This is a genomic window from Streptomyces aidingensis, from assembly GCF_900112355.1.
Taxonomy (GTDB): domain Bacteria; phylum Actinomycetota; class Actinomycetes; order Streptomycetales; family Streptomycetaceae; genus Streptomyces; species Streptomyces aidingensis.
This window is the reverse complement of sequence record NZ_FOLM01000006.1, coordinates 172,179-229,849: the sequence shown is the minus strand read 5'-3', so window position 1 is coordinate 229,849 and position 57,671 is coordinate 172,179. Positions and strand designations below refer to the sequence as shown.

The following is a 57,671-nucleotide window of genomic DNA, read 5'->3' as shown; positions in this document are numbered from 1 at the left end:
GCCGTCCTGGAAGAACCCGGCCAGAGTGGCGAAGGCAGGGCGCAGCACCGAGCCGTCTCCGACCCCGCAGGCGGTGAGGAACTCCTCCGCCCCCTGCCGAGAGCCCAGCCACTCTTGGAGCTCTTCCAGTCCTTGGCTCTCATTTCCGGTCGCCATGGCCCTGTCCACCAGCAGTGGCCAGCCGCCGGTCAATTCCAGCAGGCGGGGAAAAGCGGATTCGGAAGTGAACTGCTGCTGCTCCACCGCCCTGGCCCGAAGGCCGTACTCGGTGTAGCGCCGCAGCAGCACCACGCCCAGACCCTGGGGGCAGTCCGGGCCGAGTACTGTCGGCCAGAGAGACCACTGACCGGGACCGGCGACCACCACAGCAGACCGGTGGACATCCAGTCCCGTCGGCAGCCGTGTGAGCGCCCACTCGACCGCCTCCTGACAGGACTCGGCGGCCGGTGACTTGCCCGTGAGATCATCGATGATCACCCGGCGCTCGTCCGGTCGGCCTTCGACGAGGGCCTGCCGGAAGGCCCCACGCCCCGCGACTGTCGGTGCATGCCAGCCGTTGTCCGCCGCGCAGCGGCGCAGCCGGTCCGCCACCACATCCACTCCCGTGGCGGGCGTTCCCAGCACGACCCGCGCCTGTGTCGTCTTGCGTCGCAGGAGATCCGTCACCTGCTCGGCAGTGAGGGGCAGGAAGGTGCCGTCCGTCAGCCGGTGCCGTGGTTCGGCGGCGGCGAAACGCTCCGGTTCCGGCTGGTCGGCAGCGGACACTAGTTCGTTTTCCACGCTGCTCAATCCACCGATCATGCCCAGGGCGTTGGTGCTGCTCAGATGCCATCCCCGGCGATCCCGGTCCCGGGCCAGAACCCCCAGCCCTTCCAGCTCGATCAGGTAGGCACGGAACTCGTCCGGATTGAGATTCCGGAAGCCGTCCGGCCACCAGTCGAGGCAAGCGGCCCGGAGCTCGGACTCCCTCATTGTCGCTTCGAGAGTGTGCTGATACGCGTGATAGGCCGTGGTATTGGCGATGACCGTGTAGCGGGGGTCGAGACGGAGGGTGTCCCGAAAGGTATCGGTGATCGACTCCCGGAGCCGCTCGTCGGACTGCACGGAGCTGACATCGCTGCGCAGGATGGTGTACGGAGGCCGGAGAGGCTGCCCGGAATCGGACGCCAGGCGCCGCCGTCGGTGCAGGTCCCGGACCAGACGATGGGCGAACATCTGGATCAGGTAGGGCTGGTAGGAACAGTGGCCCAGGACCGAGTGCACCAGATCGTCGTCCTCGAACCGGTAGCCCAGTGCCGCCAAGGGCTGGACGAGTAGTTCGGCGGCATCCGCGGGCTTCAGCGGGCCCACCACCACCGGCTCCTGCGCCAGGTGGCTGAAGGGTGAGTTGGCGGCCGCGGTGAAACGCTGTACCGAGCGCAGGCCGGCGAAAACCACCTTGACCCGGTCCCTGGTCGACCGGCCGAGGTCGCGCAGTCTGCGGGTCTGCAGGAACTCCGGGGCATCGCTGTCGAAGAACTTGTCTGCCTCGTCGAGCAGGACGAGCAGTTCCCGGTCGCTGTCGCCCTCCAGCCAGTTCACGATGCTGGCCTTCACCTGCGAGTGGTCGGGGCCGGCGAGTCGGCGGGCCTTCTTGGATACCGACAACACCTCGGCCCGTTCCAGCTCCTGGCCGATCAGTCCCCAAATCTGCTCGGCTGGTGAGAGGGTGCCGAAACCGGCGCTGTCCAGGCTCAGCGAAATGCGGCAGCGGGCCCGGGGGTTCTGCTCCAGGAAACGGTTCCCGGCTTCCTGGAGAAGCGCCGACTTGCCCAGCCCGCGGCCGCCGTAGACGACCTGGGAGCCCCTGGGCGAGCTGATCTCCTCCAGTTCGGTACGGCGCCCGAAGAACATCTCCCTCGGCACCTGGGCGCGCTTCTTGCTCAGGTAGGGGTTGACCGCCGAGAAAGGAAGCAGCACCCGAAGCGTGGAGTCCCACTGCCCGTCACCATGTGCCGCCAGATACGCCAGCGCGGCGTCGTCGAGCAGGATGACGGGTCTCGGATTGCCGACGGCGAGGGCGGCGAGTTCGGCGCGCCGCCCGACGTCGAGGGTGCCGAAGTGCGCCACGATCAGCCCGGCTCCCCCCTTGTCGTCCTCGATCCAGCTCTGCAGCCGTTTGGGTTCGGGCTCCCCCCAGACCAGCAGCATGTGCAGGCGGTGCCCACGGGCGGAGCCGAACTCCGGAACCGGGGCATCCCCCAGAGGCTCCGGGCCCGGCAGGACAAGGAAGCGGTGGTCCTTGCCGAACGGCAGGCGGTCCTGTCGCACCGGACGGGGATTGCGCAGGCCGAGCAGCCGCAGCGTGGGGGCGAGCAGTTCGCTCTCCTTGAGCCCTTCCCTGCGCTCTCTGCCCTCCCGCAGGGCCATCCGGCGCCAGGCTTCCAGGGCGTCCGCGGTCGTCGTCGCGTTCTCCCGGGACAGCCGGGAGAACGACAACTGCGGGAGACCCGCGAACGTGCCACGGGCACGGACGGTCTTGACCAGCTCAGGCGCGATGCCGTCCGCCAGCGCATCGGGGACAGCAGGAAAGAACCGGTGGAAGAACTCCCCGCGGTCGGGGAGCGCCGGAATACCCTCGCCCTTGGCCAGCGAGTTCAGGATCTGCTCCGCGGTGAGCAGATCTCCGTCGCGCAGCAGCTTCCGCACCCGTTCCCGGTCGGCCTCGGCGGTGTCGGGAAGCTCCTCCAGCCGGGCCCGGAAGCGGGCCCGCTCACGTTCCCAGGCTCGGTTCAGCTTCGCGTTGAGTGCCGCGTGCACCGTCCTGACCGCTGCGAGGTTGCGGTCGGGGGCGGGCTCGGCATCGCGCAGTCGATGTTCGAGCGTTCGTTCCGTGGCCTCGTCGACGACATTGTGCACCCGGGATGTCCGAAGCCGCCTCTCGAGGACGTCGGCCGCTCGTGCCAGTTCCTCGGCCACCAGCTTGCCGCTGCTGCGGATCACCGTGTCCAGGTCGTCGGGCAGAACATCGTCGGCGATACCGGGCAGCAGTCCCCGTCCGGCAAGCTCCAGCAGCTGATGCGCGGTGTCGAAGCGTTCCGCGGCCACATGCGCCCGCGCGGCCTGCTCCCAGCTTCGGTCCGCAGCATCGCACACGGCCTGCATGGTCGGGTCCCCGAGTACCTCGCCCGACGACTCGTCGTAGTGGAAGCCGGGGATCTTCAGAAGCTCCCCGGCGCGGGCCAGACCGGCGGGCAAATCCTGGGCAGGTACCTCGCGCCTGCCCTCCAGCAGCGAATAGACGCGCCGCAGTCTCGCCCCCGCGGCCTGCGCCGCGGCCCGCCGCAGCGGGTCGCTCTCGGTCTCCTGCTCGGCAAGCTGTGCCAATGTCTCGTCCTTGGCGGACAGCACTTCGTCGAGCATGGCCCGCGCCTCCTGGGCCGCCCAGCTGCCCTTGGCCTGGAGCTGGCGCACGCAGGTCACCCACGCCTGCACGGGGCGCATCCGTTCCAGGACCGCGCGCACCAGGTCATTGCGGTTCCTGCCCTGCAGGGGTCGGTTGCCCGACTTCACGACCTGCCAGTAGATCTCGTCGACGAGGCCGCGGACCAGGGCCGGGTCGGTGAAGGTGCGGACCTCCTCACCGATCTCCTGGTGGTGTTCACGCCGGTCCTCGGCAACGAGGGAGAGCAGTTTGCCCACGCGTCCCTCGGGCGCCAGCAGGCTCTTGGCGATGGCGCTGGCCGGCCGGAATCCGAACTTCGGGATGCCGGTGAGGAGAAGACGGCACTCGGTCCGGGCTTCGGCGAGTTCTGTCTCCAGCCCCGCAGTGTCAGCCGCGACCGACAGTACAGGACAGTCGGTGAGGATTCCGCGCTGCGCCCGTCGCCCCACGGCGCGTGCCGCATCGCCGAGGCGTGGCGGTAGCCGGTCGGCAAGGGCGTCCAGCAGCCCGCTGGCTCCGGGATCGCCGGTGAGGACAGTCGTGTGCAGCAGTGCGGTGGCGGCGAGCAAGCGGTCCACCGGGACTGCGGCGACAGCCGGCACGTCCAGCTCCTGTACCGCGGTCCGCAGCTGTCCGGCGCAGCTCCCGGTGTCCGAGGCCAGTCCCATGGACCATGCGCAGATCCGGAGTACGGCGATGCGGGTGGTGGATTGCGCGGTTGCCTCGGCCAACGCCGAAGCAAGGCTGTAGCGCTCCGCGGCGATGAACGCCGCGAGAGAGGTGTGGGACGGGGGAGCGGAGGCGGCGCCGACCGGGGACGCCGGCGCCGGAAGACCGGCCGGGGCGGGGAGCTCGCTGCCCAGGGGTGGCTCAGGCGGCCGGGCGGACGGGTTGTCGTCATCGTGGCCTGCGTGTGCGTGCTCGTCGGTAGCGACGGCGGCGGTCTCAACACGCCTTGTCGGTTCCTCCGGAGCGGCCGGAGGCCGGACGGCCATAGTGGGTGACTCGGGGATACGGGCTTCCTGCCCCCCTGGATCCTCGGTGTCCAGCCGTTCTTCCGCCGGAGCGTCGGCCGTGCTCTCGCGGGGCCGGGTGAGTGTCAGCCGACGGCAGTCGTAGCCCAGCCTCATCCACGCAGGACTGGATCCCTGGACGAACGGCGGCTGCAGTTCCACGAGCCGGTCCGAGTAGTCCGGGGCGGAAGAATCAAGTCCGATCATGGTGATCAGCGCCCGAAGCGAGCATGCTGCCTGTCGTTCCGCGTCGTCCCAGGTACGCCTGGCGCGCAGCTCGGCGGCCGAGTCACGGGCTGCCTCCACGGCCGACTTCAGACCCGCGTCCTCCGCGGTGGCCCGCAGGCCTGCCAGGGCACCGAGTTCTTCGCGAAGGGATGCATCGGCCCGGTGGTGTTGCACGGACCGGGCCTGCCGGCGCAGCGCCGACAGGCTCCGGTTCTCCGGCTGTGCGGCGACATCCTGGTCCTGCTCGGCATCTGTGGAGGCCATGGCGCTCACCAGCTGCCTGGCGTGGTCGAACGCGTCGACGAGCTGCTGCAGGGCGTGGACGTCGCCGGGATCCGGGCAGTTCTCGCGCTCCAGCGCATCCGCCGTGCGGTCCGCGGCCCTCCTGGCCCGGTTCAGGCAGGCGTCGAGCCGTTCCAGGGCGTCGGCAAGGCTGCCGAGGTTCCCGGTATCGGACAGGTCCTCGGAGGCGGCGGGGGTTGCCTCGTCGCGGACTTCCTTTCGGCCGTTCTCCCGGAAGGCTGCAGGGCCGTCAATATTGTGCACTCGTAGTGCGGCCCGGCGCAGGTTCTGCAGCTCTTCCTGGCGTTCGCAGGAGTTTGTGAACCATTGCTGGTCGCAGGCCCAGAGCCACATCTCCGCCTGGGCGGTGTAGAGCGAGGCGTGTGCCAGCAGTGCGAGACGGAGCAGGGCGGGGCTCCAGAAGTCCGTCACCGGACGCAGCATCCGGGAGCGCAGATGAGGGCTCGCGTAGGCCGTTTCGAGGAGGTCGCCTACCAGGGGATGCGAGAGGTGTCGGGCGGCGGGGATGAGGCGGGTTTCCAAGGGTGCCCGTTGCAGTCTGGCGAGGAAGTCACGGCAGAGCGCCGGGCTTACCCTCGTCGCGTTGACCCGGATCCCCATGGAAGCGAGGGTGTGGCGACGGTGGTGTGCCGAGGCCGAATGGAGAGCGTGCTCGACATCCTCCGGGGAAACTTCCCGGGCAGCGGCAGGCAGCTGCCGCGCGATGCCGGTCACGGCCTGGGCGAGAGCTTCGCGTGCGGCGGTGAGTTCAGGGGTGGGAGGGGAGTGGCGGGCTGGGTCGGAATCCGGTCCGGGCGGCGTTGGCCGGGGGCGTGCTGTCACATGAGCTCCGTGCGTGTGCGGTTGGTGCGGGTCGGACGGTGGTGCGGGGAAATCGAGGTCAAGACCGGCTGTGGGTCAGCCACTGCGCTGGTGCGGCGGAACGTAGGTGTGGCGGGGAGGCAATTCGGCATCGGTCATACCCAGAAGCTCACGGTCCCTGCGGTATGCGGCACGCTGTCCATCACTCGCTCGCTGACCCGGCGGCAGCTTCCTCAGATGGCCGTTGACCTGGTGGCCGCTTCTCCTGCCGGCGAACCGGCCGCCAGCGCCTCCGTTGCGTCCTGCGGTGACGGACGAGGACACGGGTCGCCGTTCCGGTACATAGCAGACCAGCCGCACCACCTTCTCCCGTGACTGGGGCGGATAGTGAAGGCGGCCATGGCTGTCCTCGCTGCCGTGCTCCGTGATGAGGATTCCGTCCGCCAGCATCCGGCCGAGAGCCGATTTCAGTGCTCCCTGCCCTCCACGTGTTCCCGGGAAGACCTGGCGGACGGCGTCCAGGAGCCGCTCGCCGGGGAGCATGGCCCGGCCGTAGTTGTCCAGGAGGCCCAGCCGCCGCACGGTGCCCAGCAAGAGTCTTTCGGGAGACAGGTCAGCCGTGCGCAGCGGCGAGCGACGGCTGTGACAGGCCCCGTCCCGGGTGAGCACGCGGCGGTCATAGCAGTGCTCGATCAGTTCTCCGTCCACCGTCTCCGGGGCCGACAGCAGCATGGTCTCCGCGTTGATGGCACGGCTGCCATAGCGGTGGGTCATGCGCAGGATCAGACCCGGGTAGAAAATCAGCGGCCACTCGAACCCGGTCAGCCGGTACTGCCCCCGGTGGCTCTCGAGCGTGGTGTCATGGTCGGTGTCATCGGGGTCGAGCCCATGGCCCTCATGCCGCAGGACCAGACGCAGCGATGTTTCCTCAGGGAGGTCAGGCGCCTTCTTCAGGATTCTGGCGGGGATGGGCAGGAAGCCTTCCACGGTGTGGCTCAGACGCAGTGACTGGCTCCAGGAGATCTGACTGTCGGCCACGGACACCAGACGGCAGTCGTCCAGGTCCTCGTCCTCCGGCCACTCGTATGCCGGCTGCTGGTCCGGTCCCGGCAGGTGGCGTGGGGGAGTGGCATCCGCCATGGCACTGGGCGGTGACGGCAGCGCGCCGTTGGCCGGCTCGTCCTGGCTGGTGGGTGGAAGCTCCGGTCCCGATTCCGGTACCGCCTCGGCCGGCCGGCCGGCCAGCCCTTCCGGGCGAGCGGGCGCAGAATGCGGGACGACCACGGGGGTCTCCACCGGAGGTTCGGCCGTGCGTGGCGCACTGTCCCACCATCCCCGGCCCAGCGGCACATCCACCGGAAGCCCTGCGTCGTCGTGCATGGGCTCCCGGCTGCCCGGGGGCCGGTACTCGGCACGCCAGACACCACCCCCCTGCCAGCGGTCATCCAGGCGTAGCCGCACACCTTCCGGACTGTGCAGCAGCCCGGTCGTCTCATCGGTCTCCCGAGTTACCAGATCCGCCGCGAGGGCATGGGCATGGCAGACCGCCAGCGGATACGCCGTGCCCTGGAGAAGCAGCGCTCCGTCCTGCCGGGAGCGGAGTGCGGTGCCGAGCGCGGTGTAGACGGCAGGGGCGGTGCCGCTCCGATCCCGGGGGACGGCGGCCTTGGCCGCCGAGACGACCATGGATTCGAGCACCTGGCCGCCCATCGGGCCGCCGTCCTGCATACGTGCGGTGAAGGACTTCCTGGTGAAGGCGTAGTAGCCCCACATGCGGGTTTCGCTCTCGAGGGAGCGCAGCACCTGGCTCACGGTGGTGAGCAGGCCCCGGAGGGCCATCTCCAGCGCCGCTCCGTCGTGGCTGCCGGGCGGCAGGCACGCGGTCAGCGACATCGGGGCCAGCTCGCTGAGCAGCAGCTCGCGTCCCGTGGTCAGCATGTGATGGATGTAGTGCTCCAGCTCCGAGCCGTCGGCCCGCTCCCGCGGATGGCGGGCCGTGACGGTCAGGTGCCCGAATTCGTCCAGCCGGTTCTTGCGGCGGAGGCGGTGCACCTGTGCAGGCCGGACCAGCCCGGCACCAAAGGCGTCGGTGTCGACCACCAGACGCTCGCGGGACTCGACGGGCCCGGCCGCCTCCGTCCGGTCCCGGTGGCCCGGATCCACCGCATCGGCGGGTGCGCCGGACAGCCAGGCGGGAACATCGCCCTCCGGGCCGCAGTCGGGATGAGCCCCCTCCTTGTACACCACTTCCCCAGGAACGAGGGCGGCGCCGGTTCCCACCCGCACCATGGCGCCGACCGGGAGGGCTCCGGTCACGGAACCGTGTGCCACCTCGGGGAAGCGGTCGAACTCCAGGGGTCCGCCCGGATAGCCTCCGGCCAGCGTGTCGAAGCCGAAGAATGCGCCGTTGAACGCCACCGCGACGTGTACCGGGGCCGCCCGGGCGGTGACCAGGGACAGCAAGTAGCGGCGCAGCGCGGCGACGCGCCTGTCCTCCGCCAGCCCTTGCGCCAGCTCGGGGGCCAGCAGCGGCGGATCTTCGTACGGCCGCCACACCCCGTCCGGCGACGCGGTCGAGGTCTCCCCGGGCCGGCGCTCGTTCATGCCTGGGCTCCTCTCCGGGCGGGCGCGGGGACAGCGGAACCCGCCGTGGGTCCGCTGCCGGTGCTGCGGCGGACGGACCAGCGTGTCCCCTCCAGCGCCACCTGTCCTCTTGCGGCCAGCCGTTCCAGGCTGGCCTGCACATCCCTGGTCGACACGTCCGCTCGGGCGCCGAAGAACCGGCTGGTGACCAACTGCCTGGGCACCGGGACCCGTCTGCCCCGGCCGCCTCGGCCTGGCAGGTAGTAGCTGTCCTCGCCGCGCAGCGTCCGGGACACGTCGTTGGCGTGGACGCCTCGCCGCATGGCCCACACCAGCCGGAGGACTTGGTCGTCGAGCCGCTGCTGCCCGTGGGCCGTGTCGAGGCCGCCGGCGGCCGGGCGGGGCCGCGCGGTCCGCAGCGCGCGTCCGGTGGCGGGCTCGCTCTCCCCGGGCGGCCACTGCCCGGAGTCCCAGCACGCGGAACAGCGGTTGGCCGCCGTGGTGCAGCAGCCTTCGGGCAGCTCCGCCACACCGAAGTAGTCGGCGAACTTGCGGTGGGCGCAGGTCGAGGTGTCAGTGTGGAAGTCCTCGAGCACGGCGATCTCCTCGGCCGCTCGGTGTCTCCTGCCGGACAGGCGGTCGAGGAAGCCCGGCGGCAGGTCACGGCGGTGGATCTCGATGCCGGTCACCCAGTGCTGGCTGGGGGCGGCCGAGACATCGAGCAGTCCGCGGTCGTGCAGGTCGGCCAGGAGTTGCCAGGTGCCCGCCGGGCTGTCGGCGAGGTCCCGGTAGCCCGCGACCCGGGCGGCAAGTCGGCGGTCCAGTGCGGCCACGTCCAGCCTGCCGCGGTGCAGTCCGCCTCCACCTGCCGGGCGGCGCGCCGGCAGGTCCAGCACCGAGGCGACAACCTGGTGCACCACGGCGTCCACCGCCTGCCCGTTTCCCTGCGCTTCCGGTTCACGGGCTGGCAGCTCACCCGGCCGAACGGCGCACTCCGGCGGGAAATCCCCCAGGTCGGAAAGGGCTCCCGTGTCGGCCAGGGCGGCCAGCACCCGCATCACGCCGGTGGCGTAGGACTCCGCGGTCCGGGACGACCTGGCCTGCGCTTCGCCGATCCTGCCCTCGGCCAGGTCCTGGCCGATGAGATCGTCGGCCAGACCGACGGCGTCCAGCACCGTTCCGCACCGCAGCACTGCGCGACCCATGCGCGTCAGCAGCGGGGGCGGCAGGTCCTGGCCCGTCAGGAAGGAGACGGTGCGCAGCCCGCGGGTGGTCAGCAGGGACAGCGCCGTGTTGGCGGGTGCCCGGGGGCCCGCGGCGGCTCCAGCACCGGCGACATCCCGCCCCGCCCGTCCCAGTTGCTGGTAGAGCGCGGCCAGATCGGTCGGCGCCGAGACACAGAAGACCGTGCGGATGTCGTCCCGGTCGATGCCCAGCCCGAAGGCGGAGGTGGCCACCACCAGCAGGGGGGCGAAGCCCTCCTCGCCCTCCCGCGGGGCCTCGCGGAACTCGGTCAGCACCGCCCCCTTCTCCGCCGCGGTGAGCCGTCCGTGGAAGCGGCGGACCCGCACCCGTGTCTCGCCCAGGTACTCGCGCAGGCGGGCGTGGAGCGTCACCACCTCTTTGACGGTGAGGCAGTAGAACACCGCATGCCCGGCGACGGCGTCCGCCACCTCCTCCACCAGACCGGCGACAGTGGCCGGTCCGCTGCGATTCATGCTGCGGCGGAAGACGGCGAGCTCCGGCCGGATGGGGTTCTCCCGCACGGTGACCAGTGAGCCCGCCACGCCCGGCTGCGTCGCCTCCCGGTGCGCGGCGGGGCTGTTCCCGGCAGGCGGATCGGGAGGCAGCCCGAAGACCCCCTGCCGCAGCCCGGCGTGCACGGTGCGATTGGCGGTGGCCGTCAGGGCGGTGACCGGAAGCCCGGCCTCGTGCCGCAGTTCGGCGAGGAGGCGCTCGACCCGTCGCATACTTGGCCGGAAATCGTCCCACTGTACAACGGTATGCGCCTCATCCAGGGCGATCCTGCTGATCCGCCCCGCTTCGACGGCCTCCCGCACCAGCTCTCGGAAACGCCGCTGGCACAGCCGCTCCGGGCTCACGTACAGCAGCTTGATGCCGTGGTCCCGCACCCCCAACAGCTGCTCGGCGACTTCCGTCTTCCCGGCGCGGCTGCTGGACTCGCGCAGGGGCGCGATCAGGGCACGGACGGCACCGCCGATCGACCGGTTGAGCTCCAGCGCCTGATCCTGCATGAGTGCGACCAGCGGACTGACCACCAGCGTCACGCCGGGCAGCACCAGCGCCGGCAACTGGAACGTGAAGCTCTTGCCGAAGCCCGTGGGCAGCAGGCCGAGGACATTGCGGCCCTCCGCCACGGCCGAGATCACCGCCCGCTGGGCATCCTTGAGCCGGAAGGCGGAGGGATCGTCCGCGAATCGCAGCAGGCCGCCCACCAGGGCACAGCGGCGCAGCACCTCCGCTGCCGGCTCCTGGCCTCCCTCGGCGCGAAGACGGTCCATCTCCCGCGGCGTGAGCTCCAGTTCCCTGATCTGCCGGGTCTGCGGCAGCAGGGTCTGCTCCCGAAGGGCTTGCGGAGAGCACAGTTCCGCGGCCTTCCCGGCCGGAAGCAGGCCGTGCCGGGCGTAGAAGTCCCAGATCCGTGCCCAGCCCTCGTGCATGGACACCACATTGCCGCCACCGGTCTCCCCGGTGACAGGATCCGGACGAAGCAGCCCGCCGTCCAGGCTGCCCAGGAACGCCCGGCGATAGGCACGGCGCAGGGCCGTGTGGCCGTCGAGCTTGCGGTCGCTGATCACCACCACACCACGGTGCCGCTCCGAGCGGATCAGCCGTCCGACCGCCTGGCGCAGCTGCAGGGCGGCCAGCGGCAGGTAGTAGTGCTCGGTGGCGTAGGCGTCCGGATCCTCGGCCTCCGCCGCCTCCGCCCGGGCACGCACGGCCGCCCGGCGTGCCTCCACCACCGGGGCGGCGAATGGCGCGAACGGCAGCTTGTTGATCCAGACCAGCCGCAGCCGCCGCTCGTCGGAGACGTCCACCCCCTGCCACAGGCCCTTGGTGCCGACCAGGAAGCCACCGCCGTCCTCCGGGTCGGCGAACTCCCGGAACGCCCGGGCATTCCCCAGGGTGAGGGCGCCCAGCACCGGAGCCCCGTGGCCCCGGCGCCGCAGCTCCTGCGTCAGCCGTTCCGTGATCCCGCCGGCCGTGGCACGTGCCGTGGTCAGCACCAGGGCACCGCCGTCCCAGCCCTGGCCGTCCGTCCGCCGGGCGGTCAGCTGAGTCGCGAGCCCGGCGAGCTGATGCGCAGCGGTGCGCATGGCGCCCTCGGTCTGCTCTGCCCAGGACGGGAAATCCGAGAAGCAGACCAGCTCGGCCTGATCGGCCAGGCGGAACGGGGTGGGCAGGTCCAGCGTGGTCAGCCGGTCCGGCAGACCGAGCCGCTCCTTGACAAAGGTCCACTGCCCGGAGACGCGCAGGGTGGCCGATACGTAGTAGGTCCTGGGAAAGGCCGTGAGAAACCGCTGCCAGAGCGGGTCGGCCGGCAGTTCGACAGGGCTGGAGGCGAGCCGGAACCGGTAGCGGCGCATGCCGGGCTGCGGTACCTCCAGTTCTTCGGCGTGCACCACCCGGTTGGGCAGCAGGACTCCTGTGGACGCCGCCGGCTCGCTCTCCTCCTCCCGGTCGCCTCCGGCATCGTCCACCCGGCTTCGGTCAGGACTCGTGGCGGGGCCGGCCACGACCACGGGGGCCAGCACCTCATCGGCATCGGTGATCAGCCGTCGGGCCGCGTCCTCCAGCTCGTCCGCCAGGGCCCGCAGCGCGTGCAGCCGTTCCAGAGCGAAGAAGTCCAGCGTGCGCGCGTGGGCCTGGGCGTAGCCCGCCAGCGCCCGGACGGTACCGCCGAGGACATCCGCCAGCCGCCGCACCTGGTACAGCAGCCTGCGGACCTGTGCCCGCCCGGCCGTGCCCCCGTACGGGCTGGTCAGCGTGACCGCCCGGGAGCCCACGGCGGATGCGTCCGTTCCGCCCAGCGCGTCGAACGCCTCCCCGGCGGTGCGGGGCAGGATTTCCAGGTCGAGCAGGGTCGCCAGCTCCTCCACCGCCGCGCGTACGCGGTCCCGGGCCTCGCCTGCCCTGGCCTCCCGGAGCCAGGCGTCGAACTCGGCGAGGAGGCTTTCGACCGTGCCGTAGTCCAGCTCCGTGGTGAGTGCCGAAGTGGCCGCGTCCTCCAGCAGATGGGCCTCGTCGGCCACCAGCAGGACGTCACCGGACAGCGCGCGCAGATCCTCCAGATGGGACAGCAGCACCGCATGGTTGGCCAGCACCAGCCGGCGGGCGGCCAGCGCCTCCCGCACGGTGTCGGTATGGGCGCTGAGCTGGGTGGCGCCCGAGGCGGGAAAGTCCCCGCCGCTCTGTGACAGGGCATCCAGCCACAGCGGAAGCACCCGCCCGCACCAGGCGGAGAAGGGCGCGGGCAGGTCCGCCGGGTCCACCGACCGGGCCGTCCAGGACTCGGGAGGGCCGGGCGCGGCGATCAGCCGCAGCAGCAGGTACACCGCCAGTTCGCGGAAGGCGGTCCGATGCAGGAAGCGCAGCCGGCCACCGCGTCCGCCCCCGGCCCCGGGACGGCCGGCCGCCGCAACGGCGGTGGCGGCCGTGGCATCGGCCAGTACCCGTGTCAGGGCGCGCAGCGAGAGCCGGTTGGCGCTGCCCTTCACCACATCGGCACTGTCCAGCAGGCCCGGGACCGCCTTCTCCAGCATCGTCAGGTCCCGGGCCAGCTGGTTCTGGAGCTGCTTGGTGTAGGTGGCGACCACCGCGGTGCGGGAAGGGTCGCCCGCCAGCCAGTCCAGTGCGGCGGCCAGGACGGCGAGGCTCTTTCCGGTCCCGGTGGGTGCCTCCACCATGGCCGGCCCACCGCTCCCGATCCAGCTGTGCAGTGCGTCGGCCATCTGCTGCTGCGGCGGGCGCGGCCTGGCCGTACCGCCGTGCAGCACCCCGGCCAGCAGGGTCGGGTCCACCCGGCCGTTGGTCCGCAACTCCTCGCCGACCGGGATGGGGGACCGGCGGGGCCGGCCGGTGATCCGGCGACGCGGATGACCAGCCATCCGCCGGGCCAGGAAGACCGCCACCTCGCCATGGCCGACGCGTGCGGGGGCGCCCAGCGGGGTGCCGGGCGGCAGGCCCGCGTGACGGCCGGCGAGATGGCCGAGCAGCCGCCAGGCCGGGGAGTCGGGACAGACCGAGGCGACCAGATCCCGCTGCTCCTCGTCCCACGCCGCGTACTCCGCTGCGGCGTGGTCCAGCAATCGGGCCAGCAGCCGCGCATCATCGGCCGCGTCGTGCCAGGTGAGATCGGAGCGGTTCAGGCTGTGGGTGTCGACCAGCGCACCGAGCCGATGGCTGCCGGCCAGCGGCCACAGCGCGTGCGCCAGATAGAGCGAGTCCACCCGTTCCCCGGGAAGCGGGGGTGCCTCCGCCCGCGCGCAGGTCTCGTCCAGCAGCGCGAAGTCGGCAGTCGTCCCGTTGTGCGCCACCAGCAGGTCCGTGCCCTCGCAGAATTCCCGCAGTTCCGCCAGCGCCTGCTCCACCGGCGCCCGGCCCTCGGCGTGCCGGGCGCGGAGCGCGTCGCTGCGGATCTCCCAGGAGTCGTCCGGCAGTTCGACGAACCGCTCGAACGACGGACAGCCGAGGGCCCAGGTGTTGTCGGTGCCGATCCGCACCGCCCCGATCTGGAAGATGCGCCGCTCGGTGTAGGGCTCCACCGCCGTGGTGCGCACCACGCTCTCCAGGTCCACGGCGACCCCCCGCAGCCCCGGCGGCCGTGCCCCGGGACCGGCGGCCGGGGCCGACCCGGCCGCAGGCTCATCGGCCGGCTCGTCGGTGCGGGAATCCACCGTGGCGGGATACAGCCTGCCCGCGTCCTCGCGCAGCAGACCGGCCTCCAGCGCCTGGGCCAGCAGCCTGCCCACCCGGGCGGCCGGGAGCCGGGGGTACCTCGCCTGCGCGGCCTGCGTCAGCTCACCCGCCGTCATGCCGCCCGGCCGGCCGGTGACCAGAGCCGCCACGTCTCTCACCGCTCCCGCGACACGCCGCGGGCCTTGCCGTTCATCCATGCAGGGGATTCCTCATTCGCCGTCGGAGTCTTCGATGCCGAAATCGAAGGCGAGCTGTTCGCCCTCGTCCGCGGACTGCTGTGCTTCGCCCGGCGCCTCCGGCGCTTCGTACGGCTCGGCGTAATCCCTTGTGAGACGGGCCAGGTGCAGCACCAGGGGGAGCGCCAGCGGATCGGTGTAGTCGTCGGTGATGCGCTGCTGGTGGACGAACATGGCCCACGGTTCGGGGCGGTCGTTCTCCTGGAGGCCTACCAGCGCGACTTCCAGCAGGTCCGGCTGGGAGGCGGAGGCCGAGGGCCTGAGGAGGGACTTGCCGTTGGCATCACGGTGCTCGGTCAGCTTGCTGAGCTCCCGGTGCAGGGTATTGGTTCCCGGCTTCTCACCGACGCTGTAGAAGTTCCGCCCGCCGGGCTCGGCATTGTGGGGCAGCCACAGTCCCTGGGCGAAGCCGGCAAGTGCCTCAGTGTTGCCGTTCCTCTTCCGACTGACCGGTGACCACCACTGGGCGGTCTCGTCCCGGGCGGCATCGGCCACGCGCACCAGCCGGAGCTTCTTGCCCAGCGAGGCCAGTCGCTTGGGCGAGTCCCCTCCGAGCTGCACGGTGTCTGGCCGTACCTTGCCGTTCTGCAATGACGGCCAACGCTCCCGGATGTTCTGCGCATGGGTGAGCACCAGCGTGGGCTCGCCCCGGAAGGAGCCCAGAATCTGCCTGACAAAGATGGCGGTGAGCCGCTCCTGCTGGTCGCGGTACTTCAGGTCGTCACCGCGTACCTGGCCCACCAGCCCTTTGAGTAGCTCCGGGTACGGAACCCAGCCACCGGTCTGTGGGCTTCGGCCCATCACCTGCTGCTGGCCCGGCCGCAGCAGGACGGCGATCGGAGTGAACTGAGCATGCGGGTTATGGCCGCTCACGCGCCGCTTGACCAGCCAGAAGGCAAGCTGGTTGAGCTGTTCGGGGATCATTCCGGACGGCACTGAGTGCGGGCGGGTGACCCTCACCCCGAGCTGCCGGATACCGTCCGCCCAGGCCGCCTTCGCCCGGTGTGCGGAGGTGTCTTTCCCGGGGGCGGCGACATCATCGGGCAGGCCGAGGAACTGGCTGACCAGTCCGGCATCCGCACAGCCGAGGCGGATGGCGGACTTCGGATCGGTGGTTGGCGGTGGAGTCTTCTTTCCCACCTGCTTCTTCCGCCAGTCCTCCAGCTCCACGAAGACCAATTGCGGGGCCCTGCCGGTTTCCTTGACCCGGGCGGTGAGAAACGCGGCCACCTCACGCCGCCGCCCCGCCACAACCGCGTCCCACTCGGCGCCCCGGCGAGGAATTGTGCCGTTCCCCAGGGGGGCACCGAGTCTGCCCAGCGGGAAGATGTGCATCCGTAGCGTCAGCTCGGGCGCCTCCCATGCCCAGGTCCCGGGTCCCGATTTGGTACGGAACGGGGCCAGCCCCAGGTATGCCTCCGCCTTGACCAGCAGAAGATCGCGCATGGTGTCGGTCTGGTGCAGGGCCAGGACCGAGAGCTCACTGCCCATGACTCCGGCCAGCAGCTGGCGGCGGCGGTCGCCGTTCCGCTGTTCGATCACGGCATTCTGCTCGCCCACCTCGGCGTTGTATGCCGCGATCTCGGCGTTCTGCCGCTCGATTTCCCCCCGTTCCTCCTCTGTGGCGTCCTTGTCGGCCTTCTTGCTCTTCCTCTCGGAGAGCTTCTCCTCCAGTCGCGGCAGCGGGTCATGCTTGCGCAGGAAGATGCTCCGACGCAGTTCGCCGACCGGCACGAAATCCGGTTGCAGCGCCTCGGCCGCCCATTCGGTCAGCCGCCTGCGTTCGGTGGGCATCAGTCCCGCGCCCACTCCGTGCGCACCCATCCGGGTGTGGTGCAGCACGGCCGCGGTGATGCCGTCCGGCTGGACCAGCCAGTGCTCGGGTTCCTTGACCAGCCGTTCGGGCCGGGGAAAGTCGTCCTCCACGGAGATGCGCCGGAGCATCCCCTCTGGTCCTCCCTGCGCCCACTGAGGGCCGGTCTCCTGCCGCCAGGTGAGGGAGGCCACAGCGAAGCGCGTCGGGGCCGGGGCGTCGGCGAGCATGCTCTCGTCGGCGAGCAGGTACACCGATGCGCTGCTGCGGAACGGCAGCCAGACCTTTTCCCGTACCCAGCGGCTGATGCCGGTGCTGAGGTGGATGCGGGGCACCGGGTCGAACGGGACCGTGCGGAGGGAGACCCGCAGGTATGCCGAGTACCTCCAAGTCTTGCCACGATCCGGGTACTTGAGCGGGGGCCAGGAGACCAGGGTTGCTCCGTTGTCGCCGGGGACCCCGGCCACCTGCCGGAATTCCAGCTTCTGCCCGTAGTGCTCGTACGGGGGGTGCTGGGCGATGCGGGCCGCCAGGGTCTCCGGCAGCAGGCGGAACAGGTGCGGCGCGGGCAGCGCGGTGCGGCCCTCCTCGGAAAGCCCCTGTTCCAGCAGGTTCACGCTCAACAGCTCCCACTTCAGGGAGTCGATGTCCAGGGCCTGTGCGGTTTCCTTGACCAGACTGTGAGCCTCGGGTGCAGGTTGCATGTCTCGCAGCCAGGCGTGCAGGAAGGTCTTCATCACCGACGCCGGGTAGGGCGCGGTGGTGTAAAGCCAGGGCCTGCCGCCGTCGAGCGGGGCCTTGGAGGCGACCGAGATCAGGTCGGGGGCGACCGCCGCGATCAGCCGGTTGAGTCGCGAGATCGGCACCTGCTGGTGCCTGCCCTCGGACTTGGCGGACTTGCCGTGCCGGTACAGGCGCAGCAGCGGCTCCCGCCATGCGGAGGGGAAGGCCAGCCCGTGGTAGAAGGCGGAAAGGGTCCCGGCCTCGGGGTTGGGGACGTAGGCGGCGGGCTGGATGCGGTCGTGTGTCATGGTGCGTTTTCCTCGAAGAGCGTCGGACGGGGCGTCAGTCCATGTCGGCCAGCGCCCGGTGCAGCGGTTCGTAAAGCGCGGTGACCAGTGACTTGTCGATGGCGGGCAGGCCGGAGTCGTCGTCGAAGTAGGGGGCCAGCAGGTGGCGCACGCCTGCCAGCAGGCTGGTCGCCGGGGTGTCCTCGGCCTGGAGTCCGGCCTCGCGGGGGGAGAACGCCGCGTCGACGAACACCACCCGCGCCGGTACTCCGCCGCGCACGAGCCGGCCGATGACCTGCCACATCACCACGAGCTGGTCCCAGGTGAAGGCGGCCTTCTCCTGATCTGGCAAGCTGGTCCAGGACAGCCGCCGGGTCAGGAAGCGGTTCCACTTTTGCCGGGCGCGGCTGCGGAAGTCCCGGCCAGCCAGGTGAGGCGTGCCAGCCGCCAGCGCGGCCTGCCGGAACTCGCCCGCCGGATCCCGCAACTGCCGCACCGCCCAGTCGTTGATGGCCTGTACGGCCAGGGAGATGTCATCCGGGCGCGGGTGGGGCCGGGCGAGAAACCAGACGGTGCCGATGGCCGCCTTGCCGCCGGGGATCACGATGTTGTGCCCCCGCTCCACTGCCAGCAGCGGGGCGATCAGCACATCTCCGTCGCCCTGGGCGAACCGGGCGACATCCCCACGGCGCAGGGTTCCGGCCCGGCCGCCGTGGCCGGGACCGGTCCAGGCGGTGTCCAGGTCGGCGTCGTCGGAGACCAGCCGGATCACCCGTCCGGACCATTCCGGGATCGTGCCCAGGTATTCCGCCGCCCGCTCCGCCTCCGCGTAGCTGCCGACCAGCAGCAGCAGCCGCTTGCGGTCCGGGTCGTCAATGTCGTCCAGTTCCTGCTGCAATGGACTGACGGCTCCGGCGAGGGTGCGGTCGGGCTCGGCGAGCTGGTGCAGCATCTGCTGGAGCGCCTGGGGACGTTGCTCGGGCTCGCAGCCGGACAGCCGGATGGCGGTGCCTGTCCCGGGCCAGTAGAGGAAGTGCTTGCGGAACTCCGTGCGCAGGATGGCCGCCACCTCGTCCGGATGGGGCCGCAGCACGGCCCCCACCGGCGCGTGGACGTGGTACCGGCTGGACTCTCCCGCCCAGCTCGTCGCGGACAACAGCAGGACGTGCGGCCCGGGGCGGCCGTCGGCGCGCGGCAGCCGGGGCAGTTCCAGCAGCAGTTCCCGGCCCACACCGTTGCACCGGAAGAAGCGCAGTTCGCCGCTCTGCCCGCCGCCCTGGCGGCGTTCGTCGAGCTGGAACTGGAATCCGAGCACATTGCCCATGGGGGATTCGGGCAGCAGTGGCTCGTAGTCCCGGGCGGGGCGGCGGGAGAGCGCGTTGGACGCCGCATCCAGATTGAGCGCGGCCTCGACGCGCTGCCACAGCACCGTCATGAAGTCCAGACGGTGGTGCAGGGCCGCCAGCAGCAGGGTGAACTCCAGCCGTGGGGCATGCTCCTCTGCGGCCTCCATGATCGCCGGGTCGCCGGCCACCAGGGTCTCCAGCACCGTGCGCACACGTTCCCGGCTGCCCGAACCATGCGGTGCGTGCAGCAGTTCAAGGGTCAGCCTGACCAGTTCGTTGACCAGCCTGGTCTGCTCGTCCTCCGGATCCTCGACCGGGTGCTGCTGCAACGGGTCGTCCCGGAACCGGTCCAGGACGCCGTCGATGCGCTGCCGCGCCCGCATCCGCTCCTCGGCGGTCGTGCCCGTCGGCGTGGGTGCCGGGTTGCGCGCCCGCAGATCCGGGAACCAGGCGTTGATCAGCCACTGATGCAGGGTGAGGGCGCTGAAGTAGTCCTGGGTGATCCAGGTCCGCAGCGCACCGTCCTGGACCAGCCGGGCGTAGATCCGGTCGGTCGCAGCGATCACCGTGTCGACCGCACCGACCCAGTCCTCGACTTCCCGGGCGGAGAGCTGGAGCCGCCCACGGCGCGCGAGTTCGGTCAGCTTGTGCCCCGCGACCTGGTCGAGCCACGAGTTCGACGCCCTGCCCACCAGCGTCGCGGTCGGTGCGAAGGCGTTGTCCAGATGCATCTGCACCCGGTCGGCCTCGTCCACCACGATCAGGTCGCTCATCCGGCAGGCCAGCTCCAGGTAGCGCAGCCGCTCCTCCTGGAGGGGCCGCGGCACGGTGCTGTGCACCAGGCTTGCTGGGGTGGCCACCCATACCCGGGCATCGACGAGTTCCCGCGCGGCGTGGTGCCGCGGGCAGCGGCTCCACAGCGGGCAGGCGTGACGCCGCGGGGGATTTCCGGACGGCTCCGGCTCCTCCTCCCCCTGCCCGGGCTCTGCTCCGGATCCGGTGGCCACCAGCGCACGGGAGTCCGGCCGCCGCGGGCGTACCACCGGAAACAGGGCCGTGCACGGCGCGTCGGCGATGCGCAGCGCCCGGTCGGCCTCCAGGCCGCGCAGCGCGTCCAGCGGGCAGGCGCTGCTGAGATGCACGAACCCGGGATGGCGATGCGTGAGCACGGTCTCCGCGCCCGAGGTGGCGATCCGCCGGTGCAGACGCTGGATGTGCCGCTCCCGGGTCGAGTGCCCCAGAACCGGGGCCGCCCGCACCCCAAGGCGCTGGAACAGACCCACGACGGCCAGAGTCTCCGCCACATCGCTCACCACGACGGTGATGCGCAGGCCGCGTTCGGTCGCGGCCCAGAAGGTGAGGATGTCGCGGAGGGTGCTCTTGCCCGCGCCGACCATGCCCACCAGATGGAGCAGCCCGTCGACGCGGAGCGCATCGCTCGCGGTGAAGGCTTCCTCCGCCTCATTGCGCACCAGCAGCCGCACCCGGTCCAGCCGCCGTTCCCAGCCACCGCGCCGCCCGTCGGGCAGTCCGGCTTCCAGCTCGTCCATCCGGCGGGCCGTGGCCGCCAGCTCCTCCCACGTCACCTCGATCGGTTTGCCCCCGCCCGGTGGCAGTTCGTCCAGCCGGTGCGGCTCCGGCTCCGGCGCGGGCAGCAGATCCCGGGTGATGTCCACCGAGTGATTGCGGTCACGCCCCGCGAACCGGTGCTCCCCGGCACCGGCGACCGGCATCGGGACCCGCAGGAACTCGGGCGGGTGGGTCAGCAGCCGCTCGAACTCCGCGAAACGACCCGCCGCCCGTGACGGTGACCTGCGCACCGGTGCCCGGTCCGTGCCGTCGAGCTCGTAGCCGCGAAGGGCCTGCGGCATCCGCCGATAGGCGTCCAGGGCCAGTGCCCATTCACGGGGCCTGCGCATCTCCCACAGGTAGTGCCGGCCGCGCCGGATCCGGAGCCGCTGCTCCTCGGTGCGGATATCCCCGAACACCTCTCCGTACGGGTAGCCGCCGAACAGGGTCCAGGCGTCGAGGGCGGTGCGGGCCGGCATCACCGTCTCCAGCAGGTACAGCCCCAGCTCCACGTCCAGCAGGTCGCCGGTGTCGAAGCCGCCATTGCTCTCGGGCCACACGTCGCGCAGCTCCCGGGCAAGGCGCCGGTGCCAGCCGCTGCGGTCACGCATCTTCCGCTCCCTTGCCCGTGGTTCCCCTTGTGCCGGTCGTGCTGTTCTTCCGTGTCCGCTCCGGGCGTTTCCGGCCACGCAGCCGGGTGCGGACCTGCCGGAGCAGCTCCCGGTCGGAGAGCAGCTCGATCCGGTCGGCCGCTTCCTCCGGCACGTGATGCCGGAACACCTCCCGGTAGCCGTCCCGCTCGGTGAACCGGTACTGCGGTACGACCAACAGGCCGCGGTCGTACGGCGGGTCCTGGCGCAGCGGGCGGGTGTCCCTGCCCAGCAGCGCCGGGTTGGCCCGGTCCTTCACGTCGATCGCCCACACCTGGCCGTCCGGAAAGGTGACGCGCAGGTCGTAGGTGTCGAAGCGCGGCCACATCTCCGCGGTCAGCCCGGCCCTGGCCAAGGCGGACTCCAGCGCTGTCTCGGCCAGCCCGGGACCGGTGATGAAGGTCCGCAGCGGGCGGCTGAGATGGCGCAGCCCGCCGCCGTCCGCCGGCGTCCACGAGATGCCCTGCCGCACCGGCGACCGGCGGCACACGTCGAGTTCACAGCGGAATCCGCCGTGGGGGACCGGCACCAGCAGGCAGCCGCACCGGCCGCATGCGGTGTACCGCCCGTCGCGCAGGCAGGAGGCGGGTGCGCGCTCGTAGCAGCGCTTCACCGTCTCGTGCAGCAGGCCGAGGTCCAGATCCGCGCTCAGGGCGGCCAGCTCCGTCTCGGTCAGCACGGGCTTCTCGATCAGCAGTCGCCGGAAAGCGACGTACGCCTCGGGTGCGTCGGCCGCCCGGCTCTCCGCCAGCGCCTCCTTCATCAGCAGGTTCTCGAACTGCTCGGCGGCCGGGTCCCGGGCCGAGACGGCCCACTCCAGACAGCTCTGGGTGGGGCTGCCGGTGGCGGCGTCCACCAGATGGGTGCCGGCCTCGGGCGCCAGCTCCTCGGGCAGACCGAAATCCCACGCGCCCAGGGGCTTCTCCGCCGCCCAGCGGGCCAGCTCCGGCACGCTGCCGGGCGGTTCCGCGCCGCGCCGCAGGCAGTGCAGCACGATGTGGTTGTACGCCTGCTGGACGCTGTCTTCGTACACCGGGTCGCCGACGGTGCGCTGCTGGGACAGCCGCACCATGGCGGTGGCCACCAGCCGCAGCAGTGGTTCACCGGCGAAGAAGTTCTCGGCTCCGGTTCCGGCCGCGTCTTCGTCTCCGGCACCGTTCTCGGTGGCCGTGCCCGGAGCCCTCGCCGTCATGCCGCACCCCCGTCCGCGGGCGCCGTACGCATGGACGCCGGGCACCACTGGGACACCGGACAGCTACGGCAGGTCTCCGGGGCGGGCCGGGCAGGGAACAGCTCGTCCGCGCGCCAGGGCCCCGCCCATTCCCGCAGGATCCGGCGGGCGGCGGCGACACGTTCGGGCTCGTGGGCGGGTTCGATGATCTCCACATCCCCGTAGTCGGGGTGCAGGGTCTCCAGCTCCCCCCGCGAGCCGTCCCGGTCCCCGCCCAGGGCACCCTCGGCCAGCAGCACCGTGGCCAGGGCGATCTGTGGGTAGGCGAGCACCGGATCTTCCTTCCGGGGCATCCGCCGCTGAGTGGTCTTGATCTCCCGCCACACCCAGGAACCGGCGTCCAGGTACAGCAGATCGGGCGTGGCGATGACGATGACATTCGCCGCCGTGTCATGCACGGCGAACTGGCGCTCGCCCCGCACCTGAGTCACCTCGCGTGAGTGGAACGGGCACACGTCCAGGTGGTGCCGGAGCATCGCGGCACCGATCCGGGCCGCCTCGCCCGTCACCCGGTTCGGCTCCTCGCCCCAGGGCTGGTCCGGTTGCGGCACCCCGTCCCGGCCGCACGCGTCGCCGGCCGGACCACCGGGCGGCGTCCCCTGCCGCCCGGAGTGCGCCAGTTCCAGCACCCGGTGCACGGCCTTGCCCAGCCGGTTCCGCTCGTCGTACTCGTCCTCGGCCCGGGGCAGCTTGCAGGCGGAGGCGAACGCCCGCGCCGGGCATTCCCGGTGGTACCGGAGAGTGCTGACCGACACCTCGCGCAGGGGCGGCAGCTCGCGGAAGCCGCCCAGGCCCAGCACACCGGGAATCCTCGGCACCGTCTGGCAGGCGGACAGCCGTTTGCAGTCGGCGCAGGCCGAACCAGGGACGGCCTCGGTCCCGCGCGCCAGGCGCGCCGCCTCGGCACGCCCGTGCTCGGCGTAGTGCTGCTGGGCGGCCTGCGGCGTGCCCTGCCACAGCAGTTCGTACGAGCCGTCCCGCAGCCCCACCTCGGCCACCCTTACCCAGCGGACCGGTGCCGGGGCGGGGCGCAGCCGGTAGGGCATCCAGCGGGTGCCCGGAATCCGGGCCGGGCTGCCGAAGGCGGCAGCGAAGGCGGCGATGGCGATCTGCGCGTCCTCCCGTTCCCGCTGCCCGGCCCGGCCGTAGCGGAGGAAGACGAACTCCCGCACCCCCTGTTCGGGGTTCTCGTACCGGCGGCCCCAGGCCCAGTGTTCCCAGGTCGTGTCGTGCTGCTTCCGCTGGACCACCCAGGGCAGCCGTACGGGCCCCACCGGCGGGGCCTGCGCCGGCCGGTCGCGCCGGTGGAAGGCGCGCACGGCGTGACGTACGAAGGCGAGCTGCATCTCGTGCAGCGGCTTCCCCTCGCGGGCCGGGGAGCGCAGCACGTCCTCGGGAAGCGCGCCGTTGAACTCGATCCGGTCCAGGGCGGCCATGACCGGGCCGAGGAGGAAGTCCTCGTAGCGCTCCCGGCCCCCGGCCGGCCAGTGCAGCGGCCGGACTCCCGGCCGGGCCTTCACGGCATCGCGGGCCGGGCAGGCGTACTGCTCGTCGCCGGCCAGGGATGCCCCGATGCGGATGAGCCGGGCATCGCCGGTCATGTCCTGCGGTATCTCCCACTGCTGCGGCACGCCGCTCCCTCCCCAGTGATCGCCGTGCTCGGCGCGGTGCGCGGCCGGACAGCCGTCACACCCCTCCCCGGACGTTCCTCGGTGCCCGCCGATCCCACGGGCGGCGAGTGCACACAAGGAGAGCACATCTTGTGAAGGGGGTCAACCAGATCTCGTGAGTACCCACAATCACGCCCGTGTACTTGGCTGACGGGAGTGCTGTCGCGTAGAGTCGGCTGCGGTGTGACCGAAGGGGGGCACGGGGAAAGGAAGCAGGTCATGAGCGTGGAGCGGCTGGAGGTGACGTCTGCCGACATCGCCCGGATTGCCGGGGTTCAGCCCACCGCGGTGAGCAACTGGCGGCGGCGGTACGAGGACTTCCCCGGGCCCGTCGGAGGTACCGACCGCAGCCCGCGTTTCGATCTCACCGAGGTCGAGGCATGGCTGAGACGGCAGGGCAAGGCCACCGCCGTTCCGGCCGCGCAACGGCTCTGGCAGGCGTTCGATGCGGTGCGTGGGGAGATGGCGCCGGAGGACGCCCTGGCCCTGGTCGGTCTTCTGCTCCTGCACCAGTGGCGGAACCCGGGCGCCCGGTTGCCCGCGGCACCGGACGCGGTGGCCGGCCTGCTGGAGCAGGCCGAGCACGAGTTCCTGTCGGACCGGGCGACCGGAGCCGGAGTGGCCGATCTGGTGGCCCGTCTGCCCGATGCGGAACTGGGGCCGAGGCAACTCGCCCTGCTGGGCGAGGCGGAGCGGGCGGCGGCCGAGGACGGCCCTGAAGAAACGTTCCGCTTGCTGTGCGAGCGCTTTCTGGACGAGGGCCCACGGGCGGGTTTCACCGCCACCCGTCCTGAACTGGCCGACCTGATGGTGCACCTGGCCGGGGAACAGGCCACCGGTACGGTACTCGATCCGGCCTGCGGCAGCGGCACCATCCTGCTGGCCGCGGCGGCAAGAGGCCCGCGCCGCCTCCAGGGACAGGAGATCCAGCCCTCGCTCGCCCGGCTCGCGGCACTGCGGCTCGCCTTCCGCCGGGCCGGGGACGGCAGCAGCCGGCGTACCTCCTTCGATGTGCACACCGGGGACTTCCTGCGCCGCTCCGCCTACCGGCCCGGCCGCGCGGACGCCGTCATCTGCTACCCGCCCTTCGCGGAGCGCAACTGGGGCCACGAGGAACTCGCGCACGACCCCGACTGGATCTACGGACTACCGCCGCGCGCCGAATCCGAACTGGCCTGGGTGCAGCGGGCCCTGGCCCACGCTGCCCCCGGAGCACCCGTGGTGATGATGCTGCCGCCCGGCGTGGCGTTCAGACCCTCCGGCCGCCGCATCCGCACCGCCCTGCTCCGGCACGGCGCGCTGCGCGCGGTCATCTCCCTGCCCACCGGCTTCGCCGCGCACTACGCGCTGGCCCTCCAGATCTGGGTACTGCGCCGCCCGGCGGAGGGCGAGGCGGTTCCCGAGCACCTGCTGCTGATCGACTCCGCACACGAGTACGGACCGGGCGTGACCGTGGACGGGCGGCGTGTCTGCGCGAGGATCGCCGAGCTGTGGACGGAGTACGAGGCCGGTCCGGAGAGTTTCACGGAGCGCCCCGGCGTAGCCCGTGCCGTCCGGCTGATCGACCTCCTGGACGGCGAGGCCGACCTCACCCCGGCCCGGCATCTGCCGCTGCCCGCCCAACCGGACGCACTGGCCGAGCAACTGAAGGCCGTCCGCGCGGACTTCGAGCGCGCCCTGCACGCACTGAACCGGGCGGTACCCGACGCACTCGACCTTCCCGAGGAGGCCGGGGGCACAGTAGGAGCGGAAGAGCCGGAGGAACGGCGCATCGTCTCTCTGAACGACCTGATCAAGCGTGGAACCGTGCACTGGCGCCGTCCCACCTCCGTGGCGGGACGCCCGAGCGAAACGGACTCGGGTTCCGGGCCCGGGTCGGGTACCGGTGCCGGGTCGGCGACCGGCGACCGGGCGCGCTACCTCACGGCGGAGGACATCCTGCTCTCCCGCGCCGCCTCCGACACCGGCCCACCGCCAGGCGATCCGCTGAGCAACGCGCCGGTGCGCGCGGGAGACGTGCTGATCCCGGTGCTGGCCGGCCGGCTTGCCGCCCGGGTCGCCACCGAGGAGGACGCCGGGGCGTACCTCACCCCCGGAGTTCACCTGGTGCGCACTCTGGAGCCCGAACTGCTCGACCCCTGGTACCTGGCCGGCTGCCTCTCCGGCGGCAGCGGCGGCAACCACCGCCTCACCGGGACGTCCAGCAGCGGCAGCAGTAGCAGCCGCACCGACCCGCGCCGCATCCGCATCCCGCTGCTGCCCATCGAACGGCAGCGGATGTACGGGGCAGCTTTCCGGCGGTATGCGGAGTTCGCCAGAATCCTGCGCACAGCCCATGACCTCGGGCAGGCTCTTGCCCGTTACTCCACTGACAGCATCGCCGCAGCCCTCACTCCGGCGGCCGGCGAACTGTCACCCACACCGTGACGACCGACCGCTGACGTCGGACCACCGAAGACCGACCACCGACACGACCACCCGACCGCAGAGCCGACCACCGCGAAGGACCACCCCAAACCGTGAGCGATACCACGCCCAAGAACCTGGCGAACGAGATCTGGCAGGTCGCCGACCTCCTCCGGGGGGACTACAAACGCGCCGACTACGGCAAGGTCATCCTGCCGTTCGCCGTGCTGCGCCGCCTGGAGTGCGTGCTGGAGCCGACACGGGAGGCGGTGCTCAAGGCACAGGAACGCTGGCAGGCCAAGGGCGTCAGCCCGGAGCCGTTCCTGCCCAAGGAGGCCGGATACGCCTTCTACAACCGGACCGCCCACACCCTGGCCTCGATCGCCGGCGCCCACGAGGACGCGCGGGCCGACCTGCACCGTTATGTGCGGGGCTTCTCGGAGAACGCCCGGCTGGTCTTCGACAAGTTCCGCTTCGCGGAGCAGATCGACCATCTGGCCGAGGTCAAGCTGCTGCACCTCGTGCTGTCCAAGTTCGCCGACTTCGACCTCCACCCCAGCGTCGTCTCCAACCATGAGATGGGCTACGCCTTCGAGGAACTGATCCGGAAGTTCGCGGAGGAGTCCAACGAGACAGCAGGTGAGCACTTCACCCCGCGCGAGGTCATCAAGCTGATGGTGAACCTGCTCCTCGCGCCGGACATGGAGGAGATCAAGGTCCCCAACATGAGCCGGTCCGTCTACGACCCGGCCTGTGGGACCGGCGGCATGCTGTCGGCGGCTGAGGAGTTTGTCCTCCAGCACAACCCGCAGGGCAACGTCTACGTCTTCGGGCAGGAGCTGAACCCCGAGTCCTGGGCCATCTGCCGCTCCGACATGATGATCAAGAACCACTACGCGGAGAACATCAAGCTCGGCAACTCCTTCAGCGAGGACCTGCTCGCCGAGCGCAAGTTCGACTACATGCTCTCCAATCCACCGTTCGGCGTGGAGTGGAAGAAGGTCAAGAAGGCCGTCGAGGACGAGCGGGACAACCTCGGCTACCGAGGCCGCTTCGGCGCGGGCACCCCGCGCATCAACGACGGCTCGCTGCTCTTCCTCCAGCACATGATCTCCAAGATGAAGCCGGTGCACGAGGGCGGCAGCCGCCTGGCCATCGTCTTCAACGGCTCGCCCCTGTTCACGGGCGCGGCCGGCTCCGGGGAGTCGGAAATCCGGCGATGGATTCTGGAGAACGACTGGCTAGAGGCGATCGTCGCCCTGCCCGACCAGCTCTTCTACAACACCGGTATCTCGACCTACTTCTGGATTCTCACCAACCGCAAGGACCCGGCCCATAAGGGCAAGGTCATGCTGATCGACGCCCGCGACTACTGCGTCAAGATGCGGAAGTCCCTCGGCGACAAGCGCAAGCAGATCAGCGACGAGCAGATCGACGAGATCACCCGGCTGTACGGGGAGGCGCTGACCGCCGCATCCGATCCCGAGCATGAGTTGCACGGCAAGGTGAAGGTCTTCCGCAATCGAGACTTCGGCTACCAGCGCATCACCGTGGAGCGCCCCCTGAAGCTGCGCTTCGAGGTCACCGAGGAGACGCTGGACGAGATTTGCGAGTCCAAGCCCATCGCCAGGGCCTTCGGCGACATCGAGCAGTTCGTGAGCGCCTTCAAGCCGCTGGTGGGCCAGCAGTGGTCCACCAAGGCCGAAGCCTGGGACGCCATCCGCCGCGCCCTGGTCAAGTCTGGCCTGCTGTGGCCGTCAGGTTCATCTTTTGCCAAGGCTCTGCGGGACGTGGTCGGAGTGCGTTGCCCGGAGGGCGAGGTCCAGACGAAGAAGGGCGAACCCGAGCCGGACCCCGACCTGCGTGACTTCGAAAACGTTCCGCTCGACGAGGACATCGCCGCCTACATGGAACGGGAAGTTCTTCCTCATGTGCCCGATGCCTGGGTGGACCACGACAAGATCAAGATCGGCTACGAAATTCCCTTCACTCGTCACTTCTACGTATACGAGCCCCCGAGGCCTCTGGTTGCTATCGATGCAGAACTAAAGTTGCTCGAGCTAGAGATTCAGCAGCTCATCGGTAAGGTGGCAAAGTGACTGAAAATGTGCGCCTTCGTCATCTGGCAAGAATTAATCCCCCTTGCCCGCGCTTTGATCGCCTGTCGGCCGATGCGGAACTTACCTTTTTTCCTATGGAATGCATCTGGCCAGGACAGAGGCTTGATCTAACGCACCGTAGGGTGAAAAGTGCAGTAGCCGCCGGATTCACCAGGTTTCAGGATGGCGACGTTCTTGTTCCGAAAATTACTCCGACGTTCGAGGCTGGCCGGGCGGTGCTGGTTAATGGGCTCCATAACGGTGTTGGGGCAGGGACGACCGAGTTGCACGTCCTGCGGGCTGGGCCGAGAATCAACCCTCGCTTTCTTTTCTATCTTGTGAATACTCATTCCTTCCTGAAATTCGGCGAGGCTGAGATGTACGGTGTTGCTGGGCAGCAGAGGGTGCCAGACGGTTTCCTTAGGAATCTTCCCGTTCGTGTTCCTGATTTGGAGGAGCAGTGCCGCATCGCTGACTTCCTTGACTTGGAACTGGCACACATCGGTAGATTGGACGAGGTGCGTGCGCGGCAGTCGGCTGTTGTTCCTGAAAGGCTCCGTGCGGCATTGGATGGGATCTTTGCGCCAAGCAGCTGCGTGAAAGAGACCCGCCTGAAGTACTTGTTCTCAGTGCGCCCGCGATACGGTGTTTTGGTGCCACATTTTACCGATGAGGGTGTTCCTTTTATTCGGGTTAATGATCTACTGGACCTTCCTGGGCGAATCAAGGATGTTCCCAAGATTCCTGTCGAGCTTTCACGGCAGTACTCGCGTACGGTTGTACGCCGTGGAGACGTATTGATGAGCGTGGTAGGTACCCTGGGGCGGGTGGCCATTGCTCCCGAAGAGGTGGCTGGTGCAAATATTGCCAGGGCTGTTGCTTCCCTGCGCGTCCACGAAGGCGTGAGCTCTCGTTTGCTGACTGCTTGGATTAAGTCATCTGCTTTTGAAGAGCAGGCGGTTAGGGCCACTGCCTCGGATACGGCGCAGCCTACGCTGGGGATGGAGGACCTTGGGAATTTTCGAGTTCGATGGCCTCTTGGCCCCCGCGAGCAAGATCACATGGTCCGGGAGGCTCTGGCGGTAGAGTCGGAAATGAAAGAAATGGTCCGGTTGATTGGAAAACAGCGTCGGCTCTTGGCGGAGAGGCGGCAGGCGCTGATTACTGCTGCGGTGACGGGACAGCTCGATGTGACGACGGCGCGGGGGGCTGAGGTGTCGTGAGCGCTGGGGTGCGGGCTCGCTCGGAGGGGGCGTTCGAGGATGCGGTTACCGGGGCGCTGCTGGATACCGGGTGGCGGTCCGGGCAGCAGGGGGACTATGACCCCGAGCTCGGGTTGGACACCGCGCATCTGTGGGAGTTCATCGGGGCGACGCAGCCGTATGTGCTGGAGGCGCTGAAGGATCTCGCGGGTGGTGATCCCGATGCCGCGATGCGGGAGTTTAAGCGGCTGGTGGCGCAGGAGATCGATGCGCGCGGTGCGCTCGATGTGCTGCGGAACGGGGTCAAGGACCGGGGCCTGCGGGTGGAGATGGCCTACTTCCGGCCCGCGCACACGGTTGCCGAGGACGCGCTGGACAACTACCGGCGGAACCGGCTGTCCGTCACGCGGCAGCTCCGGTATTCCGCCGAGCACGGCAACACCCTCGACCTCGTCCTCTTCGTCAATGGCATCCCCGTGGCCACGGCCGAGCTGAAGAGCTCGGCCAGTGCGCACCCGCAGACGGTGAAGGACGCCATCCGGCAGTACCGGCAGGACCGGGACCCCAAGGACCTGCTGTTCGCCAAGCGCGCGCTCGTGCACTTCGCCGTGGACGAGGAGCTGGTCTTCCTCACGACGAAGCTGAAGGGGCAGAAAACCGGTTTTCTCCCCTTCAATCAGGGCTCGGCGGGACCGGGGAACTCCGGTGGTGCCGGTAATCCGCCGCTTGCCCCCGGTGGCCCGGCATACCGGACCGCGTATCTGTGGGAGGAGGTCTGGCAGCCGGATGCCTGGCTGGATCTGCTGAAGCGGTTCCTGCACGTGGAGGATCCGAAGCTGAAGAAGGGCGGCCAGGGCTCTCCCGGGGGACGGAGGACGAGTGTCCACGACCGGACACTGATCTTCCCCCGCTACCACCAGTGGCACGCCGTCCGGCGGCTCACCGAGGATGCGGCCCGGCACGGCTCGGGGAACAACTACCTGGTCATGCACTCGGCCGGCTCCGGGAAGTCCAATACCATCGCGTGGCTCGCTCACCGGCTTTCGACTCTGCACGGCTCTGCTGAGCCCGGTGCCCTGGACGAGCAGGCCGTCATCGCAGGGCGGATCGAGCCGAACAAGCCGGTCTTCCACAAGATCGTGGTGATCACCGACCGCTCGGTGCTGGACCGGCAGCTTCAGGACACGATCTACCAGTTCGACCACACGCCCGGTGTGGTGGAGCGGATCACCGGCTCAGGCGGGTCCAAGTCGCAGGAGGTGGCGAAGGCGCTGGCCAATACGGCCACCAAGATCGTCATCGTGACCGTGCAGACCTTCCCCTATGTGCTGGAAGGCGTGCAGTCACTGTCCGACAAGCGGATCGCCGTCATCGTCGACGAGGCGCACTCCGGCCAGTCCGGCGACTCCGTCAGCAAGCTCCGCAAGGTGCTGCGCGGCCTGGGTGCCGAGGACAAGGACGGCGACGACGAGGACTTCCTGACCTCCTCGGCCGCCGCCCGCCAGATGCACCCGAACCTCACCTACTTCGCCTTCACGGCCACCCCGAAGCAGAAGACGCTCAATCTCTTCGGCATCCACGACCCCGTGGCCGACGAGATGCGGGCCTTCCACATCTACTCGATGAAGCAGGCCATCGAAGAGGGCTTCATCCTCGATCCGCTGCGCAACTACACCACCTACACCACCCAGTGGAAGGTGCAGAAGGAAGGCGCCGAGCAGATCGAGGTGGACCCCGACAAGGCCAAGGCCGAACTCGGACGCTTCGTCTACCTCAACCCCGCCACCCTCGCCCAGCACGCCGAGGTCATCGTCGACCACTTCCAGCGCCACGGCCGCTCACGCCTCGGCGGCCGGGCGAAGGCCATGGTCGTCACCCGCTCCCGCGAACACGCCGTACGGATGTACCGCGCGGTGCAGCAGGCGACCAAGGACCTCGGCTGCGAAGACCTGGGCGTGCTCGTCGCGTTCTCCGGCGAGCTGGAGCTGGACGACGAACGGGTCACCGAAGCACAGCTCAACGGCATCCCCGAGAAGGAACTCCCGGAGGCCTTCGCCTACACCCGGGCGGACGACCGCCATGCCGCCCTGCGCACCGGCCGGCCCGGCGGCGCCCCGTCGCGCACCGAGTACCGCATCCTGATCGTCGCCGAGAAGTACCAGACCGGGTTCGATCAGCCGCTGCTCACCAGCATGTACGTGGAGAAGCCGCTGACGGACGTGGCGGCGGTGCAGACGCTGTCCCGGATCAACCGCACCCACCCCCTCAAGAGCCAGGACGACCTGTTCGTCCTGGACTTCGCCAACAAGGCCGACGCCATACAGGACTCCTTCCGGCCCTACTTCACCGAGGCCCGCACCCAACGGGCCGACCCCAACCTGCTCTATGCGGCACAGCGCGCGGTGATGAACCACCAGCTTCTGCGCGAGGAGGAACTGAAGGCGTTCATCGAGGCGTATGTACGTGCACAGCCCGCCACCGACGCCGGGGCGGCGGACAGCGCGGCGGGCAACCGGGCCTGGGAACGGCAGCACGCCGCGCTCTACCGGCACACCGACGCGGCGAAGGCCCGCTTCGAGCAGCTCCAGCAGCAGGGCCGGGACGCCGCCGAGGACTTCCGGACCGACCTGCGCGACTACCTGCGCAAGTACGGTTTCCTCTCCCAGCTCATGCCACGGCCGGACACCGAACTGGAACGGCTCTACCTCTACGGCAAGCACCTGGCGAACATCCTGCCCCCGCCGCCCTACGACCCGTCCGTGGACATCGGGGAACTGGACCTCACCCACATGCGGGTCAGCCAGGACGGGAAGCACGACCTGAGCCTCGACGAGGACGACGCCCAGGCCCTTCCCGGCTTCGACAGCAGCGCCGGTACCTACAAGGAACCGAGCAAGGCGCTGCTCTCGGAGATCATCGAGGACTTCAATGAACGGCACGGTCTCGGTCTCAGCGAAGCCGACCGGCTGATGTACGAGGAACGGATCGTCGCCGCAGCAGAGGACCCCGGCCTGGAGGCTGCGGCGGTGGCGAGCCGCAACGAGGGCGACTTCGAGCTGCCCTTCCAGAGCCGCTTCCGGGACATCATGATCGAGCGGGCCGAGGCGGACACCAAGTTCACCGAGCGTTACTTCTCGGACGCTGAGTTCCAGGGCAAGCTCGACCAGGAGGCCCGCCGAGCGGCGTACCGGCTCATCCGCCGCAGGCACAACCTGCCTGACACGAACTGACGGTTCGGTCCTCGCACCGCGATGAGGGGCGAGGACCGGGCTGTTCAACGTACCGTGCAGGTGAGGAACGTCTGCCAGGCGGCGGGGGAGAGGGTCAGGTGCGGGCTGTGCTCGTCCTTCGAATCCCGGACGTGGACCACGCCGGGGCGGGAGGTTGCAACCTCGACGCAACTGTCTCCCTCGGGGCCGCTGTAGCTGCTCTTGAACCAGACCAGCTCACCGGTGCTCATAGCTCTCCTCGCAGTCGCTTCAGCAGGCTCATGGAGTCCCTGAGGCTGAGAGCCTGTGAGCGCATCTTGGCATAGCCCTGAATCATTGCGCTGATCTGTTTTGCGTCGGTGTTCAAGTGCCCGAAGAACTGTCCCTCCGTGTAAGCCAGCCACCGGTTGTCCGGCGTTTCCAGGAGCTGCATCGGACCGCCGAGCCCGGCGTGATCCTCCTGCTGCTGAGGCATGATCTGAACCTGCACGTTGCGCAGTTGCGCACACGCAAGTACGTGGTCGAGGAGCCCGCCGGTCACCTCTACTCCGCCTGTCCGGCGAAGGAACAGCCCTTCTTCGAGGATGAAGCTGTAGCCCGTGCTCGCCCGCTCGCGCAGGAGCCGTTGGCGGTCGACCCGGGCTGTCACGCGGTTGTCGATCTCCTCATCACTGAGTGCGGGAACACGGCTTCGAAAGACCGCCCGCGCGTACGCCTCCGACTGCAACAGTCCCGGTACCACCCGGCATTCGTACGTCCACAGGTTGAGGGCCTCTTCCTCCAGGTTGGCCCATTCGCGGAACCAGGTGGCGATGCCGGGGCGGCGCGAGATGTGGCGGGCGGCGGCGCGCAGGGCGCCAAAGGCGTCCAGGACCTCCTCCGCCCGCTCGACGAAGTCGCGCTGCGGGAAGCGACGGCCCTGTTCGATGGAGGCGACGGTCTGCACGGAGTACCCGACCAGCGGGGCGAGTTGTTCCTGTGTCAGCCCCGCACGTTCGCGGAAGACCTTGAGGAGGGCTCCGAACGCCTTGAGGCTGTCCGAGGTCTCCGGTTCACCGCTGCCCGCCATGGTCCGGACCACCTCCGGTGCAGTTCGGGGAGATAACACTGTGCGCTGACATGATCGCGGAGTGTCGCCCTTACTGTCCACCGCCTGCGCCCGTACGCCGACCCGGTGTACGGGCGGTGCGGGTGGTGACGGGCCGGCGAGCGCGATCGACGCCGGGGCGGCGCGGTCTGCCATCCCTCAGCGAACAGCAGGACGCCGGAAAAAGGCCCGCAGCGCGTCCATGCTGGTGTGCCACTCGGAGATCTCGTCGCCGTCCTCCGTGATGGTCTCCCGGGGGCCGACCGAGGCCCAGGGGGCCTCCGGGTCGAAGGCTTCGGTGAGTTCGTCGAGGAAGATGACGGAGTTCTGGACGAAGACCTGTTCCCCCTCGCGGTACAGCGGCCAGCAGAAGACGAAGTTGCTGGTCGCCGGATCGGTGATGGAGGTGATCAGACAGGAGATCGCGTCGTCCGCGCTTTCCAGCCGGTGGTAGGCGAGCCGCCAGCTCCTGCGGTAGTCGTCGGCCGACCAGTAGGCAAGGCTGGCGCGGAACGCTTCGGTGAACTCACCGATCCGGATCGTCCCGACGGCTTCGGGTCCCTCGGAGTCGGGGTCCCGGAAAAGAGTCTCGGCGTCCAGTTCGATGGAAAACACTTCACTTTTTGACATAGTTGAGATTCGCGTCGTAAGTCCCGATGCGTCGGCCCTTGCGGTCGAAGACTTTCCAGCCATTTGACACGTTGTGTCCGTCGATGTCCGGGGTGATGTATCTCTTCCCGTTGGTGAAGACCGGCTGGCCGTGGGAGTCGAAGGGTGCCCGCTGTGGCGGAATTCTCCGAGGATAGCCGAGCTCCCGCGCGCGGTCCGCGGTGCTCTGCTGTGGCGTGCTGTCGAGCGGGCCGTAGAAGTCCTGGTTCCGTGCGCTGCGCTCCGCCACCGTATCGGGGTGGTAGGGGTCTCCCACGAGGGCGGGGGAGGACGTGTAACCGGGGCGCAGGTCGTTGCCTGTGAGGCCCAGCGGGTCGCACCACGTGTGGGGGTTGTGGGGATAGGCGTAGGGCTGGGGGCCGGCAAGGAGGCCCAGCGGGTCCGGGCTTGTATAGCGGCCGGTGCGGGGGTCGTAGTGGCGGTTGTAGTTGTAGTGCCAGCCGGTCTCCTCGTCGGCGTACTGGCCGGGAAATCGCAGGGGAGTGGCGGCGCCGCCTGATCGGGACGCGGCCTCGGTGATGCCCCACACCGTCGAACGGGCGCGCCATACCGTTTCCCCGTGCTCGTCGAGCAGTTGGGTGGGGGTGCCGACCAGGTCGGTGACGATGGCGTAGAAGCGGGCATCGGTGCCGGACGGGGAATCCGGCTCCGCCGGGCCGTACTCGCTCTGGGTCAGCGGGTGCAGCCCGGCGTGGTCCCAGGCCAGCGTCACCGGCCCGGCGTCCTCGGGGCCCGTGGTGGTCTGTTCCACCAGGGTGGTGTCGTGCCAGGTGAAATCGGTCTGTTCGACAACGGTGGCACCGTCGGTCCCGAGACGCTGCTTTGCGATGCGGCGTCCGAAGGGGTCGTAGAGGTACCGCCACTGGCTGCCGTCCGGCGTGGTGACGGCCGTGAGGCGGTTCTCCGCGTCCCAGGTGTACCGCCAGGTGTCGGGTTTGCGGGAGATCCGGACCTGCTGGCGCAGCACGGTACGGCCTGCCTCGTCATGCCGGTAGCGGATGCTGCCGGCCCGCGTGACGAGGCCGCCCGCATAGGCCCGCTCGCCCGTCGCCTCGGCGGACATCTGGCCCACCGACCCGGAGCAGTGGGCCAGGAGTTGATTGCCGGCGGTGTCGTAGAGGTACTTCTCGGTGCGGTCCGGGCCGGTGACCTCGGTGATCCGGCCGCTGCCGTCCAGCGTGAAGCGGGTGGTGTCCGTGCCGTCGGTGAGGGCGGTGAGGTAGTGGTCGGTACGGTAGCGGTAGGAGCGGTGGTGCAGGAGCCGCCGGTTGCGGCCGTCGCTGCGGCCGGGGCCGTCCGCAGCGGTCAGCGTCTGCCCAGTCAGCCTGCCCACGGGGTCCCACTGCTGGGTGAGGGCGAGGGAACCGCCCATGGTTCTGGTGGTTTCGCGGCCCATGGGGTCGTAGGCGAACGTGAGGGCGGTCCGGCCGGCGGCCAGGCTGAGCGGCTGGCCCGCGGCGTCGTAGGTCCATGTGCTGGTGTGGCCGGTGGGGGTCGTCCGGGAGAGCGGGCGGCCGTGGGGGTCATAGGCGAGGGTGAGGGTACGGCCGTTGATGGTCTCGGACACCGGATTGCCCATGGCGTCGTAGCGCCGCGTCAGCGTCACCCCCGGTGCCGTGGCGTGGACGATGCGCCCCGCCGTGTCGTAGTCGTAGGTTGCCGCGGTGCCGTCCGATGTCTCCTTCCGGATCAGGCCGTCCGCGGCGTCGTAGGTGTGGGTGACGGTCTGCCCGGCGGCGTTGGTGACGGTGACCGGCCGGCCGGCGCTGTCCAGGAGGTAGGCGGTGGTGCGGCCGTCAGGATCGCTCTCGGCGGTCAGGCGGTCCGCGGCGTCGTAGGTGTACTCCCAGGAGCGGCCCTCCGGGCCGGTGACGCGGAGGAGATTGAGTTCCGTGTCGTAGCCGAAGATGTACTGGGCCCCGTCGGCGCCGGTCCGGCCGGTGAGGATGCCGAACGGACCGTAAGTGAAGCGGGTGACTCCGCCGTTCTCGTCGGTGTGTGCCCGGCAGGTGCCCTTGGCGTCCCATTCCCAGGTTTCGGCGGAGCCGAGAGCGTCCACCCGGCGCAGGATCTTTCCTTCCGGCGACCAGGTGAGCCTTGTGATGTTGCCGAGAGGATCGGTGATCTCCACCGGGCGCCCGAAGGTGTCCCGCCGGTAGCGGGTCGTCTCCCCGAGCGGGTCCGTGATGGCGGACGGCAGCCCTGCCGCGTCGTGGCGGAAGGTGGTGGTGTTGCCGGTGACGTCGGTGACGGAGGCGGGGGCGCCGTGGCTGTCGTAGGCGTAGCGGGTGCGGTGTCCGGCAGGGTCGACGACGGCGACGAGATTGCCCCGTCGGTCGTACGCCTGCCGCCAGGCGGCCCCGCCGGGCTCGACGATTTCGGTGGGCAGGCCGAGTTCGTTGTACTCGATGCGGGTCTGTGCGCCGTCCGGCCGGGTGACGACGGCGATCTGGCCGCCGTCGTTGTACTCGTAGTGTGTGGTGCGGCCGAGAGGATCGGTGACGGCCAGAGGACGGTCGTAGGGGTCCCACTCCCGGCGGGTCGTGTTGCCCAGCGGGTCCGTTTCGGCGACGAGCTGGAAGCCGGCGTTGAACTGGTAAACAGTGGCGTGTCCGAGGGAGTTGATCGCCGTGGTGCGGTGGTTGTCCGGATCGTAGGTGTAGCGGCACTCCAGGGCCCGGTCCGTTCCGGTGCCGAAGATGCAGCGGCCGGCTCCGTCGTACTCGTAGCGGTACCAGAACCCGCCGCGGTCCTCCCACCGGACCAGGCGGTGTTCGTTGTCGTACGCGAACTGGACAGGCACGCCGGTCGAGTCGTAGACCTCGGCCAGGTTGCCGAGGTGGTCGTAGTCGTACGCCAGGAGCAGGGGCTCGGCCGGGTCGGACAGCAGGCGCAGCGCGGTGACACGGCCGTCGTAGACGGCGACGCCGATGCGGTAGCCGCCGGAGTGGGCGACTTCGGCGGGGTCCCCGGCCGCGGTGTAGCGGAAGTCGATGCGGTTGCCATTGCGGTCGGTGACGGCGACCAGGGGAAGTTCGTTGCCCGGTCGGCCCGGCACCGGGGCGAAGTGCAGGGTGCGGCCTGCGGCGCCCTGCCGGATGGTGAGCGGCGAGCCCGCACGGCCGTCCCAGGCCAGGCCCCAGCGCGGGCCCATGACCGGCATCACCGGGGTCTCCGGGTCCGGCAGCGGCACCGGGTAATGGAGATCCATGCCGTCGGCGGAGAGGAACCGTACGCCGTACTCCTCGAGGACCAGCCGCTGGTCGAGGGTGGAGGCCCAGGAGGAGCCGAACCACCGGCCGTGGCGGTAGGTGGACAAGTGGTGCCGTTCCAGCGTGAGAGGAAGCACACCGGGGAGTTCGACATCCATGGCGGGCAGCACCACTTCTCCGGTGGCGAAGTCGACCGGGTCCGTGGAGGTGAATCGGTTGGCCATCGGCCGGCTGTTCTGGGCCAGGTCGGTCCCTTCGCGGCGCACGCTCTGCGCTGTGTTGCGGGCGGCGGTCCGGGCGGCTGAGGCTCCCCGGCCGATGATCCTTCCGCCGGGGATGCAGTCCAGCACGGCGAAGCCGACATCCCACAGCGTGGCCTCGCCGTTGGCGTATTTGATCAATGTATCGGCCAGGATGACCAGAGACGCGGCCAGGAGAACAGCCCATACCAGCGGCCCGCCGAGCACCAGGGCGACAATGCTGGCGACGGCGGCGATGATCTTGGCCACCTGGACGATGGTGTCCCAGTTGTCCACCACCCAGTCGACGGCCTTCTGCCACCACTTCTTGTTCTGCATCCCCGCGTCGGAGGCTTCTTCGAGGTCACGCTTGCAGCGTTCCGCGGCCTCTTCACGGGCCTCACGCGCCTGCTGGGCCAGGGCGATCGCGGCGTTGAGCTTCTCGCGGGCGTCGTCCACGGCCGTCTGGGCGTTGCCGGCGTCGAGCTGGGCGTCGGACAGGGCGCGGCGGACCTCGGCGGAGACCTCACCCTCGTCCGGCGGCTCCGCCTCCTCCTCGGCGTCCTCCAGTGTCGAGGTCGCCCGTTCCAGCCACGACTGGGCGGTGGACAGCTCGGCCCGCGCGTCCTCCGCATCCGTCAGCGCCCGGTCCGCATCCCGCTGCGCCTCCTCCAGCTTGGGGGCGTAGGTCAGCAGCGCCTGCCCGGCCAGGTCGTAGGACGTGTGCAGCTTCTCCAGATTCGGCGGGACCTTGTCGAACTTCTCCCGGTAAGCGTCGGCCGACTCTCCGACGAAGGCGGCCAGGGTGCCGTCCTCGCCCAGGGTGCGGACCTTCTGAAGCGCGTCGTAGACGTCATCGGCGAAGGTGGTGAACTTGTTGCCCAGTTGCTCGATACGGGACGGATCTCCGGGAGTCGGGTCCCCGTCCATATCCACAGGTGACCAGTCCGACGCACGACCCATCACGCTCTCCCCCCATAGCGGTGCCTTGCCATGTGGCGTCGCCCCAACGTAACCAAGCGCTTCGCGTATCTCAACGTACGGTAAGGAGAGCCGGGGTCCGACGAGGCCCGTACTGGGCACTCAGGGTATGCGTACCTGAACAGAGCGTACGGTCCGGGTGGCTGGTGAGGGCCGCACGGCCGCGGGAACCTCAGGTCTCATGCACGTCCCTCCGCCCCCCTCCGCCCACCATGCCTTCGATCTGCGGCTCTTCCTTCAGCACTTCAGCCCCACACCTCGGGGTGCGCGTCTGGCGCGCATCCTCGTGGAGCAGCAGCTCCACGAGTGGGGCATTCCATACGACAGTGAGACCTCGCAGGCCGCTGTCACGATTGTCGCGGAACTGGCCGCCAATGCCGTCACTCATGGCTTCGTGCCGGGGCGGGACTTCCGAGTCGGGATACTCGTCACATCGGCTCCCCGGGTTCGCATCGAGGTCAGCGACCGGCGCGGTGACCGGCTGCCGCTCCTCCCGCCTTGCGCAGCCGGGTCGGACTGCGAGTCGGGCCGAGGGCTGAAGCTGGTCACGGCGCTGGCCGACTGCTGGGGCGTGCTGCGCTGGGCCGGCCCGGTGCCGGGCAAGACGGTGTGGGCGGAGGTCTCCCGGCGGGAACCGGAGCCGGACGGGAGGGCCGTCGCCGAAGCGCCGGGCACGGGGAGAACGCCCCCTGCCGGGAACGGGGAACGAGGCCGGTGACAAACCCGTTGCCCAGGCTGCCGCCGGTGACCGGCTCAGGCGTCGTCGACCTCGGGATCGTCCTCGTCCGCGAGGACGTCGAGTGCGAGCTCCCAGAGGGTCTTCTCGCCGTCGCTCCAACGGGACGGGCCCTGTACCGCGGCGGGCGCGTTCTCGTAGCGGGCCAGCTCCCACATGCGGGTGACCAGGCCGCTGGCGGAGTAGACCTCCTCGTCGTACTCCCACAGCAGGCACTTGATCCGGTCGTTGATCCAGGTCGCCCGTGCCCGGCGCGGGTCCTGGGCGATCCAGGCCGCCATGGCGGCCCGTTCGCCCTCCGACTTGGGCTGGTAGCGCAGCGGGTAGCCGTTCGGCAGCCGGCCCGCGCTCACCAGGGTCGGCACGGCGTTCGGGCGGCGAGGCCTGCGTGGCTGGCGGGCCGGCGGCCGGTAGTCCTCGGGCAGTACCGGCACGGTGCCGCCGCGCCGCACATCGGCCAGCACCAGTCCGGCCAGGTATTTGCAGCGTTCCTCGCTGCCGAAGGTCTTGGTCAGGAAAGAGTTCTCGAATGCGGCGTCCGCGTGATGGATCACCCAGGACAGCACCTGGGCGGTCAGTGCGGGAATCCGGGCCAGAACGGGTTCCCAGCCGGCCGCGGGGTCGTCGATCTCCTCCAGGTCCAGGAGCTGGAACACCAGGTGGGTCACCAGCAGGTCGCCGCGCCGGGCCATGTCGGCCGCCCGGCCGTGCAGCCCCTTGCGTTCTGCTTCCAGCGCGGCGCCGACCTGCCGGTACACCTGTACGGACCGCCAGATCCGCAGGGCGCCCGGGTTCTCGCCGAACAGGCGGGGATACGCGCCCTTGGGGCCGCGTTCCCAGAGTAGATCGGTGTCCGTCTTGGCGCGGGCGGCCAGCTCGGGGGAGCGGTAGGCGCAGGCCAGCGCGGTGGCTGCCTGCACCACGGAGCACCCGGTGTCGGGTGACGGATCGGCTTCGCCGCGCTTGAAGACGTACCGCTTGTCCAGGAAGAGCCGGAACTCCTCCTGGATCAGTGCCTGCGTCGGATCCAGAGCGATGAAGTCCCGCTCCGAGACGTCGTTCTGGGTATTGGTGGTCTCGGTGATCCTGGGTGCGTAGTCCGCGCGTCGGTCGCCCAGCGAGAACACCCGGACGGTGACGTCCGCGTCCATCACCGTGTCGGGGTTCTCCCGCAAGGCGTCATGGATGGCCGTCACCGTCTGGGCACCGTTGACCACGCTGACGCCCTTCAAGTGGAGCCTGACGGGCTCGTTGGGGTGACGCCGTCCCAGCCACTCCGGTTTGATCTCGTCGCACAGGACGGTGATGCCGTTGTTGAAGTACCAGAAGTTCTCCGGCTCCTTCAGCAGCGTCTGCTTGATGCCCCGGTTGATGCGGGTGAGACCGAGCGAGGAACGGACGTTCTCTCCGTACAGGCGGCCCTCGTGCTCGGCATACCACTGGCCGATCTCATCGGCGGCGACCGTGCCCTGCCACGCCTCGAAGGGGGTGTCCCGCTTGATCCAGGAGGACATCCGGAGACTGACGTCGATGGGGTCGGGCGCGTAGTCCTCGCGCAGTTGGCGGTGGAAGTCCTCGGCGCCGAGCACCCGGTACTCCAGGAGCGGGCCGAGGTCGTTGAAGTCCTTGCGCACGTCCTCCAGGTGGGCGGTCACCTCGTCCGACAGGACACCGGGGCCCATGACCGCGATTACCATGATCACCCGCAGCCGGGGGTCGCTGAGCGCCGCGTTCACCCGGGCGGCGATCACATCGTCCAGCCGGTCGTTGAAGCGGTCGAAGCTGTGCTGCTCGATCAGCCGGAACCCGTTGGTCAGTGCCCGGGCCGCGTCCAGGTCCAGCTTGCCGGTGCCCCGGTCGCTCCACTTGGCCTGGACGAGCCACACGTCCCGGGAGTTGTCGCTGACGGCGACACCATCGATGCCCTGGTCCAGCTCGCCGTCGATCACTGCCTGACCGGCGGCAGCGTGGTCGCAGCCCGTCACCAGCCGGATCGCCGCCGCGGTCAGGGCCCGGGACAGGAATCGCTGCTCCCGTCCGTGCTGGTCATAACCCTTCAGATCGTCCTCGTGAATCAGCCCCCGGTAGTCACGGAGCAGTGCCTGACGCACGTGCCCGACCCGGACCGGGGGCCGCCTGTTTCCCGATGCGCCGCCGTTCATGCTCTGCCGTGCCCCCTCGCCGTGCGTGCCGCGTGGCCGTACATCCTACGGCGTGGTCCCGGTTGTGCACGCGGCGTGAAATGTGGTGCTGTCGCTTTCTGGACCTGTGGGTCGGACCGGGGCAGACTGGCCGCCGGACGATCTCGGGGAAGGGCCGGCGATGGAGTATCGGTCGCGGCGGATCGCGAACCGTTATGAGCTGAGCGCGCCGCTCGACGGCGGGGGGATGGGCGTGGTCTGGGAGGGCTACGACACCGTGCTGGACCGTCCGGTCGCGGTCAAGCGGATCCGCGCGGAGAAGGCGCGGACCCCTGGCCAACGGGCGGAGCTGGCCCAGCGGTTCAAACGGGAGGCGAGGGTCACCGCCAGGATCGAGCATCCCGGTGTGCCCGCCGTCTACGACGCGGCCATCGACCGCGACCCGGCGGACGAGAACGCGCTGGACGAGCTCTATCTGGTGATGCAGCTGGTCCGCGGCCGGTCCCTCGGGGACATCCTGGCAGAGCACGGCGAGCCGTTGCCGCTGGCGTGGGCGGTGTCGATCGCCGCCCAGATCTGCTCGGTGCTCTCCTTCGCCCACGCGGTGCCGGTGGTGCACCGCGATCTCAAGCCGGGCAATGTGATGATCGATGACACCGGCCATGTGAAGGTGCTCGACTTCGGCGTGGCCGCCGTGCTGGGCACGGACGTCACGCAGATCACCGATACCGGTCAGATGGTCGGCACCCGCGACTACATGTCACCCGAGCAGTTCCACGGCGTGGGGGTCAGCCCGCGCAGCGACCTGTACGCGCTCGGCTGCCTGCTGCACGAGATGCTCAGCGGCGGCAAGGTCTTCGACGGCACCAGTGACCCGGCCCTCCAGCATGTGCACGAGGAACCCGTGCCGTTGCGCGTCCTCAACCCCGGGGTGCCGCCGGAACTGGAGGACCTGGTCCTCGATCTGCTGGCCAAGGCGCCGGAGGACCGGCCGGCCTCGGCGGAGGAGGTGCACCGGCGGCTCAGCCCGTACCTGCCCGGACCGGGACAGGCCGCCGAGCCGGTGGCGCCTGCTGTGACGGGTGTCCCGAACCCCACCCGGCCCTACCGCCGCCCGCTCGCCCCCAGGCAGCAGCCCGTGCGGCCCGCCGCGTCGGCCCTGCCCGGGCCAGAGCCGTCGACGCCTCCCGAGCAGCCGCCCGCCGTGGCGATGGCGGAGCTCAAGGAGGCCGAGGAGCACGCGTTCGCCCTGATCGACGAGGAGCGTTTCTCGCAGGCAGTGGGTGTGCTGGAGGAGGTCATCGCCGCCTCGCCGGTCGGGCCGGACCATCCTCGGATGCTCGAGATCCGGGAGACCCACGCCGCGGCCCTGGTGCTCGGCCGTGACTACCGCCGGGGACTGGTGGCCTTCCAGGCCCTGATCGCGTCCTGGTCGCGGATCGACGGTCCGGAGAGCGAGCGGGCTGTGGAGTACCGGCAGCAGGCGGCGGTCTGCCTGGCCGCTCTCGGCGAGACCGAGGACGCGCTGGCCGAGTACCGGGCGCTGCTGTCGCTCGCGGAGCAGCGCGGCAGGACGCCCGGCGGTGGCAGCGTCGGCGAGCTGCGCCGCCGGATCGGTGACCTGCTGCTCGCCGCACATCGCATCCGCGAGGCCGCCCACGTCTTCCGGGCCCTGCTGGCCGAACTGACCGCCGACCACGGACCGGAGCATCCGGAGGCCCGGGAGATCCGCGACCTACTGACCCGGATCGAATTCACAGGTGGCACTTGACGTGCGGACGGCTGCGGGGCAGGGGCACCGTGTCGGTACCTGAGCGCGTCTGGTGGAGTGCGCTTCGCCGGCCTCTGCGAACCTGGGGACACATATGGCCGGCTCATTCCCGGGCGCACCGGCTGCTGTGAGGGGGGCTGCAAGACCGGCCGCCCTGCCACAACGTAAAGGGGCCTACGAGGTGGGCTCCCTGCGCCGGCATTGTCCGGATCAGGTTCTGGAGGTCGCCTTCCGGTCGCATGACCTTCTGGCCTCTCAGCCCGTCGTCGCAGTCTCTCCGGGTTTGACCCCTCGGATCCTGCGGTCGATCGAACTCCCTCGCTCGCCCCGTAGGCTCTTTCCAGAGTAGTACGACATATGGGTATGTCAAGGGGGAAAGATGAGAAAACGGGCATAGTGGGGCGGAATCAGGTGAGGGCGATGTGGTCGAGCCAGGTGTCCAGGACGGCGGTCTCGCCGAGGATCTGGATGTCCTCGCTGTCGGCCGGATACCGCCGGTAGGCGAGGAGCAGCAGGGCGGTCATCGGGGCGCGGACCGCGGTGGTGGCCTTCTGGTGGGCGTGGCGCCAGGTGAAGCCCCCGGAGCCCGTGGGGGAGGGGCCGGTGAAGTCGATCAGCCACTCGGCGTTCCCGGCGTCGGTGGCGTGCAGGTGCAGAGACCGGCCGGCCAGGCCGCGCAGACCGGGCAGATCCTCGCCGGCGAACATCTCCAGAAGCTCGTCCAGGCCGTCCGCCGCCAGATCGGGTGCGACCTCCAGCGGTGCGCCCAGCGCCAGGGCGGCGTCGGCGTGGTGGACCGTCAGATCATGGGCGGCGCGCCGGGCCCAGTACCGTGCGGGCTGCTTCAGGCCCCAGGACTCCGTCTGGGCGTCCGGCCCCGCGGCGCGCAGGGCGGCGGCGAAGTCCTCGGCGCAGTCGGTGAGCCGCGGCGGGACCTCCCGGGCGGGGTTCCCGGCCGCGGCGCCGCCCAGGGTCGCCAGATTGCCGCGGACGTGGACGGAGAGCTCGGTCAGCGTCCAGCCCGGGCAGGTGGGCAGCGGTGTCTGCGGGGCGGCGCCGGCCAGCAGCGTCTCCAGCAGCGCGGCCCGCGCCGTGACCTCGTTCAGATAGCGCTCGAAAGGCAGCGGTGTCATGACGGCCACGTTAGCCACCGGCACTGACAGTGGCCGCGGCTCAGCGCGCCGCCGCCGCGATCTCGTCCTCGGTGCAGAGGCGCACCTCGACGGTGTTGCGGGTGCGGGCACCGGGCAGCCAGCCCTGGGTGCCGTCCTCGGTGGTGACCAGATACCAGCGCCGGGACGAGACGCCGCTCTCGTCGGTCAGCAGGGTCCCGTCCCCGATGACGCAGCGGGCCGTGACCGTGTCGCCGTGCCACACCCGCCCGGTGTGATTGCCCGGCTCGGCGTACACACCGTACGGATCGGCGGCCAGATGCAGGCTGCACTCGATGACCCGCAGCGGGCGGCATGCCCGCTCCGCGTTGTAAACCGTCAGCGGGACCGTCTCCGGGGCGGCGGCCGGGGCGGTTCCGGGGCGGGGACCTGCCAGCCACCAGGCGCCGGCGGCGACCGCCGCGACGGCCACGGCCGCCCCCAGCCCGGCGGCCAGCGAGGCCGCCAGCGCCGCCGGACGGGGCCAGGACCGGCGGCGGGGCGGATACACCGGTCCGGCCCGCATCCGCTGCCAGAGGTCCGGCGGCACCACGACGGAATCCTCGGCCTCGGCCAGCCGGGCCCGCACCAGTTCGGCCGTCTGCTCGCGGGAGAGGTCGCTGCTCATCGCGGCGCCGTCCCCTCCGGGGAGCCCAGCACGCGGCGCAGCGTGTCCAGCGCCCGGGCCCGGGCCCGGGCGGCCGTGCCGCGGTGCACGCCCAGGATCTTCGCCGCCTGGTCGACGGTGTAGCCGTCGAGATCCATCAGGATCATCACTCCCGCCTGCCGCACCGGGAGCTGCGACAGCAGCCGCACCGCCTCCAGCTCGGCCGCCTTGCGGTGCAGGCCGCCGTCCCAGACGCCGCCGTTGCCGGCCGGCGGCTCGACACTCTCCTGCACCACCAGCCGCCGGTCGCGCCGCCAGGCGTCCCGCACCACGCTGAGCAGCGCCGCGAAGGCATAGGCGTACGGCTCCGGATGGACCGTCAGCCGTTCCGGCCGGGCGGCGAGTTTCAGATAGGTGTCGTGCACGAAATCCTCCGCCGTCTGGGAGGACGGGGTCAGCAGCGCCGCCCTCCGGTACAGCCGCGGCAGCAGGGCGCAGAACACCTCGTCGAAACGCCGCGCCACGGCAGCTCGGTTATCCCCAATGCCCACCCCCGCTGAGCTCATGACGGCCGGTTCGCGCAGCGCGACGGCCGGTTCCCGGTGGTCATGATCCGCGCCGGACGCCGCGGCCACCAGCCCTTTCCGCCTTCTCTGCGGGCGGTTCACCCGTTCCGGTGAACGGGGCCGTCGCTGCCAGACGGGCGGGGCGGGCCGTACGTGTGCGTGGTGTGTCCGGCCGGCCGGGCCGGCGAGCAACCGACAGTACGAGGAGACTCCATGTCACCCAGGCGCCACCGCGTGCTCTTCACCCTCATCACCACGGCGGGGCTCGGCATGACCCTGCTGGCCGGCGGCCCCGTTGCCACGGCTTCGCAGGCCGCCGCGCCCATCTGCGGGGAGAACGAGATCTGTTTCTGGGAGAAGAACGACTTCGTGGGCACTCCCTGGCGCTGGTCGCCCGCCAACGGCTACCGGGACATGCCCTCCCATCTTCATGACAACGTCGGTTCCTTCATGGCGAACGCCCCGGGCTGCTTCATCGACTGGCAGCCCGAGGAGCGGCGCACGGTGGCCCCGGGCGACTACTCCCGCGCCTACCAGGCGGACGGCAAGTTCGGCTCGCGCATCGACGCGGTCGCGCCGTCCTGCTGAGGGGCCGCCCTCCGACCCGGCCGCCCGGTGCCGTCCCCGGGCGGCCGGGACCCACCCCCGGGGCGCCGGCGCCGGTTGCGGTGCCCCGGGGCCGGCTCTCCGCCGCGGCACCGCTGCCGGCCTCGACGCCACCGGGCCGGTTACCGGGGGGAGGATGCGGGGGAGGCGGCGGAGAGCCGGCGGCGACAGCGTGCGGCGCGCCGGGCGATGGCGTCCCAGGCGGCGCGGGCACCCCGGCCGCGGCGGCCGTTCAGGGCGCGCTCGCAGACCGCCAGCGCGCCGGCGTCGTCTCCCAGCCGCCGCTCGTGATGCAGGGACAGCCGGTTGAACAGGACGACGTCCCGGGCCCCGAGATCCACCGCACGGTGCCAGAGCGCGGCGGCCTCCGCCTGGCGCCCGTGCTTCTCCCACACCTGGCCGACGAAGCGGGCCGCCCGGCCCACGGCGGCCAGATCGCCGGTGGCCTCCAGCAGCGGGAGATGACCGGCGAGCTCGTCCGCCGTCTCCGGGCGGGCGCCGGGCCGGCGCAGAGCGGTGGCGTAATGGGCCACCAGGGCGCCGGCCGGGCTGCCGGTCGCGCAGCTTCCGAGGGTGTCGCAGGACCAGCAGGACTCGCAGCGCGGCAGCGCGGCGATCAGCGTGGCGGGCTCCGGGAACAGGGCGAGCAGCCGGCGCGGCGAGGTGCCGGCCGCGTCCAGATGGGCCAGATGCGCGATGATGCCGCCGATCTCCTCCCGGTCCGGCTCCGCGGAGTCCAGCTCCAGGGCCAGTGCGGTGGTCAGGGCCCGGTGGGCCGCCGCCCCGGCACTCCCCCCGGAGCCCGAGCCGGAGCCGGAGCCGGAGCCGGAGCCGCCGTCGCCGTGGTCGGTCAGCCAGGTGCTGAAGCGTGTCCACAGACGGGGCGCCTCCGGGCACCGGGCCCCGCTCAGGGTGACCAGCGCCCGCTGCCGCCCCTCGGCCGAACCCGGCCGGCGCTCCAGGCTCCGGTGCGCGGCGCGGTGCTCCTCGGTGAGCCCGTCGGCCGCGGAGTCGCAGCGGACCGCGCGCTGCCGGGCGAGCCGCAGCGTCCGGCTGCCCGGATCGCCCAGCCGGGACAGGCCGGTGTGCCCCTCCTCGGCGGCGATGCCCAGCAGATGGAGCAGCAGGGCGGCGGTGGCCTCGGCGTCCGAGTCGGCGCGGTGCGCCCGCAGGGGGATGCGCAGGGCGCGGGCGCAGGTGCCCAGCCGGTGGTTGTCCAGCTCGGGAAGGAACCGCCGGGCCAGGCGGAGGGTGTCCACCACCGTCTCCGGCTGCCACTCCCGGCCGGCCCGCTCCAGTTCGGAGGTGAGGAACAGCAGATCGAAGCCGGCGTTGTGAGCCACCAGCACGCTGCCTTCCAGCCGGCGCAGCAGTTCCGGGACCAGGTCGCGGAACAGCGGTGCCCCGGCGGCCTGTTCGGTGGTGATGCCGTGGATGTGCACCGGCCCGGTGTCCCGCTGGGGATTGCAGAGGCCGAACCAGCGGTCGGTGACCCGGCCGCCCTCCACGGTGACCAGGGCCAGCGAGATGATCCGGTCACCGCGCGCGGGCGACAGCCCGGTGGTCTCGGTGTCCAGGACCACATAGCGCCGCTCGGTGAGCGGGACCGGCGGTGCCGGTGCGGCCGGGGAGGGGACAAGGCCGGCCGCTCCCGGTGCCGCCCCCCGGCCGGCCTGCCCGGTGTCGTTGCGAAGCTCCGCCACGTCCTCCCCTTTCTCGCGGTGCCCGGTCATGCAGTTGTATCGCATCGCACCGACAGCCCCCGCCGCCCCGGCCGCCGGGGTGACGCGGCGCCGGCCCGCCCGGAAGGTGGCCGCGGAATCCAACCGAGTTGGCCCCCCGAGGCGGTAAGCGCCGCTGGGAGACGGTAGGTTGAGGGCCCTCTTGGGCGGTGTGCCGGCGGTTCTCGCCGCAGGTGACGAGGGCGGTGGCACCGGGTCCGGGGGCGCCGTGTCCCGGGCCCTGACGTCAGTTCGATGAAAGGCAGGGCCATGCGCGAGTTCCTGATGGATCTGGACGCGGGGATGGAAGAATTCTTCCGCGACATCGCGCGGTTCATGACAGACGAGTTCGGTATCCCGTACGCCGAGGCGGTCGCCCGCCTGAACGCGGCGTTCGAGCGCTCCCGGTTCGACCCCTATCCCGACATCATGTGCCACGAATCCCCGCGGTACTGGGGGTTCGGGCTGTACTTCCGGCGGCTTCCGGACGGGCGCGAGGTGCCCTGGTGGGAGCCGGACGCCGACCGGTCCGGCTGGGAGATCAAGGATCCCCCGCCGCCCGGCACCCACCACTGGACACTGCCCATTGACGCCGAACCGCCGCCGCCCGTCCCGGGACTGCTGCGGCCCGGCGGACCCGAACCCGGGCTCTACCGCCCGGTCCCGGAGGACGCGCCCTACTCCGAGGACTGGCGGTCCTGACGCACCGGCCCGGGGCCGCCGGCCTCCGGCGGCGGCCCCGGGCGGTCCAGCAGTTCCCGGGCGGCGGCCACCGTGGCCCGAAGGGAACCGTGGTGGGCCCCGCGCCAGTAGATGCGGGCGCAGTCCCGGCAGCGCAGAAAGACGTCGTAGCTGCGGCGGGTGCCCGGCCGCAGCAGGTGCGCGATCTCCGCCTTGTCCACCGGGGCCAGCGCCCCGTTGCAGGCCGGACAGCGCGTCCACGGCTCCAGCGGAGGGGCAAAACGGGTGAGCACATCGGCCAGTTGCTCCTCGGTTCCGCCGCCCCGGACATAGGCCCCGGCCCACAGGGCGCGGCGCCGCAGCAGTCCCCGGTCCTGGGTCAGCAGCACCCGGCGCTCGGCATTGGCCTGCTCCAGCAGCGCCTCGTCCGCGCGCTCGGTGTGATAGGCGGTGTCCAGGCCGAGCAGCCGCAGCCGCCGCGCCAGTCCGCCCAGATGCACATCCAGCAGAAAACGCAGCGGTCTCACCGGCGGCGGCTGGGGCCGTGCCACGGGCAGGACGTCGACCACCACGTCCGCGCAGGGGGACGGCCGCGGCACATGACCGGCCGGCACGGGCGTGCCGTCCGTGCGGATCTCCCCGACCTCGGTCAGCGGGATCCCCAGGGACTGGATGACATGGCCCACGGTCGAGGTGCCGTCGTGCGGCACCACGGGCTCGCCGGAGCGGTGCCGGGAATGCAGCAGGAGGCGCAGCGCCGGATCGATGCGCAGCCGCAGCCCGGGCCGCCGGGTGCCGGTCATCGGATGTCGAAGGCGGCGAGGCCCTCCGGCTCCTCCTCCGACTCCCGGACGTTGTCCACCCGGGCGGAGGGCGAGCCCCGGCGGGACCACTCGACCAGGCGGCTGACCGCCTCCGGTTCCCCCTCGAAGACCGCCTCCACCGAGCCGTCGGGGAGGTTGCGCACCCAGCCGGCGACCCTGTGGACGATCGCCTCGGAGCGGCAGGAGTCCCGGAAGAACACCCCCTGCACCCGTCCCGAGACCACGACGCGCTTCCGGATCATGGTGTGGCACCTCCCGTCCGCCGCGGAACACCCGCCGGAGCCCGCCGCCCCGGTCGGCGCCATCCTAGGATTCGGGCGGGCACGCAGCGCGACGGCTCACAGCAGGCGGCGTATCGTGCCCCGAACGCGGTAGAAGCCGCCGGACGCCGGATGCAGGGACTCCACCACGAACCGGGCGCCCGGCTCCCGGATGGCCCGCGGGAACTGGACGTACCAGCCCGGCTCGTATCCCTCGGAGACCACCTGGACCCGGACCCGGCCCTCCTGCCGCACGCATTCCACGATCACGCCCGCCGTGTCGCCGGCCGCGGCGGCGCTCACCGTGGGCAGCACCTCGGCGGAGGTCGCCGGGGTGTGGGCGGGCAGACCGGCGGCGGACTTGATGTCCTGGGTCTGCGGCAGGGAGCCGCGCTCGGCCGCCTCGATCGCCGCCGGGCTTGCGTCGATGCAGGCCAGTGTGCCGTCGGTGGTGACGATGTAGAGGCGCTCGTCGAGATACTGCATGGACAGCGCCGAGCCGCAGCCGGTGCCCAGCTTCCACAGCCGGTCGCCGGACTCGTCGAAGCAGTACACCGAGGAGGCGTTGTCCCCGGCGAACACATACCGGCCGCCGGGCGCGGTGGCGCAGGAGTAGACCACGGCGTCACAGCGGTAGTCGGCGAGCACTCTGCCGTCCCGCTTGGCCAGCCGCTGCACCAGCCTGCGGTCGGTCCCCGCGTAGACGGAATCCGCCTCCTGCCAGCCGAAGAGCACCGCGCCGGTGGTGGCCGTGTGCCAGAGCTGCCGGCCGCCCTCGGGGGTGTAGGCCGTCACCCCGCGGCTGTGCCCGTGGTAGGCCGCGCGGTCATCGGCCCGGATCATCCAGGCGTGCGCTCCGGTGCCGGTGCGCGACCACTGGAACTCGTCCTCGTGGTCGATGACGGTCAGTCCGCCGTTGCGGTCCGAGACATGCAGTACGCCCTGGTGGATGTCCAGCCAGAAGATGTCCACATCGGCCGAGATCTCGTAGGCCGCGAACGGCAGCTTGGAGGACAGGTCGTAGACCGAGCCGTCGTCGCAGCCGGCGTAGATCCAGAAGTCGTCGGCCACCAGGCACTTGACGCCGTCCGGCAGGCTGAACCGGGACAGCACCTCACCGTCGTGCGCCAGGGCGTACACGTCGCCGGACTGATTGCCCACCCAGCAGCGTTCGTCGTCGATGTGGATGCCGAAGGCCGAGGCGCCGGTGCGGAACCGCCACAGGACCGGCGCGGTGGCGCGGGCCGTGGAGGCGGCCGAGGCGACCTGGCGGCGCGTCACCGGCCGGGGGGCCCGGCCGCCGGGCACGGCCGGCTCATACCCCTTGCGCCGCTTCTCCGCCAGCTTCTTCTCGGCCGCCGCCCGGGCCGCCGCCGGGCTGGCGAAGCCGGACCGCTTGAGCTGGCCCTCGGTGCCGATGCGGCCGTAGCGGATGGCGACGCTGGTGCCGTCGACCGTCACCTCGTAGAACTTGTGCGCTCCGCCCCCGGACTCGGACAGCTCCAGATAGGTCGTCACGGGCGCGCCGGACATCGCGGACATGGCAAGGCTCCCTCCCGGTCGGCCGGTTCGGTCGGCCGACGTGTGATCAACAACCTAAGGGAGTCCACTGACAACGCGCCCCCGCGTCCCCCCGGCCGCGCTGTCGGAGCCGGACGGTACGGTGTGGCCGTGACGATCACGAACGGCGGAACGGGCAGGCCGCCCGGCGACGGCGGCCGGGTGCCGGGCAGCGCCGCGGTCCCGGCCATGCCGGGGCGGGCGGGCACGGGGGCGACGGTGGAGGTCGACCCCGGGTCGATGCGGGTGGTGCGGTTCGCCTACGCGCCCGATCCGGACGGTGATCCCGATCCCGGCGAAATCGTCTGGACCTGGGTCCCGTACGAGGAGATGGACGGCCGTGGCAAGGACCGCCCGGTGCTGGTGGTGGCCCGGGAGGCGGGGGACAGCCTGCTGGCCGTGCAGCTCACCAGCCGGCGGCGGGACAACCACCACGAGTGGGTGGCCATAGGCAGCGGTCCGTGGGACGGCAGGGGCCGGGAGTCCTGGGTCGATCTGGACCGGGTGCTGCGGGTGCATCCGCAGGGGATGCGGCGCGAGGCATGCGCGCTGGATCTGGCCCGGTTCACCCTGGTGGCGCACCGGCTCCAGCAGCGTTACGGCTGGCGCTGACGGGCAGGAAGATCGCTGGTACGTTCGGGGATCATGACGGAGAAGCTGACGGCCATGCCCCTGGACTGGGACCGGGCGCTGGCCATCGTGGCGCACCCCGACGATCTGGAGTACGGCGCGGCGGCGGCCGTCGCGGAGTGGACCGACCAGGGCAAGCACATCGGCTATCTGCTGGTCACCCGTGGTGAGGCGGGCATCGACGGGCTGCCGCCCGGGGAGTGCGCGGCGATCCGGGAGCAGGAGCAGCGGGCCAGCGCCGCGGTGGTCGGGGTGGAGACGGTCGAGTTCCTGGACCACCGGGACGGGGTGATCGAGGAGGGGGTGGCGCTGCGGCGGGATCTCGCCGCGGCCGTCCGCCGGCACCGGCCGGACCTGCTGATCACCATCAACCACCGGGACACCTGGGGCGGACGGTTCTGGAACACGCCCGATCACCGGGCCGTCGGCCGGGCGGTGATCGACGCCGCGGCGGACGCGGGCAACCGCTGGATCTTTCCGGAGCAGCTGCGGGACGGCTCCCTGGAACCCTGGGGCGGGGTGCGCTGGGTGGCGGTCGCGGCCTCGCCGGAGGCCACCCATGCGCAGCCGGTCGGGGACGGCTCGGTGGAGCGGGCGATCCGCTCGCTGACCGAGCACCGGGCCTATCTGGAAGGGCTGGGCGCCGACCCGGCGGAGTATGCCCGGGATCTGATCACCCGCGGGGCCGGGGGCGCCGCGGAACGCTTCGACGGCCGGCGCTGCGTAGCGTTCGAGCTCTTCCCGCGCTGATTCCGGCCCTTCTCGCCTCCTCGGGCGGCGGATGCCCGCATGCCCGCAATGCGCGGCCCCGCCCGCCGCCCGGTCAGCCGGGATCCGGGCCGGTGCCCTTGGCGGGGTGGGGCGCGGTGACGACGGCGAGCAGGACGACGGGGACGAGGAGCGCCGCCGCCAGGGCGGTCAGCCAGCCGTAGCCGGCCACGGACACCACCAGGCCGGCCAGCGCGCCGCCCGCCCCCGCGCTGGCGTTCATCGCGAGGTCGGAGAGTCCCTGCGCGGCCGGCCGGTCGCCCGGGGGGACCGAGTCGGTGAGCAGTGCCGAGCCGCCCACCAGCCCGCCCGACCAGCCGAGTCCCAGCAGGAAGAGCCCGACGGCGGTCTGGGCGTGATTGCCGCCGGCCGTCCCGGCCAGCAGCGCGGCCAGGGCCAGCAGGCCCACTCCGCCCAGCACCACGCTGTACCGGCCGAGCCGGTCCGCGACCCAGCCGACCAGCGGTGAGAAGGCGTACATGCCGGTGATGTGGCCGCTGATCACCAGGCCGATGAGCTGGATGTCCGCGCCATGGTGATCCAGATCCAGCGGGGTCATCACCATGATGGCCACCATCACGGTGTGGGACAGCGCCACCGCGGCCAGCGCCAGCCGGGCCTGGGGCGAGGCCGAGATCGCGGCCAGCCCGGCCCGCAGCGAGCGTTCGTGCGCGCCGCTGTCCGGACCCCGGTCCGGGCCGCTGTCCGGGCCGCCGTCGGCAGCGGCCGGACCGGCGGCCAGCGCGCGGGCGGTGAGCAGCGGGTCCGGCCGCAGCAGCACGCCGACGGTCAGCCCGGCCAGCAGGAAGATGACCGCCGCCCACAGAAAGGGGCCGGCGGTCTCGGGTATCCGCTCGCTCAGCGCGCTGACGCTCCGCCCCGCGGGAGCGGCGATGTTCGGCCCCAGCACGGCGCCCAGGGTGGTCGCCCACATGACCGCGGCGATGGCCCGCGCCCGCTGTTCCGGTGCGGCCAGGTCCGCCGCCGCGAACCGGGTCTGGAGATTGGCCGCGGAGGAGGCGCCGAACACCGCCATGCCGAGCAGCAGCAGCGGGAAGTTCCCCAGCACCGCCGCCGCCACCACCACCAGGCCGCCCGCGGCACCGAGCAGATAGCCCAGCATCAGCCCCGGCCGCCGCCCGCGACGGGACATCAGTGCCGCCAGCGGCAGCGACAGCACCGCCGTGCCCAGCACGGAGGCGGTCAGGGCCAGGCCGGACAGGCCCTCGGAACCGCTGACGTCGGCGGCCAGCAGTGCGGCCAGGGCGATGCCGGTGGCCACGCCGAAGCCCCCCAGGATCTGGCTGGCGACGAGGACGGCGGTGGTGCGGCGGCGCAGGGCCGCCAGGTCGACGCCGGCCGGCACGGACGCCCGGGCGGGCCGGGGTTCCGCGGCGGCCGGTGAGACGGTCGCGGCCGGAGACGGGGCGTCGGGACCGGCGGTGCCGGTCTGCTCGGTGTCTTTCACAGGGGTGAGTCTGCCAGCCGGGGCCTTGCCCGGTCCCGCGGATTACCGCCGGTCACCATCGATTACCACGGATTGCCACGGATTGCCACGGAATTGGTCCCGGGTGCCGGGACAAAGGTCCCGGCCCGGGGGAGGGCGAAAGGTAAAGCGGTGGTGAGGTGGGCCACACCCCGTTTAGTGCCTACTATAAAGACTCGTGGGAATGCGGATCGAACGTCCGGGACCTTTGTCCCGGTGGCCCGGGATAAACGGCTTCCGAGGCCGGGACATTCGTGGCGCGGCGCCCGGCCGTACGGCGTCGTTCCCCCCTTGGCCTGGCCGGACCGATGGGTATTCGAAGGCTCGCGGGGTCCCTCGGCAGCCGCGCACGGGCCCTGCGACCGGGACCTGTTTCCTTTGCTCTGGCTACTTCCTCGCTTAGTAACAGACTTTCTTGAATCTCCGGAAAAGGGCCGGTATCAATGTTCTCGGCGGCGCACGGATCACCTTTCCGGCGCGTCCCGTGAACCGGCTGTCCCCCTATCCGGAGGTTTTCCCCGCATGCTCAGCCGCACCGCTCGTACTGCCGTCCTGTCCCGCGTCCGCACCCGTACCGGTGTGGTGACCGCCGGTGTGGTCGCCTCCCTGGCGATCGCCGGCACCGGGGTGGCAGCCGCGGCCGAGACCCCCAGCGCCGACGTCTTCGCGGCCGGCCCCGGAGCCCTGGCGCAGTACACCGTGAACCAGGCCGAGATCCAGACGAAGGCCGCCGAGGTCGAGGCCAAGCAGGCCGCCGAGGTCAAGCAGGCCGCGACCGCGAGCTGGGTCTCGCCGATCAGCGACGGCTACACCCTCTCCGCCACCTTCGGCAACAGCGGCGACCGCTGGGCCGCCGGCCACAGCGGCCAGGACTTCGCGGTGCCCACCGGCACCCCGGTCAAGGCCGTGCACGGCGGCACCGTGGTGAAGGCCGGCGGCAACGGTGCCGGTGACGGCTCCGCCTACGGCAATGCCATCGTGGTCAAGCACGCGAGCGGCACCTACTCGCAGTACGCCCACCTGTCCAGCGTGAAGGTGAGCGTCGGCCAGGAGGTCGAGACCGGCGACACCATCGGCATGTCCGGCAACACCGGCAACAGCACCGGTCCGCACCTGCACTTCGAGATCCGGACCACGCCGGACTACGGCTCGGCCGTCGACCCCGCGAAGTTCCTGCGCGACCACGGCGTCAAGCTCTGACGGTCGGTTCCGGACCGCTCCGGACAGCCGGAGCCGGGCCCGTCCGCCCCACCGCACCCGGTGGGCCGGGCGGGCCTTTCGCATGCCCGGCCGGATGAGCGGAACCGTGCTCAGAACAAGGGCGCGGGCAGCACGCCCTCCAGGGCGAGCAGGGCCCGCTTGGTCTCCAGTCCGCCTCCGAAGCCCCCGATGCCGCCGTCGGCGGCCACCACCCGGTGGCAGGCCACCACCACCGGCAGCGGATTGCCGCCCATGGCGGCGCCCACGGCCCGGGCCGCACCCGGTTCGCCCACCCGGTCCGCCAGATCCTGGTAGCCCACCACGGCGCCGTAGGGCACGGACTCGGCCAGCTTGCGCAGGACCTTTTCGTTGAAGCCCGAGGTGAGCGACCAGTCCAGCGGCACGGAGAAGCCGCGGCGCCGGCCCCCGAAATACTCGGCCAGCTCCCGCCCGGCATGGGCCAGCACCGGATCCCGTGCGGATTCGGCCGGCCGGGCGCCCAGCCGGGCGGCCAGCAGGGCCAGCTCCCGGTCCACCCGCCGGGGGTCGGCGTGGAAGGTGACCCGTATCAGACCCCGGCCGGTGGCGGCCAGCAGCAGCGGGCCGATCGGCGAGGGCAGCACCGTCCACCGGGCGGCGCGCACCGCCGGGCCGGACGGACCGGCCCCGGCGGTGCGCTCGGCATCAGCGTCGGTGCCGGTGTCGGTGTCAGTGTCGGCGTCGGCGTCGGCGTCGGCGTCGGCGGGGATCATGGGACCACCCTAGGGCCGCCCACCGACAGCCGGGCCGGGCCGCCGTCCGGGCCATCCCGCCCGCCTCCGCCGGCGGCTGCGGCGGCCCGGCCCCGGTGTCAGAGCCCGCCGGACCACATCGGGGTGGTCCGTGATGATCCCGTCCACGCCCAGGGAGGCCGCCCGGACCGCCGCGGCCGCGTCGTTCACCGTCCAGGTCAGCACCTCCAGCCCGCTGCCGTGCGGCCCGGCCAGGGCCTGCACCGCCGCCACATACTCCGCGGTCAGCGTGGTGTGCCGGGGGTTGATCTGGTCGCAGAAGGCCGCGTAGACGGGCAGCTCGGCAGGTTCCGGGCGACCGAGGAAGCCGGTCCTGATCCCCGGATGCAGCTCGTGCACGGTGCGCACCGAGTCCGCGCTGAAGCTCTGCACCACCAGCCCTCGGCGCAGGGCGGCACCGGTCAGCCAGCCCTCCTCCCGCAGCACCGTCACGATCTCCGCCTCGATGCCCGGGTACCGCTCCGGTGCCTTGATCTCCAGCAGCAACCGCTGCCCGTGCCGGGCCAGCCGGCGCAGAAACGCGGTCAGGGTGGGGACCGGCTCGCCCGCGAACCGCTCGCCGAACCAGCCCCCCGCGTCCAGCCCGGCCAGTTCGGCGCTGCTGAAGCCGGAGACCTCCCAGGGCGCCCGGTCCGGATGGCGAACTTCGGCGTCGGTGGTGCGCTCCAGGGTGGTGTCGTGCATCAGCACCAGCACCCCGTCCCGGGTGCGCTGCACATCGGCCTCGACCCAGGGCGCCCCCAGGGCCGCCGCGGCGTCCGCGGCGGCCAGCGTGTTCTCCGGGGCGTACCCGGAGGCGCCGCGGTGCGCCACCACCACGGGGCCCGGCCGGGAAGCGGCCGGCCCGGCGGAGGCTGCGGAGGCGGTGGACCCGGTGGACCCGGTGGACGCGGTGGAGGAGGCCGGTCCGGGCGGGGACGCCGGGGCAGGCACCGGGGCACCCTGGGCGGGCAGGACCAGGGCCCCGAGCACGGCGGACAGCAGGGCGAAGGTACGACGCGGCGGCACGGGACCTCCTCGGCCGGCGGTGGCCGCCGGCCCGTCCGGCGGCGCCCCGGGATGTCTCCCCGGTCCCGGCCGCTCCCGGACCAGCCCGCGGTGACCGTGAGCTGAACCCCGGATGGCGGTCGCCGCCCGCCCCTCCGCCGTCGCGCCGGGGCAGCGGGTGATGACGCCGGGTGCCTCCCGGGGGGAGGGTGCCATGTCCGGCCGCCGGCGCCCGGCAGCCCGGCCGATTGTCAGCGGCGCGTC

General features: G+C 71.0%; 34 protein-coding genes (1 of these 34 only partly in view). 11 read left to right on the top strand and 23 right to left on the bottom strand.

Features of this window, described 5'->3' with window-relative positions; genetic code table 11:
* The 7 genes from BM242_RS13585 to BM242_RS13555 form a co-directional block, all read right to left on the bottom strand.
* Positions 1 to 5,682, bottom strand: partial view of a hypothetical protein gene (locus tag BM242_RS13585; protein ID WP_139238330.1) — the 5' portion only. Its footprint begins 201 nt before the window's first position; the window shows 5,682 of its 5,883 coding nt (coding positions 1-5,682); the start codon lies at positions 5,680 to 5,682; its stop codon lies beyond the left edge, outside the window.
* 183 nt (positions 5,683 to 5,865) lie between these two features.
* Positions 5,866 to 8,373 carry a hypothetical protein gene (locus BM242_RS13580; protein WP_093839054.1) on the bottom strand — a complete coding sequence of 836 codons (2,508 nt, stop codon included), beginning with the start codon at positions 8,371 to 8,373 and terminating at the stop codon, positions 5,866 to 5,868.
* A complete protein-coding gene (locus tag BM242_RS13575; protein ID WP_217652475.1) occupies positions 8,370 to 14,441 on the bottom strand; it encodes a DEAD/DEAH box helicase in 6,072 nt (2,023 codons plus the stop codon). The genes BM242_RS13580 and BM242_RS13575 overlap by 4 nt, the downstream gene beginning before the upstream one ends.
* Positions 14,442 to 14,501: 60 nt before the next feature.
* Positions 14,502 to 17,372: a pPIWI_RE module domain-containing protein gene (locus BM242_RS13570; RefSeq protein WP_093839053.1), complete on the bottom strand. Its 2,871-nt coding sequence runs from the start codon at positions 17,370 to 17,372 to the stop codon at positions 14,502 to 14,504.
* Between the two features lie 34 nt (positions 17,373 to 17,406).
* Positions 17,407 to 20,877, bottom strand: a complete 3,471-nt coding sequence (locus BM242_RS13565) for a pPIWI_RE_Z domain-containing protein (protein ID WP_093839052.1) — start codon at positions 20,875 to 20,877, stop codon at positions 17,407 to 17,409.
* Positions 20,870 to 22,108: a pPIWI_RE_Y domain-containing protein gene (locus BM242_RS13560; protein WP_175541402.1), complete on the bottom strand. Its 1,239-nt coding sequence runs from the start codon at positions 22,106 to 22,108 to the stop codon at positions 20,870 to 20,872. The genes BM242_RS13565 and BM242_RS13560 overlap by 8 nt, the downstream gene beginning before the upstream one ends.
* Entirely contained in the window at positions 22,105 to 23,778 is a 1,674-nt protein-coding gene (locus tag BM242_RS13555) for a PD-(D/E)XK nuclease family protein (protein ID WP_093839051.1), read from the bottom strand. The genes BM242_RS13560 and BM242_RS13555 overlap by 4 nt, the downstream gene beginning before the upstream one ends.
* A 258-nt stretch (positions 23,779 to 24,036) precedes the next feature.
* Here BM242_RS13555 and BM242_RS13550 point away from each other — a divergent pair, with 258 nt between their 5' ends.
* From BM242_RS13550 to BM242_RS13535, 4 genes are all read left to right on the top strand, one after another.
* Complete coding sequence (locus tag BM242_RS13550) at positions 24,037 to 26,244, top strand: N-6 DNA methylase (protein WP_093839050.1); 2,208 nt, start codon at positions 24,037 to 24,039, stop codon at positions 26,242 to 26,244.
* 92 nt (positions 26,245 to 26,336) lie between these two features.
* Positions 26,337 to 28,322: a type I restriction-modification system subunit M gene (locus tag BM242_RS13545; RefSeq protein WP_245834046.1), complete on the top strand. Its 1,986-nt coding sequence runs from the start codon at positions 26,337 to 26,339 to the stop codon at positions 28,320 to 28,322.
* A complete protein-coding gene (locus tag BM242_RS13540; protein ID WP_093839049.1) occupies positions 28,319 to 29,545 on the top strand; it encodes a restriction endonuclease subunit S in 1,227 nt (408 codons plus the stop codon). Before BM242_RS13545 ends, BM242_RS13540 begins: the two co-directional genes overlap by 4 nt.
* Positions 29,542 to 32,754: a type I restriction endonuclease subunit R gene (locus BM242_RS13535; protein ID WP_245834045.1), complete on the top strand. Its 3,213-nt coding sequence runs from the start codon at positions 29,542 to 29,544 to the stop codon at positions 32,752 to 32,754. Before BM242_RS13540 ends, BM242_RS13535 begins: the two co-directional genes overlap by 4 nt.
* Before the next feature lie 44 nt (positions 32,755 to 32,798).
* Here BM242_RS13535 and BM242_RS13530 read toward each other — a convergent pair whose 3' ends face one another.
* The 5 genes from BM242_RS13530 to BM242_RS30815 all read right to left on the bottom strand — a co-directional run bounded on the left by BM242_RS13530 (position 32,799) and on the right by BM242_RS30815 (position 39,225).
* A complete protein-coding gene (locus BM242_RS13530; protein WP_093839047.1) occupies positions 32,799 to 32,984 on the bottom strand; it encodes a DUF397 domain-containing protein in 186 nt (61 codons plus the stop codon).
* A complete protein-coding gene (locus BM242_RS13525) occupies positions 32,981 to 33,802 on the bottom strand; it encodes a helix-turn-helix domain-containing protein (protein ID WP_093839133.1) in 822 nt (273 codons plus the stop codon). Before BM242_RS13525 ends, BM242_RS13530 begins: the two co-directional genes overlap by 4 nt.
* 177 nt (positions 33,803 to 33,979) lie before the next feature.
* Entirely contained in the window at positions 33,980 to 34,435 is a 456-nt protein-coding gene (locus tag BM242_RS13520) for a hypothetical protein (RefSeq protein ID WP_245834044.1), read from the bottom strand.
* Position 34,436: 1 nt separating this feature from the next.
* On the bottom strand, positions 34,437 to 38,870 hold the full coding sequence (locus BM242_RS13515) for a DUF6531 domain-containing protein (protein ID WP_139238329.1): 4,434 nt from the start codon (positions 38,868 to 38,870) through the stop codon (positions 34,437 to 34,439).
* Between the two features lie 223 nt (positions 38,871 to 39,093).
* On the bottom strand, positions 39,094 to 39,225 hold the full coding sequence (locus BM242_RS30815) for a hypothetical protein (protein WP_279577676.1): 132 nt from the start codon (positions 39,223 to 39,225) through the stop codon (positions 39,094 to 39,096).
* On the opposite strand from BM242_RS30815, the gene BM242_RS30185 reads away from it, so the two are divergent.
* The gene (locus BM242_RS30185) at positions 39,208 to 39,639 is read left to right on the top strand and encodes an ATP-binding protein (RefSeq protein WP_245834062.1); all 432 of its coding nucleotides are present in this window, start codon (positions 39,208 to 39,210) and stop codon (positions 39,637 to 39,639) included. The two genes, BM242_RS30815 and BM242_RS30185, sit on opposite strands and share 18 nt — an antisense overlap.
* 35 nt (positions 39,640 to 39,674) lie before the next feature.
* Here BM242_RS30185 and BM242_RS13505 read toward each other — a convergent pair whose 3' ends face one another.
* Positions 39,675 to 41,768 (bottom strand): AIPR family protein, encoded by a 2,094-nt coding sequence (locus tag BM242_RS13505; RefSeq protein ID WP_245834043.1) that lies wholly within the window; start codon positions 41,766 to 41,768, stop codon positions 39,675 to 39,677.
* 211 nt (positions 41,769 to 41,979) lie between these two features.
* Here BM242_RS13505 and BM242_RS30810 point away from each other — a divergent pair, with 211 nt between their 5' ends.
* On the top strand, positions 41,980 to 43,569 hold the full coding sequence (locus BM242_RS30810) for a serine/threonine-protein kinase (RefSeq protein WP_093839044.1): 1,590 nt from the start codon (positions 41,980 to 41,982) through the stop codon (positions 43,567 to 43,569).
* 407 nt (positions 43,570 to 43,976) lie between these two features.
* Here BM242_RS30810 and BM242_RS13495 read toward each other — a convergent pair whose 3' ends face one another.
* From BM242_RS13495 to BM242_RS13485, 3 genes are read right to left on the bottom strand one after another with little or no spacing between them, the layout of a single operon-like run.
* The gene (locus BM242_RS13495) at positions 43,977 to 44,702 is read right to left on the bottom strand and encodes a maleylpyruvate isomerase family mycothiol-dependent enzyme (RefSeq protein ID WP_093839131.1); all 726 of its coding nucleotides are present in this window, start codon (positions 44,700 to 44,702) and stop codon (positions 43,977 to 43,979) included.
* A gap of 40 nt (positions 44,703 to 44,742) precedes the next feature.
* Complete coding sequence (locus tag BM242_RS13490) at positions 44,743 to 45,348, bottom strand: hypothetical protein (protein WP_093839043.1); 606 nt, start codon at positions 45,346 to 45,348, stop codon at positions 44,743 to 44,745.
* Positions 45,345 to 45,851, bottom strand: coding sequence for an RNA polymerase sigma factor (locus BM242_RS13485; protein WP_245834042.1), 507 nt, complete (start codon positions 45,849 to 45,851; stop codon positions 45,345 to 45,347). Before BM242_RS13485 ends, BM242_RS13490 begins: the two co-directional genes overlap by 4 nt.
* A 255-nt stretch (positions 45,852 to 46,106) precedes the next feature.
* Between BM242_RS13485 and BM242_RS13480 the strand changes: the two genes are divergently transcribed.
* Positions 46,107 to 46,481, top strand: a complete 375-nt coding sequence (locus BM242_RS13480; RefSeq protein WP_093839042.1) for a peptidase inhibitor family I36 protein — start codon at positions 46,107 to 46,109, stop codon at positions 46,479 to 46,481.
* 140 nt (positions 46,482 to 46,621) lie between these two features.
* Here BM242_RS13480 and BM242_RS30175 read toward each other — a convergent pair whose 3' ends face one another.
* A complete protein-coding gene (locus tag BM242_RS30175) occupies positions 46,622 to 48,232 on the bottom strand; it encodes an exonuclease domain-containing protein (RefSeq protein WP_342746960.1) in 1,611 nt (536 codons plus the stop codon).
* Between the two features lie 243 nt (positions 48,233 to 48,475).
* Here BM242_RS30175 and BM242_RS29385 point away from each other — a divergent pair, with 243 nt between their 5' ends.
* Complete coding sequence (locus BM242_RS29385) at positions 48,476 to 48,922, top strand: hypothetical protein (RefSeq protein ID WP_175541400.1); 447 nt, start codon at positions 48,476 to 48,478, stop codon at positions 48,920 to 48,922.
* Here the strand turns inward: BM242_RS29385 and BM242_RS13465 are convergent.
* The 3 genes from BM242_RS13465 to BM242_RS13455 all read right to left on the bottom strand — a co-directional run bounded on the left by BM242_RS13465 (position 48,898) and on the right by BM242_RS13455 (position 51,518).
* Positions 48,898 to 49,704: a Mut7-C RNAse domain-containing protein gene (locus BM242_RS13465; protein WP_093839041.1), complete on the bottom strand. Its 807-nt coding sequence runs from the start codon at positions 49,702 to 49,704 to the stop codon at positions 48,898 to 48,900. The genes BM242_RS29385 and BM242_RS13465 overlap by 25 nt on opposite strands.
* Entirely contained in the window at positions 49,701 to 49,967 is a 267-nt protein-coding gene (locus BM242_RS13460; RefSeq protein WP_175541399.1) for an acylphosphatase, read from the bottom strand. Before BM242_RS13460 ends, BM242_RS13465 begins: the two co-directional genes overlap by 4 nt.
* 96 nt (positions 49,968 to 50,063) lie before the next feature.
* Complete coding sequence (locus BM242_RS13455; RefSeq protein WP_093839127.1) at positions 50,064 to 51,518, bottom strand: WGR domain-containing protein; 1,455 nt, start codon at positions 51,516 to 51,518, stop codon at positions 50,064 to 50,066.
* 216 nt (positions 51,519 to 51,734) lie between these two features.
* Between BM242_RS13455 and BM242_RS13450 the strand changes: the two genes are divergently transcribed.
* Together BM242_RS13450 and BM242_RS13445 are read left to right on the top strand one after the other, a co-directional pair.
* Positions 51,735 to 52,157, top strand: coding sequence for a type II toxin-antitoxin system PemK/MazF family toxin (locus BM242_RS13450; protein ID WP_093839128.1), 423 nt, complete (start codon positions 51,735 to 51,737; stop codon positions 52,155 to 52,157).
* A 30-nt stretch (positions 52,158 to 52,187) separates the two neighbouring features.
* Positions 52,188 to 52,925, top strand: coding sequence for a PIG-L deacetylase family protein (locus BM242_RS13445; RefSeq protein ID WP_425443853.1), 738 nt, complete (start codon positions 52,188 to 52,190; stop codon positions 52,923 to 52,925).
* A gap of 73 nt (positions 52,926 to 52,998) precedes the next feature.
* On the opposite strand, the gene BM242_RS13440 is transcribed toward BM242_RS13445, so the two are convergent.
* Entirely contained in the window at positions 52,999 to 54,411 is a 1,413-nt protein-coding gene (locus tag BM242_RS13440; RefSeq protein ID WP_425443850.1) for an MFS transporter, read from the bottom strand.
* A gap of 540 nt (positions 54,412 to 54,951) precedes the next feature.
* Between BM242_RS13440 and BM242_RS13435 the strand changes: the two genes are divergently transcribed.
* Positions 54,952 to 55,629 (top strand): M23 family metallopeptidase, encoded by a 678-nt coding sequence (locus BM242_RS13435; RefSeq protein ID WP_093839039.1) that lies wholly within the window; start codon positions 54,952 to 54,954, stop codon positions 55,627 to 55,629.
* Positions 55,630 to 55,739: 110 nt separating this feature from the next.
* Here the strand turns inward: BM242_RS13435 and BM242_RS13430 are convergent, their stop codons facing one another.
* Positions 55,740 to 56,381, bottom strand: coding sequence for a methylated-DNA--[protein]-cysteine S-methyltransferase (locus tag BM242_RS13430; protein ID WP_093839038.1), 642 nt, complete (start codon positions 56,379 to 56,381; stop codon positions 55,740 to 55,742).
* Between the two features lie 9 nt (positions 56,382 to 56,390).
* Positions 56,391 to 57,353 carry a glycerophosphodiester phosphodiesterase gene (locus BM242_RS13425; RefSeq protein ID WP_425443852.1) on the bottom strand — a complete coding sequence of 321 codons (963 nt, stop codon included), beginning with the start codon at positions 57,351 to 57,353 and terminating at the stop codon, positions 56,391 to 56,393.
* Between the last annotated feature and the right edge of the window lie 318 nt (positions 57,354 to 57,671).

Coding starts and splice junctions, on each gene's coding strand:
- BM242_RS13580 (WP_093839054.1), bottom strand. CDS start 8,373: ATGAACGAGCGCCGGCCCGGGGAGACCTCGACCGCGTCGCCGGACGGG.
- BM242_RS13570 (WP_093839053.1), bottom strand. CDS start 17,372: ATGACACACGACCGCATCCAGCCCGCCGCCTACGTCCCCAACCCCGAG.
- BM242_RS13565 (WP_093839052.1), bottom strand. CDS start 20,877: ATGCGTGACCGCAGCGGCTGGCACCGGCGCCTTGCCCGGGAGCTGCGC.
- BM242_RS13560 (WP_175541402.1), bottom strand. CDS start 22,108: ATGACGGCGAGGGCTCCGGGCACGGCCACCGAGAACGGTGCCGGAGAC.
- BM242_RS13550 (WP_093839050.1), top strand. CDS start 24,037: ATGAGCGTGGAGCGGCTGGAGGTGACGTCTGCCGACATCGCCCGGATT.
- BM242_RS13530 (WP_093839047.1), bottom strand. CDS start 32,984: ATGAGCACCGGTGAGCTGGTCTGGTTCAAGAGCAGCTACAGCGGCCCC.
- BM242_RS13525 (WP_093839133.1), bottom strand. CDS start 33,802: ATGGCGGGCAGCGGTGAACCGGAGACCTCGGACAGCCTCAAGGCGTTC.
- BM242_RS13515 (WP_139238329.1), bottom strand. CDS start 38,870: ATGGACGGGGACCCGACTCCCGGAGATCCGTCCCGTATCGAGCAACTG.
- BM242_RS30810 (WP_093839044.1), top strand. CDS start 41,980: ATGGAGTATCGGTCGCGGCGGATCGCGAACCGTTATGAGCTGAGCGCG.
- BM242_RS13495 (WP_093839131.1), bottom strand. CDS start 44,702: ATGACACCGCTGCCTTTCGAGCGCTATCTGAACGAGGTCACGGCGCGG.
- BM242_RS13490 (WP_093839043.1), bottom strand. CDS start 45,348: ATGAGCAGCGACCTCTCCCGCGAGCAGACGGCCGAACTGGTGCGGGCC.
- BM242_RS13480 (WP_093839042.1), top strand. CDS start 46,107: ATGTCACCCAGGCGCCACCGCGTGCTCTTCACCCTCATCACCACGGCG.
- BM242_RS30175 (WP_342746960.1), bottom strand. CDS start 48,232: ATGACCGGGCACCGCGAGAAAGGGGAGGACGTGGCGGAGCTTCGCAAC.
- BM242_RS29385 (WP_175541400.1), top strand. CDS start 48,476: ATGAAAGGCAGGGCCATGCGCGAGTTCCTGATGGATCTGGACGCGGGG.
- BM242_RS13465 (WP_093839041.1), bottom strand. CDS start 49,704: ATGACCGGCACCCGGCGGCCCGGGCTGCGGCTGCGCATCGATCCGGCG.
- BM242_RS13460 (WP_175541399.1), bottom strand. CDS start 49,967: ATGATCCGGAAGCGCGTCGTGGTCTCGGGACGGGTGCAGGGGGTGTTC.
- BM242_RS13455 (WP_093839127.1), bottom strand. CDS start 51,518: ATGTCCGGCGCGCCCGTGACGACCTATCTGGAGCTGTCCGAGTCCGGG.
- BM242_RS13450 (WP_093839128.1), top strand. CDS start 51,735: ATGCCGGGGCGGGCGGGCACGGGGGCGACGGTGGAGGTCGACCCCGGG.
- BM242_RS13435 (WP_093839039.1), top strand. CDS start 54,952: ATGCTCAGCCGCACCGCTCGTACTGCCGTCCTGTCCCGCGTCCGCACC.
- BM242_RS13430 (WP_093839038.1), bottom strand. CDS start 56,381: ATGATCCCCGCCGACGCCGACGCCGACGCCGACGCCGACACTGACACC.